Origin of the sequence: Alteribacillus iranensis, assembly GCF_900113025.1 — a bacterium.
Lineage (GTDB): Bacteria > Bacillota > Bacilli > Bacillales > Marinococcaceae > Alteribacillus_A > Alteribacillus_A iranensis.
Map to the genome: position 1 here is coordinate 1 of NZ_FONT01000008.1, position 57,671 is coordinate 57,671.

At 42.2% G+C, this 57,671-nt stretch carries 55 protein-coding genes and 2 pseudogenes (1 of these 57 running past the window's edge); 10 read left to right on the forward strand and 47 right to left on the reverse strand.

All coding sequences use genetic code 11. The features are described 5' to 3' along the window. Window positions 1-102: 102 nt before the first annotated feature. Window positions 103-261 (reverse strand): annotated as a pseudogene (locus tag BM095_RS14375) (iron chaperone); the annotation flags it as partial. Between the two features lie 140 nt (window positions 262-401). Between BM095_RS14375 and BM095_RS14380 the strand changes: the two are divergent. Continuing rightward, window positions 402-782 carry a hypothetical protein gene (locus tag BM095_RS14380; RefSeq protein ID WP_091663376.1) on the forward strand — a complete coding sequence of 127 codons (381 nt, stop codon included), beginning with the start codon at window positions 402-404 and terminating at the stop codon, window positions 780-782. A gap of 35 nt (window positions 783-817) precedes the next feature. Here BM095_RS14380 and BM095_RS14385 read toward each other — a convergent pair whose 3' ends face one another. Further along, the gene (locus BM095_RS14385) at window positions 818-2,209 is read right to left on the reverse strand and encodes a DHA2 family efflux MFS transporter permease subunit (protein ID WP_177194837.1); all 1,392 of its coding nucleotides are present in this window, start codon (window positions 2,207-2,209) and stop codon (window positions 818-820) included. 169 nt (window positions 2,210-2,378) lie between these two features. Beyond that, window positions 2,379-3,134, reverse strand: a complete 756-nt coding sequence (locus BM095_RS14390; RefSeq protein WP_091663383.1) for an alpha/beta hydrolase — start codon at window positions 3,132-3,134, stop codon at window positions 2,379-2,381. Window positions 3,135-3,392: 258 nt separating this feature from the next. Between BM095_RS14390 and BM095_RS14395 the strand changes: the two genes are divergently transcribed. The 3 genes from BM095_RS14395 (at window position 3,393) to BM095_RS14405 (ending at window position 6,157) form a co-directional block, all read left to right on the forward strand. Further along, window positions 3,393-3,614: a heavy-metal-associated domain-containing protein gene (locus BM095_RS14395; protein WP_091663385.1), complete on the forward strand. Its 222-nt coding sequence runs from the start codon at window positions 3,393-3,395 to the stop codon at window positions 3,612-3,614. 57 nt (window positions 3,615-3,671) lie between these two features. Then, window positions 3,672-5,567 (forward strand): heavy metal translocating P-type ATPase, encoded by a 1,896-nt coding sequence (locus BM095_RS14400; RefSeq protein WP_091663388.1) that lies wholly within the window; start codon window positions 3,672-3,674, stop codon window positions 5,565-5,567. A 149-nt stretch (window positions 5,568-5,716) separates the two neighbouring features. Further along, window positions 5,717-6,157 (forward strand): Dps family protein, encoded by a 441-nt coding sequence (locus BM095_RS14405; protein ID WP_091663394.1) that lies wholly within the window; start codon window positions 5,717-5,719, stop codon window positions 6,155-6,157. Between the two features lie 78 nt (window positions 6,158-6,235). Here the strand turns inward: BM095_RS14405 and BM095_RS14410 are convergent, their stop codons facing one another. From BM095_RS14410 to BM095_RS14575, 34 genes are all read right to left on the reverse strand, one after another. Then, the gene (locus BM095_RS14410; protein ID WP_091663397.1) at window positions 6,236-6,436 is read right to left on the reverse strand and encodes a hypothetical protein; all 201 of its coding nucleotides are present in this window, start codon (window positions 6,434-6,436) and stop codon (window positions 6,236-6,238) included. 117 nt (window positions 6,437-6,553) lie between these two features. Beyond that, window positions 6,554-7,684, reverse strand: a complete 1,131-nt coding sequence (locus BM095_RS14415) for an MBL fold metallo-hydrolase (RefSeq protein WP_091663400.1) — start codon at window positions 7,682-7,684, stop codon at window positions 6,554-6,556. Between the two features lie 171 nt (window positions 7,685-7,855). Continuing rightward, window positions 7,856-8,791 (reverse strand): endonuclease I family protein, encoded by a 936-nt coding sequence (locus BM095_RS14420; protein WP_091663403.1) that lies wholly within the window; start codon window positions 8,789-8,791, stop codon window positions 7,856-7,858. Window positions 8,792-9,054: 263 nt separating this feature from the next. Continuing rightward, window positions 9,055-10,278: an NO-inducible flavohemoprotein gene (gene hmpA, locus BM095_RS14425; protein ID WP_091663406.1), complete on the reverse strand. Its 1,224-nt coding sequence runs from the start codon at window positions 10,276-10,278 to the stop codon at window positions 9,055-9,057. Window positions 10,279-10,476: 198 nt separating this feature from the next. Next, window positions 10,477-11,346, reverse strand: a complete 870-nt coding sequence (locus BM095_RS14430; protein ID WP_091663409.1) for a 2-oxoacid:ferredoxin oxidoreductase subunit beta — start codon at window positions 11,344-11,346, stop codon at window positions 10,477-10,479. Continuing rightward, window positions 11,327-13,090, reverse strand: a complete 1,764-nt coding sequence (locus BM095_RS14435; protein ID WP_091663411.1) for a 2-oxoacid:acceptor oxidoreductase subunit alpha — start codon at window positions 13,088-13,090, stop codon at window positions 11,327-11,329. The genes BM095_RS14430 and BM095_RS14435 overlap by 20 nt, the downstream gene beginning before the upstream one ends. A 175-nt stretch (window positions 13,091-13,265) precedes the next feature. Next, window positions 13,266-13,499: an indolepyruvate ferredoxin oxidoreductase subunit alpha gene (locus tag BM095_RS14440; protein WP_091663414.1), complete on the reverse strand. Its 234-nt coding sequence runs from the start codon at window positions 13,497-13,499 to the stop codon at window positions 13,266-13,268. A 366-nt stretch (window positions 13,500-13,865) separates the two neighbouring features. Continuing rightward, window positions 13,866-14,393: a cupin domain-containing protein gene (locus BM095_RS14445; protein ID WP_091663417.1), complete on the reverse strand. Its 528-nt coding sequence runs from the start codon at window positions 14,391-14,393 to the stop codon at window positions 13,866-13,868. A 335-nt stretch (window positions 14,394-14,728) separates the two neighbouring features. Beyond that, window positions 14,729-15,433, reverse strand: coding sequence for an ABC transporter ATP-binding protein (locus BM095_RS14450; RefSeq protein WP_091663419.1), 705 nt, complete (start codon window positions 15,431-15,433; stop codon window positions 14,729-14,731). After that, window positions 15,430-16,185 (reverse strand): ABC transporter ATP-binding protein, encoded by a 756-nt coding sequence (locus tag BM095_RS14455; protein ID WP_091663422.1) that lies wholly within the window; start codon window positions 16,183-16,185, stop codon window positions 15,430-15,432. The genes BM095_RS14450 and BM095_RS14455 overlap by 4 nt, the downstream gene beginning before the upstream one ends. Continuing rightward, a complete protein-coding gene (locus BM095_RS14460) occupies window positions 16,160-17,179 on the reverse strand; it encodes a branched-chain amino acid ABC transporter permease (protein WP_091663425.1) in 1,020 nt (339 codons plus the stop codon). Before BM095_RS14460 ends, BM095_RS14455 begins: the two co-directional genes overlap by 26 nt. Beyond that, window positions 17,176-18,036, reverse strand: coding sequence for a branched-chain amino acid ABC transporter permease (locus BM095_RS14465; protein ID WP_091663427.1), 861 nt, complete (start codon window positions 18,034-18,036; stop codon window positions 17,176-17,178). Before BM095_RS14465 ends, BM095_RS14460 begins: the two co-directional genes overlap by 4 nt. A gap of 97 nt (window positions 18,037-18,133) precedes the next feature. Continuing rightward, window positions 18,134-19,396 carry an ABC transporter substrate-binding protein gene (locus BM095_RS14470; protein WP_177194838.1) on the reverse strand — a complete coding sequence of 421 codons (1,263 nt, stop codon included), beginning with the start codon at window positions 19,394-19,396 and terminating at the stop codon, window positions 18,134-18,136. Next, the gene (locus BM095_RS14475) at window positions 19,386-21,770 is read right to left on the reverse strand and encodes a xanthine dehydrogenase family protein molybdopterin-binding subunit (protein ID WP_177194839.1); all 2,385 of its coding nucleotides are present in this window, start codon (window positions 21,768-21,770) and stop codon (window positions 19,386-19,388) included. The genes BM095_RS14470 and BM095_RS14475 overlap by 11 nt, the downstream gene beginning before the upstream one ends. An 11-nt stretch (window positions 21,771-21,781) precedes the next feature. After that, window positions 21,782-22,312, reverse strand: a complete 531-nt coding sequence (locus BM095_RS14480; protein ID WP_091663440.1) for a (2Fe-2S)-binding protein — start codon at window positions 22,310-22,312, stop codon at window positions 21,782-21,784. Further along, window positions 22,312-23,190 (reverse strand): FAD binding domain-containing protein, encoded by an 879-nt coding sequence (locus BM095_RS14485; RefSeq protein ID WP_091663442.1) that lies wholly within the window; start codon window positions 23,188-23,190, stop codon window positions 22,312-22,314. The genes BM095_RS14480 and BM095_RS14485 overlap by 1 nt, the downstream gene beginning before the upstream one ends. A gap of 28 nt (window positions 23,191-23,218) precedes the next feature. Then, window positions 23,219-23,671 (reverse strand): SRPBCC family protein, encoded by a 453-nt coding sequence (locus BM095_RS14490; protein ID WP_177194840.1) that lies wholly within the window; start codon window positions 23,669-23,671, stop codon window positions 23,219-23,221. Between the two features lie 49 nt (window positions 23,672-23,720). Next, window positions 23,721-24,989, reverse strand: coding sequence for an MFS transporter (locus BM095_RS14495; RefSeq protein ID WP_091663575.1), 1,269 nt, complete (start codon window positions 24,987-24,989; stop codon window positions 23,721-23,723). 63 nt (window positions 24,990-25,052) lie between these two features. Beyond that, window positions 25,053-25,802, reverse strand: coding sequence for an ABC transporter permease (locus tag BM095_RS14500; protein ID WP_091663447.1), 750 nt, complete (start codon window positions 25,800-25,802; stop codon window positions 25,053-25,055). Window positions 25,803-25,815: 13 nt separating this feature from the next. Continuing rightward, on the reverse strand, window positions 25,816-26,583 hold the full coding sequence (locus BM095_RS14505; RefSeq protein WP_091663450.1) for an ABC transporter permease: 768 nt from the start codon (window positions 26,581-26,583) through the stop codon (window positions 25,816-25,818). A gap of 1 nt (window position 26,584) precedes the next feature. Beyond that, window positions 26,585-27,415 (reverse strand): ABC transporter ATP-binding protein, encoded by an 831-nt coding sequence (locus tag BM095_RS14510; protein WP_091663452.1) that lies wholly within the window; start codon window positions 27,413-27,415, stop codon window positions 26,585-26,587. Window positions 27,416-27,500: 85 nt separating this feature from the next. After that, window positions 27,501-28,526, reverse strand: a complete 1,026-nt coding sequence (locus BM095_RS14515) for an ABC transporter substrate-binding protein (protein WP_091663455.1) — start codon at window positions 28,524-28,526, stop codon at window positions 27,501-27,503. A 20-nt stretch (window positions 28,527-28,546) separates the two neighbouring features. Beyond that, window positions 28,547-29,503, reverse strand: a complete 957-nt coding sequence (locus tag BM095_RS14520) for a VOC family protein (protein WP_091663459.1) — start codon at window positions 29,501-29,503, stop codon at window positions 28,547-28,549. Between the two features lie 76 nt (window positions 29,504-29,579). Continuing rightward, window positions 29,580-30,380 carry a 3-(cis-5,6-dihydroxycyclohexa-1,3-dien-1-yl)propanoate dehydrogenase gene (gene hcaB / locus BM095_RS14525; RefSeq protein ID WP_091663462.1) on the reverse strand — a complete coding sequence of 267 codons (801 nt, stop codon included), beginning with the start codon at window positions 30,378-30,380 and terminating at the stop codon, window positions 29,580-29,582. Window positions 30,381-30,396: 16 nt separating this feature from the next. Continuing rightward, entirely contained in the window at window positions 30,397-30,900 is a 504-nt protein-coding gene (locus tag BM095_RS14530; protein ID WP_091663465.1) for an aromatic-ring-hydroxylating dioxygenase subunit beta, read from the reverse strand. A gap of 13 nt (window positions 30,901-30,913) precedes the next feature. Then, a complete protein-coding gene (locus BM095_RS14535; protein ID WP_245757931.1) occupies window positions 30,914-32,233 on the reverse strand; it encodes an aromatic ring-hydroxylating oxygenase subunit alpha in 1,320 nt (439 codons plus the stop codon). Window positions 32,234-32,253: 20 nt separating this feature from the next. After that, a complete protein-coding gene (locus BM095_RS14540) occupies window positions 32,254-33,033 on the reverse strand; it encodes an aspartate dehydrogenase (protein WP_091663471.1) in 780 nt (259 codons plus the stop codon). Window positions 33,034-33,045: 12 nt separating this feature from the next. Continuing rightward, a complete protein-coding gene (locus BM095_RS14545) occupies window positions 33,046-34,503 on the reverse strand; it encodes an aldehyde dehydrogenase family protein (protein WP_091663473.1) in 1,458 nt (485 codons plus the stop codon). Window positions 34,504-34,514: 11 nt separating this feature from the next. Next, a complete protein-coding gene (locus tag BM095_RS14550; protein WP_091663476.1) occupies window positions 34,515-36,209 on the reverse strand; it encodes a thiamine pyrophosphate-binding protein in 1,695 nt (564 codons plus the stop codon). 18 nt (window positions 36,210-36,227) lie between these two features. After that, the gene (locus BM095_RS14555) at window positions 36,228-37,019 is read right to left on the reverse strand and encodes an SDR family oxidoreductase (RefSeq protein ID WP_091663478.1); all 792 of its coding nucleotides are present in this window, start codon (window positions 37,017-37,019) and stop codon (window positions 36,228-36,230) included. Between the two features lie 6 nt (window positions 37,020-37,025). Beyond that, window positions 37,026-37,946, reverse strand: a complete 921-nt coding sequence (locus tag BM095_RS14560) for a VOC family protein (RefSeq protein ID WP_091663481.1) — start codon at window positions 37,944-37,946, stop codon at window positions 37,026-37,028. A 227-nt stretch (window positions 37,947-38,173) separates the two neighbouring features. Continuing rightward, window positions 38,174-38,956, reverse strand: a complete 783-nt coding sequence (locus BM095_RS14565) for an IclR family transcriptional regulator (protein WP_091663483.1) — start codon at window positions 38,954-38,956, stop codon at window positions 38,174-38,176. Between the two features lie 45 nt (window positions 38,957-39,001). Continuing rightward, window positions 39,002-39,790 carry an alpha/beta fold hydrolase gene (locus tag BM095_RS14570; protein WP_091663486.1) on the reverse strand — a complete coding sequence of 263 codons (789 nt, stop codon included), beginning with the start codon at window positions 39,788-39,790 and terminating at the stop codon, window positions 39,002-39,004. 186 nt (window positions 39,791-39,976) lie between these two features. Continuing rightward, window positions 39,977-40,735: an amidohydrolase family protein gene (locus BM095_RS14575; RefSeq protein ID WP_091663488.1), complete on the reverse strand. Its 759-nt coding sequence runs from the start codon at window positions 40,733-40,735 to the stop codon at window positions 39,977-39,979. 273 nt (window positions 40,736-41,008) lie between these two features. Between BM095_RS14575 and BM095_RS14580 the strand changes: the two genes are divergently transcribed. Then, window positions 41,009-42,061, forward strand: a complete 1,053-nt coding sequence (locus BM095_RS14580; RefSeq protein WP_091663491.1) for a C40 family peptidase — start codon at window positions 41,009-41,011, stop codon at window positions 42,059-42,061. Window positions 42,062-42,157: 96 nt separating this feature from the next. Here BM095_RS14580 and ppsA read toward each other — a convergent pair. The 9 genes and pseudogenes from ppsA to BM095_RS14620 all read right to left on the reverse strand — a co-directional run bounded on the left by ppsA (window position 42,158) and on the right by BM095_RS14620 (window position 52,974). Then, window positions 42,158-44,794, reverse strand: a pseudogene (ppsA, locus tag BM095_RS14585) (phosphoenolpyruvate synthase). 116 nt (window positions 44,795-44,910) lie between these two features. Continuing rightward, window positions 44,911-45,585 carry a protein kinase family protein gene (locus BM095_RS14590; RefSeq protein ID WP_091663494.1) on the reverse strand — a complete coding sequence of 225 codons (675 nt, stop codon included), beginning with the start codon at window positions 45,583-45,585 and terminating at the stop codon, window positions 44,911-44,913. A gap of 221 nt (window positions 45,586-45,806) precedes the next feature. After that, a complete protein-coding gene (gene ggt / locus BM095_RS14595) occupies window positions 45,807-47,405 on the reverse strand; it encodes a gamma-glutamyltransferase (RefSeq protein ID WP_091663497.1) in 1,599 nt (532 codons plus the stop codon). A gap of 219 nt (window positions 47,406-47,624) precedes the next feature. Further along, complete coding sequence (locus tag BM095_RS16650) at window positions 47,625-47,768, reverse strand: hypothetical protein (protein ID WP_177194841.1); 144 nt, start codon at window positions 47,766-47,768, stop codon at window positions 47,625-47,627. A 320-nt stretch (window positions 47,769-48,088) separates the two neighbouring features. Next, window positions 48,089-49,285 (reverse strand): MFS transporter, encoded by a 1,197-nt coding sequence (locus BM095_RS14600; protein ID WP_091663498.1) that lies wholly within the window; start codon window positions 49,283-49,285, stop codon window positions 48,089-48,091. A gap of 126 nt (window positions 49,286-49,411) precedes the next feature. Continuing rightward, the gene (pdxR, locus tag BM095_RS14605; RefSeq protein ID WP_091663501.1) at window positions 49,412-50,815 is read right to left on the reverse strand and encodes a MocR-like pyridoxine biosynthesis transcription factor PdxR; all 1,404 of its coding nucleotides are present in this window, start codon (window positions 50,813-50,815) and stop codon (window positions 49,412-49,414) included. Between the two features lie 170 nt (window positions 50,816-50,985). Further along, entirely contained in the window at window positions 50,986-51,840 is an 855-nt protein-coding gene (locus BM095_RS14610) for a VOC family protein (protein WP_091663503.1), read from the reverse strand. Between the two features lie 42 nt (window positions 51,841-51,882). Continuing rightward, on the reverse strand, window positions 51,883-52,542 hold the full coding sequence (gene wrbA / locus BM095_RS14615) for an NAD(P)H:quinone oxidoreductase (protein WP_091663577.1): 660 nt from the start codon (window positions 52,540-52,542) through the stop codon (window positions 51,883-51,885). Window positions 52,543-52,578: 36 nt separating this feature from the next. Continuing rightward, window positions 52,579-52,974: a DoxX family protein gene (locus tag BM095_RS14620; protein WP_091663506.1), complete on the reverse strand. Its 396-nt coding sequence runs from the start codon at window positions 52,972-52,974 to the stop codon at window positions 52,579-52,581. 184 nt (window positions 52,975-53,158) lie between these two features. Here BM095_RS14620 and BM095_RS14625 point away from each other — a divergent pair, with 184 nt between their 5' ends. Then, the gene (locus tag BM095_RS14625) at window positions 53,159-53,488 is read left to right on the forward strand and encodes a winged helix-turn-helix transcriptional regulator (RefSeq protein ID WP_091663508.1); all 330 of its coding nucleotides are present in this window, start codon (window positions 53,159-53,161) and stop codon (window positions 53,486-53,488) included. Between the two features lie 91 nt (window positions 53,489-53,579). On the opposite strand, the gene BM095_RS14630 is transcribed toward BM095_RS14625, so the two are convergent. Next, window positions 53,580-54,317 carry an NADPH-dependent oxidoreductase gene (locus tag BM095_RS14630; protein ID WP_091663511.1) on the reverse strand — a complete coding sequence of 246 codons (738 nt, stop codon included), beginning with the start codon at window positions 54,315-54,317 and terminating at the stop codon, window positions 53,580-53,582. A 505-nt stretch (window positions 54,318-54,822) separates the two neighbouring features. Between BM095_RS14630 and ahpC the strand changes: the two genes are divergently transcribed. From ahpC to BM095_RS14645, 4 genes are all read left to right on the forward strand, one after another. Beyond that, window positions 54,823-55,386, forward strand: coding sequence for an alkyl hydroperoxide reductase subunit C (gene ahpC, locus BM095_RS14635; RefSeq protein WP_091663514.1), 564 nt, complete (start codon window positions 54,823-54,825; stop codon window positions 55,384-55,386). Window positions 55,387-55,401: 15 nt separating this feature from the next. Then, a complete protein-coding gene (ahpF, locus tag BM095_RS14640; RefSeq protein ID WP_091663516.1) occupies window positions 55,402-56,928 on the forward strand; it encodes an alkyl hydroperoxide reductase subunit F in 1,527 nt (508 codons plus the stop codon). A gap of 163 nt (window positions 56,929-57,091) precedes the next feature. Next, window positions 57,092-57,262, forward strand: coding sequence for a hypothetical protein (locus BM095_RS16655; RefSeq protein WP_177194842.1), 171 nt, complete (start codon window positions 57,092-57,094; stop codon window positions 57,260-57,262). A gap of 219 nt (window positions 57,263-57,481) precedes the next feature. Continuing rightward, on the forward strand, window positions 57,482-57,671 hold the 5' portion of the coding sequence (locus BM095_RS14645) for a hypothetical protein (protein ID WP_091663519.1). Its footprint extends 164 nt past the window's final position; only the first 190 of its 354 coding nucleotides appear in the window; its start codon is at window positions 57,482-57,484; the stop codon falls past the right edge of the window.

Here is a 57,671-nt window from a genome sequence, read left to right on the forward strand (position 1 = left end):
AAGAAAGGAAGCTTTCCATGAGGCACAATGGAAAGTGTGCCACTTACAGGCGATTCATCTCCCACTTTACACTTCGTAGGAAGTGGAAGTCTTCTCGCCCAAAACGATAAAGGTATCGTGATCGGTGAACATAGGTTGATTCCACTTTACTACTGGGGTAAGGTTTGGAAAGGTATTCGCGGTCCACTCTAATACCTCCTCCATGCGGTCACGATGTTCGTCTTGATCAATGTTAGCCAAAAAGGATTCAAATTCTTTCATATTCTACCCCTCCCTCGTTCGTCATGTTATCTATCATTCTACCCTCTTCATCCAGGCCCGGCTGCTCAAAAAACGTCTTTCTCTCTATCGACGGTGTGAGAAAACCCTTCTATAATAAAAGGAGAGAAGGGGGTGGAGAAGTGGAGTCTATTTTACAAATCACATTCGCAATCGTCGTATTACTGATTCTTTATAAGTTTAATATTATCAAATTACCTTTACGCCTTTTTTTCCGTCAAACGTACACAGGGAAGAAAATATCCTTGGCCTATCGACTTTTTAACGGAGGGTACCATCATAATTTTGTCGTGAATTCAAATACAGAATATATTGTCCATTTTGACGTAGGCGTGGAACAAGGGACTCTTCTTATTCGAATGAAAGGAATACTTGAGACGACGTTCCACGAAAGTGAAACAGGAACGATTCGAATCACGACGAGAGATCCTTTGCAAAGCATTTATGTGGAGGGACATTCTACAAAAGGAACGTGCCGGGTGGAACTAGAAGAAGCTTCTTAATACATAAAAACGGCATACTGCCTTTTTTCTCTCCCTTAAGGTTCCCTTTTTCTTCTCCCCCATACAAACAAACCAAAGGCAAGGATAGCTAATACACTCATCGCTATAAAAGCTCCGCGTGTTCCTCGTAAAAACGCTTCCTCGTACGGCAAGGCAGTGTCTGTCGTACGTATACTGATCATCGTCGTTAATAAGGTAACTCCAATTCCCATCCCAAATTGGCGCAAAGTTGTCATAATCGATGTTCCGTGGGCAAGCTCTGACCGCGGCAGCCGGTTCATAGCCATGGTCACTTGCGGCATCATCGTCAAACCGATTCCTGCCATGAAAATGCAGAATATAGCACTAACATAGATGGGAGAAGTCTCTTTCTCAAACGAAATAAATAAAAAACACGCAGCCATTAATAGAAGAAAGCCACTGGAAATGACCGTTTTTCCACCGTATTTATCAAACAAATGCCCGCCGAGAAGAGAAGTGATGGATAAGATGACCGTCCCCGGGAATAAGAGAATTCCCGCAACAAATGCGCTGCTTCCTTGGGCGTTTTGAGAAAACAACGGTAAGATCGTCTCTGCCGACAAGAGTAACATGGCAATGATAAACACCGAGCCGGTCATCCATGCGAACGCCTTATTTTTCATGATGGTGACATTTAAGGTCGGCAACTTCAGCATATTTTGTCTTTTGATGAAGAGGCCTAAACAAAGGATGCCGATCAAGAGTGGAAGCCCGACCAACCAGTGAACGAAACCAACGACACTTATCATGCTTGTTCCATATAAAATGCCCGTCAAACTAATGCTTGATAACACCAGCGATGGGATGTCCAATTGAGTCGGCCTTCGCTCTGTGACATTTACCATATACAAGCTGGCGAGAATAAGAAACAAAAATGCAGGCGGTAATATGATTAGAAATAAATAAGGCCAGGAATAAAAATCGACGATTAAGCCTGCAATCGACGGTCCAATGGCCGGTGCTACGTTCATGACGAAACCAAGTAACCCCATGGCACGGCCTCTTTGATTCTCGGGATACACCATCAATAATATCGTTTGCACCAGTGGCAGCATAATCCCGGCTCCGATAGCTTGAATAATGCGAGCGACTACAAGAATGACAAAGGAAGATGCCAGCCATCCGACCAGCGTCCCAATTACAAGCATTACGAGTGAGCTGATGACGAGATGCCTTGTCGTGAAGCGGTCAATTAAATAGCCGGTCATCAGAATAAAAATAGACGTTACTAGCAAAAAGGAAGTGGTCAACCACTGGACTTGAGTTGCATTGATGCTGAAATCTCTCATAATCACCGGGTACGCCGTGATGAGGAGAAATTGATTTAACAGAAACAGAAAATTTGCGCCAATGACAATGAAAATAATACCTCGTTTCTGTTTCTTAGGTAATGTGGAAACTTCCAATGAATCCCCTCCCCTCATATACGTGCATGTATGAATGCCAAAAAATACAAGCCGCCTACCGAGCTCGACAAGCACTGGAAAAGGAAGTTCGACTAAAGAAAAAGGAACTTCTACTAAAACCGCCCACGTCGTGTGGGCCTCCAGAGCGGCTGGGCGCTGAAGCTAGACATCACTCCATGAATGCTTTCTTATCTTTTATTAAAAAGGTGTAAATATCTTCGTTTACTTGTCTGCTTTCCTCTCCCGTTGTGATCCGGTGCCCTGATTTCTCATACCATTTCAGCGATTTATCTTTCGCTCCTACCTCATGATAGATAAGAGGAGCACTTTTTCTATAGACAGCATCATCTAATGTACCTTGCAATATGTAGGTTGGTGCTTGTATTCGCGGTAACCCTTCACGTGCTTCTTGAATCATTTCTTGTATTTCTTCCAAGTGTGGTGCTTCCTGTTCTTGAAAGCACGGCATTTCTTCCTCTATTTCCAGCTTCTTTTTCCCTTGCAGCTTCTTATATTCTATGAAATAGTCCAACACACGTTGATAAAATTCACTTGTGTTTTTTCCTTGAATCGGCGTACTCATGGTAACTAGTCCTGTCACCGGTAATTCGGATGCCACTTTTAAGGCAAACACCCCTCCCAATGACACTCCTGCTACGACAATATCGGTATACCCCTTTTCTCGTAACTCCCAGTAACCGGCTACCGCGTCTTCCCACCACGTTCTCGGATGTACTTGCAGGAGTCGTTCCGGTTGCTCCCCGTGGCCCGTATATAACGGAGCATGAGACGTCCATCCCCGTTCCTTTACGTACAAGCCTAGCTTTTTCACATCCCGGGTGCTTCCTGTAAAACCATGCAGGAGCAGAATTGCTTGATCTCCCGCCTCATATGTAAAAGATTTCGGTGGTACAATCCTCATCATAACGTCCACCCCCTTTCTTTTCTATCTTAAGTTGGGTCTTTACTTCCTTTATTTTAGCATACTCCTCACTAGCGGCTAGATATCTGATAATGGACTACGAAACATTGGATGCAGCCCCTCTCTTCGCTCCATATGCCGTGTTCTGCCTTTTTGACTCGTTTCACATCACTTCTTCGCAAATTTTGACATGCATCAAAGAAACCCCCCCCTACCTTCGCTTACACTATATATAGAACAAAACAAAGGAGAGAATTACTGATGAAAACAGCAAAATTTCAACTAGAAACACTAACCTGTCCCTCTTGCATAAAAAAAATTGAAGGTACGCTTAGTAAAATGGACGGAGTGGAGAATGTAAAAGTCTTGTTTCATGCAAGCAAAGTTAAAACGCAATTTGATGAATCAACAGTTCAAGCAGAAGAGTTAAAAGAAACAATTCGTAAGTTAGGCTACCCTGTGTTATCCACGAAAGTTTCATAGATATGAAGTAATGCTGCCGTAGAGCAGCAGCTTCCCGAATGAAAGGATAGGATAAATATGTTTCAATGGGTTCATCAACAAACCAATCGGTTGACACTCTTTTCCGGAATTTTATTAGCCATTGCCTTTGTTTCATACTTTCTTCACTATCATGCGTTACAGCAAAGTGCCTTAATAACCGCAACTATCATTGCTGGTGTGCCTATTGCCTTGAAAGCATACCAGTCGCTCTGTATGAAAGCATTCAGCATTGACTTACTCGTTACCATTGCCGTGATAGCGGCTCTCTTCATTGGAGAATATGTAGAATCCGCTGTCGTTACCTTTTTATTTTTGTTCGGAGCCTATTTGGAAGCACGGACGTTGAAAAAAACCCGTTCTTCGATTCGGGAATTGACTGAGATGGCTCCTCAAGAAGCGATAGTGAAACGAAACGGCAAGGAACTTACCGTTTCTGTGGAAGAGGTAGAAGAAGGCGACAGGGTCATTATTCGTTCCGGCAGTAAAATTCCTGTCGATGGTAGTATCCTTACAGGAGCAGCGACTTTAAATGAAGCAGCTGTGACCGGAGAATCAGTCCCAGTTAAAAAGAAACAGAATGATAACGTCTTTAGCGGCACGATGGTTGATAATGGGTATATTGAAATGACCGCGGAAAAAGTTGGAGAAGACACGACGTTTGCGAAAATCATCGAACTCGTCGAGGAAGCGCAGGAATCCAAATCGAAAACACAACAATTTTTGGACAAGTTTGCTAATGTTTATACTCCTGCCGTCGTTGTAATCTCCGCGCTCGTATTCTTGATTACCCGGGACTTGCATCTAGCTATTATCTTTCTCGTTGTCGCTTGTCCGGGCGCTCTTGTGATCGGAGCACCTGTCTCGAATGTTGCAGGTATCGGAAACGGTGCAAAAAAAGGCGTGCTCGTAAAAGGCGGCGACGTGATGGATCGTTTCTCAAAAGTTGATACTCTTGTCTTTGATAAAACTGGTACCTTAACAAAAGGAAAACCAGAAGTGACAGATATCAAAACGTTCCAAGGATACGGAGTAAATGATGTGTTGCGTTTGGTTGCGATAGGAGAAACTCTTTCCGAACACCATCTCGGTCAAACCATCGTGACAGAAGCAAAAAAACGAGAATTACCTATGGATAGTTCCCCTGAAGACGGGGAAGTCATAAAAGGAAACGGTATTCGGGCGATCGTGGAAGGTACCCCTCTGCTCGTCGGAAACAAGGCACTCATGAAAGCGGAACATCTTAACATCCCGAACAATGTTCTTGAGTATGCCATCATGCAGGAGAAGAAAGGGAATACGGCCATTTATGCCGCCATTCATGGAGAAGTGGTGGCCGTGATTTCAATCGCGGATCAAATTCGCGAGGATGCCATCCCTGCTCTCCATGAATTACGTCAACATGGTATTCAAAAAATTGTTATGTTGACCGGAGACAACCGTCATACGGCCGAATTAGTTGCCACAACCCTGGGACTTGATGAATTCCATGCCGAACAATTGCCAGCAGACAAAGTCGCTTTTATTAACAAGCTACAAAAAGACGGTCATATCGTTGCAATGGCTGGGGATGGGATCAATGATGCACCGGCTATTGCGACTGCTGATATTGGAGTAGCTATGGGAGAAGGCGGTACCGATGTTTCAATGGAAACAGCTGATCTCGTACTGATGGCGGACAAGCTGATGCAATTCTCTCACGCCTACTCGTTATCGAAAGCCACCATGCGCAACATGAAACAGAATATGTATTTTGCGGTCGGGATAGTATTTGTTCTGTTACTTGGCGTTCTGATGGGCGGCATCCACTTGGCATCCGGCATGCTTATCCACGAAGCGAGCGTACTATTAGTTATCTTAAACGCCATGCGATTAACTCGGTACCACAGACAACCGAAGACCCAAGAGCCTCCTGCCGTCCTGCAACCAGCTTAAAGAGAAACACAGAGAGAGCGTCGCGCACTCCTTCTTTGTTTTCTCTACCATCCAAGTGGTATGTAATAAAGCAAAAGGTTAGGAAAAATAGTAAAATTCCCCTTAAAGTGATATATTAAACAAAGAACCAAAATAAAGGAGGTTATGATATGGAGCTACATGAAATACTTAACAAACAAATCGCTAACTGGAATGTCCTTTACGTCAAACTCCACAATTACCATTGGTATGTGAAAGGGGATCAATTTTTCACGCTTCACGCCAAATTTGAGGAGTTTTACAACGAAGCGGCTGTTCACATTGACGAGCTGGCGGAAAGATTGTTAACTATTGGCGGAAAACCGGTCGCTACGTTAAGAGAATTTCTCGAACTTTCTACCGTGCAGGATGCGACAGGACAAGAAAATGCAGACCAAATGGTAGAAACACTAGCGAATGACTTCACCAAAGTGATCGAAGAATTGAGAGAAGGCATGGACGCCGCAGAGAAAGCAAATGATGAGACGACAAGCGATATGCTGCTTGCGATCCATACCAGCCTAGAAAAACACGTGTGGATGTTACGCGCTTACTTAGGAAAGTCCATGTAATGTGATAGGCATGTCTGCAGCGCCAGGGCAAGGGAGAAGATCTCTCTTGCCTTAGACATTTTTTCCTTTCATCCCGCGTTATTCCTCGTTTGTTTCTTTGTCGCGATAATAGGCAGCCCGCACATCCATCACACTTAAAATGTACTCACACTCTTCGATTTCAAACGTATTCCTTGCTCGTTGAAAGTAATCCAGGCAATATAGCACGTGCTTTCGCCACTCTTTCAGTTCACGTTCCGTACATTGAAACACCCGTTTCCTGACTTCCTCTCTATGCATGGCACCCGTCCTCCTCTCTTTTCTTCAGCCTACCATTTCCTTCTTGAAGCGTCGATTCCCTTTCCCATATAAAACCATATCCCCCCCTGTGTAATACAGGAAGGGATATGGAGAGTTTTAGTCTGTATGATGAACAGCGCAGCGGTTAGGCCCTATTTCCAACTCTTGCATTCTTTCTGTATCGGCTGTACGTTCGCCGCGATTTAGGGCGACAATATCCTCAAAGTTCGGAGGCTTCACAGAGCTCGCTGATTGTTCTACATGATGAAGGAATTCTTCTTTCGTCGTCTGAAACATATTTTCATTACGTTTACGAATGTCTCCTAATGTACTTCCCACATAACCTTGCTTATTTAGTTCTTCATCTAAATCAGCGTAGTGACCGGGAAGGACGATGACATCGTCAGCAATTTGAGACACTTTGGAAGATACTGTTTCATACAAATCGTTTGCCCATTCTCTCACTTTGTTTCCTAAGTCTGGCCGTCCTAGACCGCTCACAAAAATGGTATCTCCGGAAAACAAGAGTGTGTCATTGACGAAGAAAGAGACACTCCCCGGGGTATGACCGGGTGTTTTTACCGCTAATACTTCTAATTTCACTTGATTGAACTCGATTGTTTCATAGTTTTCTAACGGGTTGAAGTCAAAGACAGCTCCTTCACTCTTCATCAAATAGTAAGCGGCTCCTGTTTTTTCAGAAAGTAATATACCGCCAGAAATATGATCGGCATGGAGGTGAGAATCAACAACATGTGTAATGACCGCACCTGCCTCTTTTGCAACCTCAACATATTGATCTACGAAACGAGAAGGGTCAACAACAAGGGCTTCGCCGTCCGAGATGACCATATAAGAGAGACAACCTTTCCCAATTCGAACAAATTGATACACTGTCATGTTACTGTCTTCATATACTTTGGTTTGTCGCAAGTATTCACTCCACGACTTCATCCCACCTTTTAAATAAGAAGCTTGTACCCCTGCTTCTTCAAGCATGTCGGCTACCATTTTTGAAGAGCCTTCTTTGGCACATACTACGAAGATATCTTGATTTTTTGGGAGCTTGTCCAAAATAGGCTCTATCCCATCAATTAACTCAAAGTAAGGAACATTCAGATATTCCAGGTTTTCTCCTTCTATTTTCCAATCTGCAAAATCACTTTCATTCCTTACGTCCAAAATAAACGCACTTTCTTTGTTCCATACTTTTTCCGCTATTTGTTGAGCAGTTACTTCGTTTGCCATTTCTTTCCCTCCATTTACCCCTATGGGTATAATTTTTGTTAAAAAAATTTCTTTGCTGCTTTTGTATTGGTTTGTACCTACACTATATACCCATACCGGTATATAGTCAACCCCCTCTGATCGATTGAATGGTAGTTCCTAGTATTCGGAGCTGCCAAAAGAGCCTGAGGTTCACCGTGCGGACAAGCGATATAAGTCATTAATCAAGGGAGTTAAAATGTTCGGATGATCAATAAAAGGATTGCGGTTTCCTTGGATTTCAAAAATAGCTTGATTCCGATGCTTCTCATGTCTTGTGACAGGCGAGTTTTCATGCCACTTCACAAGCGTCTGTATGTTCAGTTTTTGGCGGGCGTTTTTATTCAATTCCCTCGGATAACGCAATAAAAAATAAAGCGTTGCTCGAGCGGCCTCCCCTTTTCCGTACCGCGGTTCAAACCGTTCTCCATCATACGAACCACAACGGTTAGAAACGGTTCTTGTTTCTGTTTGCGAAAAGTCGTCATAAGGATAATTGCTGCGAATTTTGTTACATTCCGGCTCGCAAGCAAACAAATGATGCAAATCCCCCTTCATCGGTTCTTTCGCTCGAAACCACGACTGAGGGACGACGTGTTCTGTATTTAGTCGATACTTTCTCGCTAAATGGATCATTTTCTTTTTACGCGCAGGAGAAGAGTGATCGCCGAAGAGATAGGATTGATAATGTGCATACCGTTTTTCAATCATTTCCTTATCCTCGACCATGACTTGCGAAGGATTCTTTTCTACCCCTGAATACAGCCCTTTTAATTTTCCATTGGGCTGAAGGTCCACCCACGTATAAAGAAACTGCCCTTTCGTGATGTGATACGGGTAGGTGTATTCGTGAGTGACTGTGAGAAGGTGATGTAAGTCCATCAGCAATGAAACAGAGGAAGACTGGTTCATACCCACTCCACGATAGTAACGCTCCATCCATTTGTGATCTTGTTTTTCGTCATAATACAACGTTTCATGGAGAGGCAGCGGATCCACGTTAGCAGAAAGAGCCTTTTGATCACTTTCCCTCAGATGATGTAATTCTTCTATGATGTCATCGAAAAATAGTTCTCCCCCATATTCCATCCTGTCTCTCCCCCCTCATTCTATATATGTATTCTCTGATGGAATTACATGTTCAATTTTCCATTTTTTCTTCTTCTTTAATTTTATCATGAATTCACTGTTATTCCGTGAAACGACTCCTAACTATATGTTAGAGGAAAATAACAAAACTATTAAAAAACGAAAGGGTGGTGTCTCGCTAGCTGCTTTTTCCTGAACGAGAAAAAGCACAACTCTCGATCGAAGAGTTGTGCCTGATCTATTTCCTCCCGTCCTGCCGATGTTTATTGATCGGGGGCTTCTTCTAGAACACTGACCGGATTAAACACCTCGTAATGGCTTCGTTCTTTTGGGACCCCTGCCTTTTTTAAATGTTCATTGATGGCTTTCATGAATGGTACAGGGCCGCAAAAATAATAATGAGCGTTCTCCTCTGGTAAGATGGATGTTAACCACTCATAGTCGATATATCCTTCTTTATCAAAGCGTTTCTCTCTCCGATCTTCTTCTATCGGTTGGTTATAACAGACATAGCTCGTAATATGGTCGTTCTTGGCTGCTAACTGTTCGACATGCTCTCTCATGACATGAGTGGTGCTGTTTTCTGTCGCATGAATAAATAGGACAGGCCGCGTCGTATCGGTGGCTGCCATCGTATTCAGCATACTCAGGAGAGGAGTAATCCCAATACCGCCGCTGATGAGGACGATCGGAGCATTCCCTGTATCAAGTGTGAAATCTCCCGCCGGTGCAGCAAAAGCGAGCGTGTCCCCTTTCTTCACATTTCGATGTAGATGATTGGAAACAATACCATCCGGCGTACTTCCTTCGCCCTCTTCTCGTTTTACGCTGATTCGGTAATAGTCCTGGCCGGGAGCATCCGACAAACTGTAATGCCTCATATGTGTATATGTTTCTCCTTCGATATCTGCTTTTAAGGTCAAATACTGACCAGGTTCATACGAAGCGATAGACTTTCCATCAGCAGGCTTTAAATAAAAAGATGTAACTTCATTGGATTCTGTCACTTTCTCATCGACCCGGAAATCACGAAAACCAAGCCAGCTTTCTTCTTCTCTGTCATCATACAGTTCTTGTTCTTTCGTAATAAATATATCGGCAATGTAGTCATAGGCCTCTTTCCATGCTCCAATTATTTCGTCCGTCGCTGCGTCTCCCAGAACGTCCTGCACCGCTTCTAGGAGAGTCTCTCCTACAACGGGGTACTGCTCGGCCTTCACTCCTAACGCTACATGTTTTTCCGTAATCCGTTCCACCAGAGGTTCAATTTCTTCTAAGCGATCAATGTGTTGACCTGCGGCATAGACGGAATAGGCTAACGCTTCTTGCTGAATGCCTCGCTGCTGATTGGTTTGATTGAAAATGTTGTATAATTCAGGTGCTTTCGTGAACAGTTTCTTGTAAAAAGTCGTTCCGATTTCTCGGCTATGTTCTTTTAGAACGGGGGCGGTTTCCTTTACAATTTGGAGAGTATTGGAATCAAGCATGCGGTCAATGTCCTCCTTCTGAGAAAATCATTCTTTAGTATCTATCCACCTCTAGACATTTATACAGCATGACTATACCCCGCACGTTCTCCTCTCACAAGATAACTATTATATGTTTTTACGGTAAAAAAGCGTTCCGCAGTTAATTGCGGAACGCTTCGTTTTCTGATCGATAGGTACGTATAGAGATGACAACCGTTACATGAATTCACCGACAAGGCTTTCAAAGTAGTCCGGATCAAGGGCTAGGTCTTGATGAGCCAGTGGCTTCTCGTCATACCCTTTCACCATATCTTCGTATGCCGGGCGGTCTTCTTGATAAATAATACCGGTGACGAGACTGTTGTGCTCCATGAGAGTCGTCATCGCCTGAGTGCGGTTCGTGTTGTCGTACCCTTCGATGTCGCTCAGCTTCGTCAAGTTTTCTTTAAACCAGTCATACGTGTTTACTTTGTTGTAGGTGACACAAGGACTGAACACATTAATGATCGAGAACCCTTTGTGCTGGATTCCTGCTTCGATGGTAGCGGTCAGTTCTTTAATCTCCGTGGAAAAGCTTTGGGCCACGAACGTCGCGCCGCTCATGAGCGCGGTTTCCATCGGCGGCAAGGCTTGTTCGATCGATCCATCCGGCGTCGATGATGTGACAAACCCGTCATCCGAACGCGGCGACGTCTGCCCTTTCGTCAGTCCGTACACTTGGTTATCCATGACAATATACGTGATGTCCATATTCCGGCGCATCGCATGGATCGTGTGGCCAATCCCAATCGCAAATCCGTCTCCATCCCCGCCGGCAGCTACTACCGTGAGATCCCGGTTCGCCATTTTTACTCCTTGCGCAATCGGCAGGGCACGACCGTGCGTCCCGTGAAACCCGTAGGAATTAATATAACCGGAAATTCGCCCGGAACATCCAATCCCGGAAACGAGCGCAAGGTCCTCGGGAGTGAGTCCGACGTTGGCAGCGGCACGCTGGATCGCGGATTGGACGGAAAAGTCCCCGCAGCCCGGACACCAATTCGGTTTGACGTTATTTCTGAAATCTTTAAATGTGGATGGACTCATGTTCTAACAACTCCTTGCTTCCTTGATAAATCTCTTCCGGGTAAAAAGGATCCCCGTCGAATTTCAAGTGACTGTGTATTTTATCGATTTGTCCGACGTTCATTTTGATGATATTAGCGAGCTGACCCGTTGCATTGTTTTCCACCACCAAAACTTGTTTGGCGGCGTCGACATACGGCTTCAGCTGTTCGGTTGGGAACGGATGAATCAACCGAATGTGTGCATGATTCGCTTTGATGCCTTCTTTCTCGAGCTCGGCCATCGCTTCTTCGATCGCCCCTCGTGTCGCATTAAAACCGACAAGAAGGAGATCCGATTCCTCGTGCGGCGCGTTCACCGCTACTGGGTTTGGAAAGCGTTCGACTAAACGGTCGAGCTTGCGCATCCGTTTTTCCATCTGGTCTTTCCGATTTTGCGTCGCTTCTGTCGGCCGTCCCTCTTCGTTATGTTCAAGCCCGGTCACATGATGAATTCCGTTTTTCGTACCCGGCAAGACGCGAGGGGAAATACCATCTTCCGTGACTTGATAGCGTTTGAAGTAAGCGTTTTTGTCTTCTCGCTCTTTCACTTCATCAAGGACCTTTCCTCTCCGGATGTCTACTTGAGTCAGATCAAACGGCTCCACCGTTTGTTTTGACAACGAAAGCTGGAGATCAGACAACAGAATCACCGGACACTGGTACTCGTCCGCAATATTAAACGATTCTGCCGCATCGTAAAACGCTTCATCCGCGGTACTCGGGGCCATGACCACTTTTGGGATGTCCCCATGTGTACCGTAAATCATCTGCATGAGGTCGGACTGTTCTTGTTTTGTCGGAAGTCCCGTTGACGGGCCGCCGCGCTGGGTATCTACCACAACGAGCGGCGTTTCTGTCATTCCGGCTAACCCAATGGCTTCCATCATCAAAGACAGTCCTGGTCCTGCGGACGCGGTAAGAGAACGAACTCCTGCATAATTGGACCCGATCGCCATCGAACAAGCGGCGATTTCGTCTTCCGTCTGGATCACAGTCCCGCCGACGTCCGGTAATTTTTTAATTAAGTATTCCATAATATCGGAGGCCGGTGTGATGGGATACGCCGGCATCATCCGTACGCCTGCCGCAAGGGCTCCCAACGCAATGGCATCGTTTCCAATCATGTACATGCGCTTTTCCCCATCCGCGGCAGCGAGGGATAGAGACTCCTCCTCGTTTCCGAGACTGTCTTTCATATAATGAAAGCCCGCTTGCATCGCCTGCATATTCTTCTCCACCATATCTTCGCCTTTCCGGCCAAAGATCTCTTGGATGATGCTGGTGAACACTTCCACTTCCATACGCAGAACCGCACAAGTCGCCCCAATCGCAACCATATTCTTCATTAATGCCGTTCCGTGTTCCTTGGCAATCTCGGTAAACGGAACAGCATGGAGGTCTGCTTTCGAATCCGCGGGGTTTTCCGGCTTGAACTTAGCGTCCGCAATGATAACCCCGCCTTCACTCAATTCATGATAATTCACATCAATCGATTCTTGGTCGAACGCCACCAGAATGTCCAACTCTTCCGATACGGCATTCACTTTTTCCGTGCTGACGCGAACTTTGTTGTTGGTGTGGCCGCCTTTGATGCGAGAAGAAAAATGACGATAACCATACAAGTGATAACCCAAACGGTTCATCCCAACCGAGAAGATTTCCCCTGTACTCTCAATGCCTTCCCCTTGTTGGCCGCCAACTTTCCATATGATTTCCTCTCTCATTCATTCCACTCCTATTTTTGAGTTTCATTGATTATACAACAATTTGCAGAATAAATAAACTAGTTAAACACTTTTTGGTATACAAAATTTTGTATTCGAAAATAAATGAAGGAAGTTTCTTTACTGTTTTAGTTAAATATAATAAGAAAAGAAGCCCACGTCAGACGAGACTTCTTCAATTAAAAAATGACTGGTTTATTTCGATATATTTTTTTTCGGATTCAGGTATTTCATCCTCTTCATAAATAGCTTCTACGGGGCAAACTTCCATACATGCTCCACACCCGATACAACTGTCCGGGTCAATGTAATACATGTTTTCTCCCTCTTCAATACAGTCAACCGGGCAGACCGACACACAATCTGCAGACTTTTCATTCTGACATGCTGAAGTAATTACAAATGCCAATTTTATTCCTCCTCATGTGATTTAATTAATAGAGCTGTCTGTCTTCTGGAATAAAAAGGAGATCCTATACTCATTTATAATCAAAAGGTTTGGTTATCCTCATCCCTGCCAAAGATGCACGTATTTATGCTTTTCTCTTCCTATGTATCATTTCCTCATGCCACTTCTCAGAGGCTTTTTACAATAAACGATAATATCTTAGAAGATTTGTTTCTTAAATGACACGTGCTTCTACCGGTTTACTGCATCCTTCTTTCGCTTCTATGAGACTAAGTTTCCGACTTCTGACAAACCGGTTATAGGACCATTACATATATCGGGCTATCTCTATTTAGTAGACAACCCGATATACAAAACCACAAACAATTACTTGTCTGCCTGACTTATTATTGCTTCGCGTTCTTTTTTACGCTCTAATCTAACTTTTTCCAGTTCACTTCCCTCAGGGTACGTTGGTAATTGTGGTTTCGGTGCCCCTAGCATAACTAGCATTAACGCATCCTCTTGGCCGTCGTTACGAATGCCTCGGTAATACCCCGGAGGAACACTAATGCAATCTCTCTCATTTAATTCAATTTCATAATCCTCTCCGTCCACCTGAAGAAGTACTGTCATTTCACCTTTAAGGATAAAGAAAACCTCTTCTACGTCTGAATGTAAATGAAGCGGGCCGATAGATCCTGACGGTAACACCATGGTGCTTAGAGTGAAATTATTCGCCTCAATGACACTAGCATCGGCATTAGCTGTTGCTCCTCGACCAATATATCGCATCTGAGCACGGCGATAACGCGGGTCTACATCTTCTTGAAAAGCCAACACATCCCAATCCATCTTTTTATCCGAAAGTCTACCTACATATTTTTTCTCAAATTCCTCTACAGAAAAACTCATTTTATTTCCTCCCCTTCATAATGGTATTCACGAAATTCTATGGAGGGCCCGACCCATAATGTTTCGCGAAGACGTTTTGTTTTATATATAAAACTATGTTTTAACTACACTTATATTTTATAATTTAATTTGTTTTCTGTCAATTTATATCCCGTAAAATTTCGAATGAAATGTAAGTTTTTTATATGGAAGCGTACTTGTTTCACAAAAAACTAAATAAAAAAAGTCACTTGCTAACACGTTACTATCCTACTCGAAATGAAACATAGAATAGAAGACTTTGTTAGAAGTGACCATTTTGATAAATATTTAATTATCCTATCTGTTTAATTTATTTATACCCCTAAGTGAGTATGTAACACTTCTTCTTCTGAAAGTAATTGATCAGGTGTGCCTTCCCATACCACTACACCCTTATTCATGACAGCTACGTGATCAGCGATAGCACAGGCTAATTCTAAGTTTTGTTCTACGACCAACATGGACAGCCCTTTGCTCTTCAATTCTAATATTATGTTCTTAATTTGCTCAATAATGACTGGTGCTAATCCCTCAGATGGTTCGTCCATTAGTAAAAAAGATGGGTTGGTTAACAATGCCCGCCCTATGGCCAGCATTTGTTGTTGTCCTCCAGACAGTTGATTCCCCATGTTATTTGCTCGTTCGCGCAGTATCGGAAACATACTGTAAATTTCCTCTTTGGTCCATCGTTTTCCCTCTTTATTTGCTTGATCTCTTTCTGCAATTAACAAATTTTCTTCTACCGATAAGGAAGAGAATATCCTTCTTCCTTGAGGTACTAATCCAATTCCTGATTGAGAAATAGAATGAGGAGGCCGGCCATTTAAACTTTGTCCGTCAAAATGAATACTGCCTTTTTCCGGTTGAACCAAACCAGAAATAGAATGAATGGTCGTTGTTTTTCCAGCGCCGTTTCTCCCGATTAGAGCCATGCACTGTCCTCGGTCAACAGCAAGGGACACGCCGTGTAAAATATGACTGTTTCCATAATACGTGTGTACTTCCTCAAGCTCTATCATTTGGACAAGGCACCCCCTCCAAAATAGATTTCTTGAATCATTTGTTCACCGCGAACGCTCTCTGGATCACCTGATAATAAGGCTTCTCCGTGATGGAGAACAGTGATTTTATCTGCAATTGAAAAAACGACTTCCATGTCGTGTTCAATGATGAGTAAAGTAATATCTCTAGGTATTTTCTTAATAAAGTTTGTGAATTGACTCGTTTCAGAAGGTGACATACCTGATGTCGGCTCGTCCAGTAAAACAAGAGTAGGATTTGAACTTAAAGCGAGAATAATTTCTAAGAGACGTTGCTCTCCATAGGATAATTGGTTAACAAGCCACTTTCTTCTCGCATACATGCCCCACTCCTCTAGAACTTCCACTTTTTTCTCATTAACATCTTTGTATTGTAACAATGGTTTCAACGGATTGAACTTATAATCTTTATTCCCTAAGATGGCTAAATGAACATTTTCTTCTACTGTTAAATCTTCAAATAAATTATTTTTCTGAAAAGTTCTTGACATCCCTTTCTTTACTCTTTTGTATGACTCTTCATCGTGAATCGGTTTATCCTTAAAATAAACCATTCCAGAAGTAGGAGTGAGGGTTCCATAGATACAATTAAATAATGTTGTTTTTCCCGCCCCGTTCGGACCTATAATTACATGTCTCTCTCCATTTTCCACTTCCATATTTACATTTTTCAGGACATGCAATGCTTTAAACGATTTATTTAAATCACTGACTTTTAGTAATGCGTTCATTCACCATCTCCTCCTCTTCTTTCACTTCCACTACATTTCTTTTTCTCTCACTAAACATCTTCTTTCTCATACGGACAATACTGTTCCAAGCGAGAGATAGTAAATGAATGATGCCTCCACGTTTCAACATAACAATAGCTATAAAAATAAGCCCTAAAATAAGACTCCAACGATCAGTAAATGAGCTTACATAATTTTCAATAAAAACAAAGGCTCCTGCTCCTAATGCGGGCCCGAATATCGTACCATAGCCACCAATAAAAACCATGATCATAGCTTCCGCAGCTGTATGGACAGAAAACAACTCTGGACTAACAAATTGGTTTTTATAAATATATAGGGCCCCAGCTATTCCTGCCATTCCACCTGCCAGGGTATAAGCTGCTGTTTTAAATATTTTTGGGTTAAATCCAAGCGCGGTCATCCTGCTCTCATTTTCCATAACACCTTTTAAAATTTTCCCCATAGGTGAAGAAGTATAGACTTTTAGCAAGAAGTAAGAGAGGACAAAAAATACACCGATCATATAAAAAAGTCCTGTACTTGAAGCAATATTACCAAAACCAAAGTTTGCACGAACCATCGTGCTCATTCCATCTGCACCGCCCCATAAATTCATACCAGAAGATATCAAGTATAGGACTTGTGTAAACGCTAACGTGACCATGAGGAAAAAAATCCCTGTGTTACGCATCGCTATAAAACCTGTTATCAAAGAAAAAATTAATGTAAGAATCAAGGCAGCCCCTAACAGAACATATACGTTGCTCACATACTGACTTAATGCTACAACGGTATAGGCACCTAGCCCAAACAAAGCACTATGTCCCAGTGACGGCATTCCCCCAAATCCCATAATCAGCCCTAAGCTCATTGCAAATATGGCCATGATTAATACTTCTGTAGATAAATAGATAACATACGGCGACGCCACAACAGGTATGAATAGCACGGCTGCCATTAATCCGATCGTAGACAAAATAATACGTTTCATGTTTCAACCCTCCCAAATAAGCCAGTTGGTTTGAACATTAATATAACTACCATTAATACGAAAATTAAGGCCATTGAAAAAGTTGGAACATATAATTTTCCGAACACATCCACCAATCCAACTAATATTGCTCCAATAAAAGCACCCTTCCAACTACCTAACCCACCGATGATTACTACAATTAACGAATTTACGAGGATCTCGTACTCCATTGTTGGATACATTCCTAAAATAGGGCCGCCTAATACACCACCGATTGCTGCTAAGCCAGCTCCAAACAAAAAAACGCCGGTAAACATTAATTTAATATTGAAACCAAGAGCGGACACCATTTTCATATCATCTACGCCAGCTCTGACCACCATTCCTATTTTTGTCTTATTTTCAAAGTACCATAGCAACACAGCGAAGAGTATTCCTACAAATAACACAAACAAACGATAGGCTGGAAAATAAATCTCTCCTACCTCTATGGAGAAATTCAAGATCCCTGGAACTGGAACGGATAGAAAATCTCCTCCCCAAATCCATAGTGATAAATCGCCGAGAACGAATATTAACCCTAACGTTAACAATACTTGGTCTGTCTCACTGCTTTGTACTTTTGATATTAAAAACTTTTCTATAACGAAAGCCAGCAAGACAATTACAATTACTGCTAAAACTAATCCAATCCAAAAATTCATTCCACTTCTTATGAAGGTATAAGCGACATAAGAAGCTAAAATAAAGAAAGAACCGTGGGCTAAATTAATGATCCTCATTAAACCATAGATAATGGATAACCCGGCTGCCATTAAAAATAAGAGCATTCCATAAGTTAATCCAGATAACAAGTTAGTCAGCACAAAACTCATAACCGTACTCCCTTCATTAAACTAAGCATGCAGGGGTTGTCTCCTTCTTGTCTTGAGATCTTCAAGAGCATTTATAGGTTGAGACAACCCCCTTTTCTTATTTTTGCGGTGTATATCCCGGATTCTCAGTTGGCATAGCAACCTCTTCGTAGGTACGTAATAATTCAAAACTTACTTCGCCATTTTCTTCAATACCCTCTAATATATAAAGATTTTGCGTAGGATGATTTGTATCTGGATCCAATGTAATTGGTCCCCTCGGGCTATCAAATGAAATACCATCGTTCAAAGCAGCCACTAAATCATCTGAATTCGTACTTCCTGCTTGTTCAATCGTTTCTGCTATCAGTTTTCCTGTATCATATCCATTAACAACATAAGCATCTGGGGTCTTGGAGTATTTTTCCTCATAACTTTTAACAAACTGTTTATTTAAATCGTTCTCTAAACCAGGGTAATAGTGAGCAATCGTTTGTCCACCCACCACGTCTTCCCCGACAGATTCAATAGTAGATGGTGCGTTCAGGACGGATGACCCGTCGATTAATCCATATTTTTCACCTAGGCCAAAATCTTTAAATTGTTGAATAAAGCGTGGTCCATCTGCGCCAGGGAAAAAGAAGAAGACAGCTTCAGGGTCCGTTTGCTTTATCTGTGATAAATAAGAAGAAAAGTCACTCGTTCCAGAAGCAGGCCACATGACATCTAATACCTCGCCACCATTCTCTTCATAGTTGGCAACGAAATCTGTTGCGATCTCATGTCCAGCTACGTAGTCAGAGGCAACTACTACTGCCGTTTCTCCTATATTTTCTGCAACATCCTCACCTTGCGTACCAGCATATTGTATGGAAGAAAATCCAATTCTCCATGAATAGTCACTCTGATCTTCCCAAGATAAGCTGTTTCCAGAACCTACTACATTGATCATAGGGACTTGTTTATCTTGCTCCACAGCTTCTGTAAGCGCATATGCTATACTTCCAATGACTCCGCCACCAAAGAAATCAACCTGATGGTTCATCGTTAGTTGTTGGTAATTTTGAAGTGCTTTTTGTGGATCTCCCCCATCATCTTCAATAAGCAATTCAACATCGCGAGAGCCAATCTTGTAGTCATTTTCTTCAAAATAAAGCTCGATGCCTTCCTTCACTCCTTCACCCATGAAAGCGTAGTTGCCTGTCAAAGATAATGTAAATCCTAACTTCACTGGGTCTTGACCAGAAGCTTCCGTTTCTGAACCGGTTTCCGCATTTTCATTTCCGCCACAGGCGGTAAGTACCAACACAAGTCCGAGAAACAATACACTTAATTTAGTGAGCATTGTTTTTTTTATATTTATTATAGTTTTATCCTTCATGAACAGCTCCCTCTCTTTTTGCTTTTTCATTTTTTTCAGCCTTCAAAATCAAGGAACGTAAATTACTCGGTGAAATAGGAAGCTGATTTAAGTTGATAGTAAGCGGAGATAGTGCATCAGAAACGGCATTCGCTAATGCAGCAGGAGGTGATATGGCTCCTCCTTCACCGACTCCTTTAATCCCTAAAGGATTACGAGTTGATAAATACTCTTGATGGTCCATTCTCACTTTTGGAATTTCCATAGACGTTGGCAACAAATAATCCATGTAAGTTCCTGAAATTAATTGACCATTCTCATCATAAACCAACTCTTCATATACCGATTGTCCTATTCCTTGAGCAATCCCACCTTGAATCTGCCCCTCGACTATTTTTGGATTGATAATCTTACCGCTATCATGGACGATAGAATAGTCGATGATATCAAACTTGCCAGTTTTCTTATCGACTTCTACCACTGCCACATGGAAGCTTGATGAATAAGTGACCGTTGGCGGGAAAAAATAATACGTCCCTTCAAGGTCCGGTTCTACATTTCTTTTCGCTTTAAACAAGGGGATTGGTTTCGCTAGTTGTGCAAGCTTACGAAAAGAAATAGACTTTCCATTTTTACTTTTAACTTCCCCATCTTTTAACGTTACATTGTCGATGGTGTCACTGAGTTCATCCGCAGCCAATCGAAGCAGCTTTTCTTTCATGATTTGAGAAGCTTCGTACAATGCGCTCCCAGCATTTACCGCACTTCGACTAGCAAACGTTCCTGCTCCATGTGGGAGAGCGCCTGTATCTCCGACGCGAATCAACACATCCGTAGGATCCACATTGAACTGATCAGCAACAATTTGAGCTAAAGTGGTTTCATGGCTTTGTCCTTGTGGACTCGCCCCCGCACTGGCAATAATTTTCCCGGAACCATCCAGTTTGACAACCGCCCCTTCAAACGGCCCGGTACCTGTCCCTTCCACATATGAGGAAATGCCGATCCCGATCGACTTCGTATCATCTTTTTTCTCTTCCTTTACTTTTTTATATTTTTCATATTCGGAAATTTCTAGTACTTTTTCTAACGCTTCCGGATAGTTACCGCTATCATAGACAACCTTTCCACCATCTTTATAATAAAATCCTTGATCATAAGGCATTTCTTCTGCCCGGATCAGATTCTTTTTTATGACATCTACCATGTCCATTCCTAACTTTTCTGCTACTAAATAAAGGACACGGTCCATCGTAAATACTGCTTCAGGTCTCCCTGCTCCTCGATACGGTACGTTTGGTGTTTTGTTTGTTAAGACGATTCTAGCATTCGCTTCATAATGAGGAATTTTAAATAGTCCTCTCATATGGGCGGCAGTATTATACGCGCAAGTTAAGTTAAAATAGTTCATACAACCCGAGTCTAAAATATAGTTATCTTTTAAACCTAGGATATCTCCATTGTCATTGAAAGCAACTTCCACTTTATGCAATTGATCTCTCGAGTGACGTGTTGCTTGTAGGTGTTCTACCCGATCTTCAACCCAACGCACGGGCTTATTCAGTTGTATGGATAGATAGGATACTAAGATTTCTTCAGGGTAGACGCCCCCTTTTGGGCCAAAGCCCCCTCCTACGTCAGGTGCTATCACTCTTACATTCTCTTCTATTAGACCTAACATGGATACTAAATAATTTTTAACTACAAAAGGGATTTGGGTTGATGTATAAACCGTTAGTTCATCTCTTCGACGATTATAATTAGAAAGAATCCCTCTTGTTTCTAACGGGTTACAATGAATTCTAGGAAATTTGATTTCTGTTTGAAGTACCTGATCTGCCTCTGAGGCTGCCTTTTGAAAGTCACCTACAACGACTTCAAAAGAAGTGTGAACATTGTTTTTAATATTCTCGTGAACTAGCGGTGAATCATTCTCGACCGCTTTTTCTGGATTTACTACAGCGGGCAATGGTTCATAATCAACTTCAATGAGTTCAAGGGCATCCTCCGCAACGTAACGATTTTCTGCTACAACTACCGCAATAGGATGTCCGACATACAGAACTTTTTCGCTGGCTAATAATTCTTTTGATGCCACCTGGGTCATGAGATTAATCTCTTCGGCATTTGGCGGGGTTTCCCCAAACTCTTTAAAAAATTTAAATGGTTCAATGAGGCCCTTTATATCATTTCCTGTTAAAACAGCTGCAACTCCTTCTAGTTCTTTAGCTTGTGTCGTGTCTATTTTTTTTATTTTTGCGTGTGCATGAGTGCTTCTTAAGAAAGCTGCTTCATGGGAGTCGGCCATTTTAATATCAGCTACAAATTCTCCATTACCTGACAGTAAGCGATGATCTTCTTTTCTTCGTACGTTTTTCCCTATAAAGTTACTCACTCTCTCACCTCTTACATTGATCGATTTTTCGTGTAATCCATCACCGCATCTACAATATTGGAATAGCCTGTACAACGACATAAATTCCCTGAAATCACTTCTCTGACTTCTTCTCTTGTGGGAGACGGGTTCTTATCTAAATAATCAGTCAGTGTCATTAAGAATCCAGGTGTGCAAAAGCCGCATTGAAGAGCATGATGTGTAGAAAATGCTTCTTGAAGTCCGTTCAGTGTACCTTCATTGGTTGCGAGGGATTCAACCGTCTTGATATCATAACCATCGGCTTGTACTGCAAACATAAGACAGGATCGTATCGATTCATTGTTCATAATAATCGTACAGGCTCCACAGACCCCATGTTCACATCCTAAGTGTGTTCCCGTTAAATCTAGTTCCTCACGCAAAAAGTCAGATAACAACATTCTTGGCTCTACTGCTTTGTTTACGACTTTTCCATTGACTGTCAATGTGATAGAAACACGATTAGACTGTACTTTGTGATCGTTCGCATCTACTTGGGGTTGTTCGACACTGTTCTCCATTATTGTAACGCTCCTTCCACATTTCCAGCAGCTTGGCGTAGTGCACGCTTCGTTAACTCAACTGCTAGGTCCATTCTGTACTCAGCCGTTCCGTGAAGATCTGTCTCTGGCTCCAGAGAATCTTTTATCTCTTCGCTGGCCTTCTCAAAAGTACTGTCTGTTGGCTCTTTTCCTATCAAATACTCCTCTAGTTCTTCTGCCACGTAAGGGACTTCATGCGCACCTCCGATCCCTACGTTTGCTTTCGTAATCAAGTTCTGGCTATCAATTTCTAAAACAGCAGCCACAGACACTAATGCAAAATCTCCCTGGCGCCTTGTTTCTTCAATAAATGCATATCCGGCTTGAGGAGAAAGAACAGGTAAGACAATTTCTGAAACCATTTGTTGTGGCTCAAGGGCAGTTAATAAGGTTGTTAAATAAAATTCATCTGCCGTATAGTTTGCTGTCTCTTCTTCGTCCACGACTACAATTTCCCCACGTAATGCCGCAAGAATAAGAGGTAGTTCTGCTGAAGGGTCTCCATGTGAGATACTACCCCCAACCGTACCTCTCGTCCTTATTTGGGAATGCCCAATGTGTCTGATGGCGTCACGAAGCAATGGATTATATGTTTTCACAAGAGAAGATGTTTCTACATCTATCTGTCTTGTCCCACCTCCAATATGAAGAAAGTCACCTTCATGACGGATATAATTTAATTCTTCCAGTCTGCTAATATCAATCAAATACTCCGGTGTGGAAAGTCTCATATTCATTACAGGAATTAGACTTTGGCCGCCAGCTATGATTTTGGCCTCATCTCCATACATACTTAAATACTCTAAACATTCCCTTACACTTTCAGGCCTTACATACTGAAACGTTGCGGGTTTCATTCAATCCCTCCTGACTTCACTTCTTTTATTAATTCGTGTATGCACCTTTCTTCAATTGTTTCTTAATATCGTCGAAGAATTTTTTAGCCATGAATTTTGCAATACCTCCCAAGGCTCTACTTCCTACACCAGCTATTTTTCCGCCGATTTCTGCATCACAGTCCCATTTTAAGAGGCAGCCTTCCTCCGTTTCTTCGAGATTACAATCCATTTTCATACTCACATGACCTGGTGAGCCACTTCCTTCCGCTTCCAAAAGGTACTTGTTTGGTTTCTCTATGTCTGTCATGTATACTTTTCCGTTGTATTTTCCTTTTACTGCTGCTACTCCTAAGCTCATTGAAACATCGTAACTTCCGTCCTCCTGGAGCGTTAATCCTTCACAACCAGGAATAGCATGTTTTAATATTTCTGGATCATGAAGCGCTTTCCAAATATCTTCTCTCGGATAATTAAATTTCACTTCATTTGATAACTTCATGGTATCTTCCTCCTTTAATATAGTTAAATCATGAATAGAGACATAGAGATTAAGCAACATGCGATTCTTTCTTTAATTGCCGAACTTGGTTTGCTTCTGTCTTAAGAGTAAAGAGGTAGGCGATAAACCCAAGGGATGCAAATACGATTAATAACACGATAGAAGATGTAAAGCTGCCACCACTTATATCGCGCATCCAGCCCATGACATAAGTGGCAAACCCGCCAAAAATGTTCGTGAATCCCATCAGGCCGGCTGCTCGTCCTGCTGTTTCTTTTGTGGAGTACTTCACGATAAACAAATTGCTCAGATGAAAAACTCCCCCCATCGTTCCCATGGCAATCCCTAACGCGAGACCTGAAACAATAGCAACCCCAGAAGTGGTGGCAATAGACAACATTACCGCACAAGAAATAAACAAAATGGTTGCAATAAGACTCGGCCGCTTCGTTTTGTCAGCTAAATAACCACATCCGAGAACAAAGGCTAGGGCAAACAGCCACGACAAGGATGTAATCGCTGTCATCATTTCTACATTAAAGCTCTTCGCTTGGCTTAAATAAGTAGGTAACCAAATGCTGATTCCGAAGAATAAGAAAGAAGCCATAACCATACCGAACCAAACGATCCAATAACGAAAATCTTGTGTGAAATTCTTCTGTTCTTTATCCTCAGAGATATCCGTAGTTTTTATATAATCTACTTCTTCTTTACTCATCCCTGGATGTTCTTCCGGGTTATTCCGCATCAAAAAGATGATCATTGGAATAATAATCAGCAAATTCGCAGCTGCGAGCAGGAAGAACGTGGCGTGCCATGTGAAGCTAGCAATAATCGCAGAAATAAAGATAGCCCCAAGAGCGGGTCCTGCATAGTTTCCAGAAACCCAGGAAGATTGAGCCCGTCCAATTTCGTTTTTGTGGAACCAATTGGCGATGAATTTGCCACATACAGGAATCATCATTCCTTCCCCAATACCTAATACGATCCTAGTAAGCATAAACATACCGTATGTAGTAGAAAGTCCGCCCATTATCATGGTTACGGACCATATCAGCACTCCTATGATCGCAGTTAAACGGGCGCCATATTTGTCTATAAAAAATCCCCAAAAAAAGTTTGACAGAGCGTAGGCTACGAAGAAGATAAACGTGAGAAATCCGATCTTTCCGTTTGCATTTTCTCCCGTTAATCCTAAATCACTTAAAAATTGAGGATTCGTTTGTATAACGGAAATGCCCAATTTGTCAATTTGTCCAAAGAACCATAAAAAGAAAACTGGCATTGCAATATAAAACCAACGCTTGTTGTTTTTCATATCCATGTTGTCACCTCAAATACACCGAAGTTGTTCTTCAGTTGATAATATTCAACTAAAATATTAAGACCAATAGACAAAACGATTTCTCACATAGAGAAGCAACCGATCAAGAGCATAGCCAATGAGTGAAATATAAACCACAACAGCTAACACCTGGCTTTGCGATAGAGATGCAGATAAATAGGTGAGAAGATACCCAATTCCATTGCTGGAGCTGATCATTTCAGTTAAGACTGCGATGACTACTCCGATTGGCAGGGCGATCCGAAATCCTGTGAAAATGGATGGCATCGCACCAGGCAGGAATACTCTCCAAAACAATTTGCGTTTATCCGCTCCCATGTTCTGTCCGGACCAAATATAAAGTATGTTTACTCTTTTTGCGCCATAATACGTATTTACGACAATTGGAAATATACACTCCAGGAATATTGTGAATATTTTAGACCCTGATCCTATTCCAAAAATTAAAACGAATATTGGATAAAGCGCTACTCTCGGGACGGGATATCCAAAGGTAAAAATGGGTTGCATGATATTATCAAACGTCCGCGAGCGGCTCATAGCAATTCCTAACGGCACGCCAACGATAGCCGCGAGGGCAAATCCTGCAAGGATTCTGTATAACGTAATTCCAATATTTGACCACAAATCAGAAGTTGGGAGTAATTCCAAAAAAACTATTGCTATCTTTTCAATCCCTGGAAAGAGCTGTTCAGAAAAAAGTCCTGATAATGCCATCAGTTGCCAGACTACAACGACAAGAATGAGAGATTGATATTTTTTGATCAGCTGCCATATGGAACTCATGTATTCCCCCCCTTTATCGTTCGCTCCACCATAACACTCGATTTCTTAATAAAATTAATAACCTGTCAAAAATAAAACCAAGCAGCGCAATTATGAAAACACCAGCTAGTACAATATCTACACGTCCATATGAGTCCGCGTTCAGAATCATAAATCCAAGACCATGACCAGTTGATGTACCAATCATTTCTGAAGAAAACATCATCACAAAGGTGAGAGCTAATGCGACACGCCAACCATCAAAGATCTTTGGCAAAGCTGCAGGTAATATAATCCTCCAAAGCATCTTAAATTTTGAAGCACCCATATTTTCTGCAGACCATAAGTAGAGTTTGTTTATATTACGAACCCCATCTAATGTGGCGATAAAGCATGGAAAGAAAGCACTTGTAAAAATGATTAAAATTCTCGTGACATCGGTCACACCAAACCAAACGAGAAATACTGGTAATAGCGCGATTTTAGGTATTGGATTAAAGAAAGAAATGAGTGGGTCAAAAAAGTTACCAATTGGCTTAAAAAACCCTGCAAGCATCCCTAATACCGTTCCAATTAACACGACTAAGAGAAATCCTAAAATGGTTCGGTAAAGGCTGATACCAACGTGAGGGTAGATGCTACCGTCTGCAAACATCTCGCCTATCCGACTGAAAATTTCTACAGGACTTGATACGTAGGTTGGAAACCACGATGTGATGGAAAGCACTTGCCAAAGCAATAGAAAAAAAAGTATTTCTCCAATGGATGTAAGAACGAACCACTTTTTTGAGTTGTTTTGCATGTTAAACGCCCCTTAGTTGTTTAACGTTTTGTTCTTCGTGCAAGAGATCCCAGATTTTATTACGGTAATCAACAAAGTCATAGGACTTACGAATCGAAATCTCCCGCGGACGAGGTAGATCAATTTTAATAACCTCTTTCACAGTGGAAGGACGTTTAGAAAGAACGACGACGTAATCACTCAAAAATACTGCTTCCTCAATATCATGGGTCACAAATAAAACGCTTTTTCTTGATTCTGACCAAATACGCTGTAGTTCAGCTTGCATCATTTCCCGTGTCTGGGAATCCAGAGCACCAAATGGTTCGTCCATTAACAATACTTCCGGATTAAACGCAAGCACTTTCGCAAGGGATACACGTTGTTTCATTCCGCCAGATAACTCGGAAGGCAAGTTATTTTTAAATTCCCAGAGACCTACTAGTTTCAGAAAATATTCGACACGCTCTTTTATTTCTTTTTTTGGAAGCTTTTGTACTTCTAATCCCCAAGCCACATTTCGGTCTACCTTCAACCACGGATACAAAGTTGATTCCTGAAACATCATCCCGCGATCAGGACCAGGCTTGTTTACTTCCTTTCCATTAACGATGACTTCTCCTGATGTTTTATCAATAAAGCCGCCAACAATATGAAGGAATGTACTTTTACCACACCCACTCGGCCCAACGACACTAACAAATTCTCCTTCTTTAATGTCTAGGTTAACTTCTTTAATCGCCTCGATTTCTTCGTCGTTACGCGTAAATACTTTTCTCACTTTATTTATCTTTATAGCGCTTTTTTCTTTGCCAAGAGGGGACCCTCCTGCAGCGATCTCATTCTCTGTCATGTAACTTCACCTCCGAAAATGTGAAGGGGCATCCGGCTTATGCCCCTCCATGAATTTCAGGTACTAGCTAAATTCTCTATCTTCTTTATTCATCTCCAGATATAAAGGACTCGTCTATTAACGTGTCGAGATCCACTTCTTCTTCAATCCATTCTTCCTTTAACAGAATGTCTTGTACAACATCCCATCCTTCTCGATTAAACGATCCATCTATCGCACGCGCGTAATCTTCCATTTGGAGATAAACTTCAGGGTCTGCTAAGACGAATTCAGCATCCAAGAGCTTTTGGCGAGCTTCTTCCGGATTATTAACATAATATTCTGTCATTGTTTGTAAATCACTAACCAATGCTTGCACAGCTTCTTCATTTTCCTCCACAAACTTCGGTTCCATGAATAGATTTAAGAAATCTTCTTCGATAGGTACGCCATCCTTCGACGTAAATATGGTCTTTAATTCACCTGAATTCTCAGCCATATCATAAAAAGGCTGCGGAAACATGCCGACATCTATTTTTCCACTTTCAATAGCCTCTTGCATTGCCGGGATTGGCAATACAGCGTACTCCACGTCTTTATCTGGATCAAGGCCTGCTTCTCTAATGGCTGATCGTGCCCACATGTCCGTCGGCGATTTAAAATCTACTACCCCGACTGTTTTCCCTTTTAAATCTTTTGCAGATTCAATGTCTGAATCAGCAGATGCTAAAAAAGCGGAGTTAAATCCATCATCTGGGCTTTCTTTTGCTATATTTGCAATCACTTTCATATCAACGCCTTGGGCCTTGGACATAATAGATGCCCCTTGTCCCAATGTCCCTCCATGGATCTGGCCTGCTCGATAGGCATTAAGTCTATCAGCATTAGCTCGGAATTGTTGCAGTTCGAGGGTGTATTTTTCACCGTAATTTGGTGCTAAATCCGAAGCAACCTTCATAAGCCATAAATTTTCTTCCGTGGCATACCCGACACCTAGTTTTATCTCAACTGGTCCATCACTCTCACTGGCTTCTGTACTAGACGAAGTGTTTGTTTCATCTTCAGAGGAGCCACAAGCGGAAAGAATCAACCCTATAATTAATATCGTGAGGATGCTTAACAGTTTTTTCATAGTCACCCTTCTTTCAATTTTTAATGATTGGTATAACGCTCAAGCAGCTCAATCATCACCTTAAAATCTTCTTTTGTATCCAAATAAGCGTAACGGCCATTTCCGTTCCAGAAATTTCCTTCTTGTACTGTGTTGTAGCCTTTCGCATTCAGTTCTACTAATTTACTTTCAAGGTCGTCCACTTCAAAAGAAATATGATGAACTCCCTCTCCATATTTTGTTAAGTGCTCTTTCCAAGTACTTGGTTCGTCGCCTGGCTGAATTAACTCTATTTCAATGGTCGGTGTCTGAAAAAACATAAAGGTAGCATCTGCTCTAGTGTCTTCTCCGTTATAGACAACCCGTGTAATTTCCTTAGGTCCCTCTTTTATTTTTGGCGGGAGGTCTACGTCTAATATTCTGCTGTAGTGTCCAGCCACACTGTCTATGTTTTCAACCACAAGGGCGATTTGTGTTATCGTTCTAGATCCAAAAAGGGGTTCGGCAATTAAATCTTTTACGTTCTTTGGTTGAGGCGTCTCTCTTTCTAGCAATTCGATAACAGTCTTACATGCATTTTCTGTATCTAAATAAGCATACCGACCTTTATTATCAGAAGTGAATTCGCCGCTCTGCAACAGTTTGTAATTATTTTCTTCTAAATATTTCATTCGGTTCGAAATCGTATCTGTAACAAATGCGATATGGTGAATCCCTTCCCCACGCTCTTCTAGATAATCTTTCATCGTACTCGGCTCCTCATTGATTTCCATCAGTTCTATTTGAACCGACGGTGTGTCAATAAACACGAGCTTACTTTGCGTGTTGGAAGGCTCCCCTCTATAATAAACGTTCGACCTCTCATGAGACCCTGTTAAAAACCATTCCGGCTTCGGTATCCCTAGTAACACAGCAAAATTCTCACATGCTTCCTCGATATCCCGAACAACAAAAGCAATTTGATCGACCGTTTTCGTTCCTAATAAAGTGGTACTCATCCTGCACCCTCCAACGTTCATTTGGCATAAGTGCACTAAATCAACAGACATTTCATTAGTGCACCTACTTACTTATTTATTTCACTTCACCCGGCATGCCTCTTACACCGAGTCCGCCGTCGCTTTCTATGACAGCACCTGTAATCGCTCTAGAATTATCAGAAGCTAATAATACATACGCACCGTTGTGATCATCCGCTTCCTGGGCAATTTGCAATGGGTTTCTACTTGCAATGAATTTTTTTCTCGTTTCTGGATCAATCTTTTTGACACTCTCTTGTAATGGCGGGATGGCTGTTATATTCGTAACTGTACCACCAGGTGAGACTCCATTCACTCGAATATCCGGAGCTAACTCGAACGCCAATTCACGAATGAGTCCAACAATAGCATGTTTACTTGCTGTATATATCGGTCCTCCTCCGTTTGGGTAAAAACCAGCATTGGACGTGGTGAAAATTATATTTCCCTTGGTTTTCTGTAATTCTTTGTAAGCTGCTTTGACTCCCATTAATCCACCTTTTACATTTATATCAAAAATCATGGAGAACGCCTCATCTAATCGATCTTCTGGAAGTTGTTCTAGAGAAACAAATCCATCGAACACCCCAGCATTCGAGACGAAGATATTCAGTTTTCCAAATGTGTCAACGGTTTTTCTTACCGCTTCCACATGAGTGTCATATTTAGACACATCTCCTTCTAAAGCAAGTAAATTGTCCCCCAACTCCTTTTGTAAACTCTCCAGTTTGGATGGCGACCTTCCGATAATACAAACTTTTGCTCCTTCTGATAGGAACCGTCTTGTAACCGCTTCTCCGATTCCGTTCGTGCCACCCGTGACTATTGCTACTTTATTTTCTAATTCACCTGCCATAAAGACCACCTATCCTCTAAACGAAAATTGCTAAATTTCTGGTACCTAACGTCGTTTGATCTGCAATGAATGTACGTTCTTGAAGTCTCCACTTCCCACTTCTTTTGACCAGCCTATCGGTCCGTTCCCCAGATACTAATTCTGCACCAATTTCTGTACTTCTGCTTCGATATAAAAGTAAATTGCTTTTCACTGTCACTTGGTTTTCATTGTATTCTTGAATTCTTACGTTCCCGACATTTCTTCTTGTACGAGAGGGTGGTGTTTCCGCCCAAGCTAAATCAGTTTTCAGACGATCAACACGAAGCGTAAGTGTTTCCATATCATCATCGAATAAGAGCGTATCATCCGTAAAATCAGGTACGTCTTTTTCTTGCAAATTCACCCGCAACGGCATTCGATAACGACAGTCCTCATCAAATAATTCCAGCCAATCATCAAATAGTAAATTATCAAGTAGATGTGCCTCATGATACAACCATTGTTCTATCTCATATTGGAGTTCTATAACTTCTTTCATCAACTTCCCCTCCCTACTCTGCAGTTACCTGGTCGAGCCAGTTGCGGAAAAACGCTCTGGCATTTGCTTCGTTGAATTTATTTTCGTATGCGATTCCCGGACCTACAAAATCATCTACGGGTTTTTTATGCATTCCCTGCGTGTAATTAAAGAACGTATTTTCCTGTAAATGATAAGCTCCTTTGCTGTTTTGAGTAATATCTGTCCAATTCTCAGAGTCGTCTTGTTCGAAGATACCGGACGCTCCAAATGTTAATGAATTCGTTTGGTTTGATAACTCTTTCCATTCTTTGGTTGCATTTTTTTCGACAATTTGCCATTGGGTGATTTCAATTTTGTCAGGACCTTTCGGCTGCCATAATCGGAATGAAGTATTTGAAACTTGTTTTCCTTTAAAATCCATCGAGGAAATTAATATCATCATGTGCGGAGACACACAGACAATCATATTTTTTAATTTTTCTAACACACCCCATTGTTCTGGGGAGAGACGTTCTTTATATTCTTCTGTTAATTCCTCTGGAAACGCAAAATGCGGATTAGGCATACCTAAATTTAATCCATGCCCATTTCCTGTATAAATTTGATACCCGTATTTTGAGTAATCTCCTGAAGGTACGAGCCCTAACTTAGCAATGGAACCATGAGAAACTAATGTATGGTAAGAATCTGAAATCGTGTTGTCCGAGCCTAGTTTCCAAGAAGCATTGACGACCCATTTCATCGGCGGTCCTTGTACTTCCATTTCTGCACGGTTAAAGGCTAGGTCTAAATACCACTTAATGTCTCCTAAATACTCATCTAGCGGTACAGCCTCTTCATTAAACGTTGCAAAAATCAAGCCTGCGTACTCATCATGACGGATTTCTTTTAGCCCCATTTTGCTTTTATCTAACGTGTCACCGTACACTTCTTTCTGGAAAGGAACTCCTGCAAGGTCACCTGTATTTTTAAAATTAAAACCGTGATAAGGACAGACAAAACTTTTTTCATTCCCATGGTCCATGCGGCATAACTTCATTCCCCTATGTGTACAAACATTTAATAAAACGTGGATGTCACCGTCACTTCCATGGGTCACAATGACACTATGCTCTCCCATTTGTCTCGTAACGAAATCACCTTTATTTGGTATTTCTGATTTATGAGCAAGGAAAAGCCATGACTTCAAAAATATTTTTTCCATTTCCAACTCATACACCTTTGGATGAGAAAAGATATACGCTGGGATAATCCCTTCTTCTGGTTTCACCGTCTCCTTTAAATGTTGAATAAGTTCGCTCTTCGTCATGTCTTCTAAACGAGGGAATTTTCCCGTATCGATGATTGACAATGTCATCCAACCTCCTATTTTTATGTTCCAATTCTTAAAGGTGATTTCACCTTTTTCAGTGTTCCTAAAATGCTTAAGGCTGCGAGGTAGCTAGTTTTAGGGTTACTTGGCAATGGATTGTTTTCTATCGTCGCCGTGAATGTTCCAAAATCTCCAATCGCTTTAATCGCATGTTCGTTTTTATCAGCGTTCGGATCAGCAATGATCGTGACTTCTGTCTCACGAATCCCTTTCCCAGCGAGAGATAATATAATAGAGACGTTGATGTTTTTAGGAAACTTCTCAATAGCGTCAGAAGCAGGTCCGTGAAAAATAACTTTCTCTTCTGTGATACCTGGTTCACCTAGAGAATGGGCTGGTTTTCGAGTGGTTAAAGATACTTTTTCTACTTCACCTAGCGAACTTGCGTTTTGAATGAGATCAATTCCTCCGATTGCACCAGAAGGTAAGTAAACGGAGCGATGAAATGTTTCAGCTGTAGAATAAACGGTCTCTGAAAACGTTTTATCTGCCAGTGCTCCAATACTGATCACTACCACGTCTTTTTTCTCTAGAGTATGAGGAACCAGTGACTTTACCGCCTCAATATTAGCCGCTTCGACAACTATATCTATATCCGAATCCAGGAATGCATCTACCTCGTCAAAGAGATCTATACCGAACGTCTCACGCAACGTGGCATATTTGTTCGTATCACGCACTAGTAGACTTTGAACGGATAGGTCCGTCTCTGTGTCCTTTTGTATTTCTTCCATTAAAAATTGTGCTATTGCTCCTGCTCCGATAATACCTATATTCATCTTTGCAACTCCTTAATTGGCAAAACCATATGAATCTGTGAAATGTTCAAATCCACCGTACCTCGTGACACCGCCTAACCCGCTTTCTTTAATTCCAGGGAAATCTAGGTTTAAATCAATAAAGATCGTATGATTGTTGTGAAACACTGCTCCTGCTTCTATGCGATCCGAGAGTTTTCTGGCTTCTTCTGAATCTTGTGTCCATACAGAAGCTCTTAATCCAAATTCCGTGTCATTCGCATATTTCACCGCTTGGTCAAGATCTGTAAATGGGATGATTGGAATAACAGGACCAAACTGTTCAGCGTGGACGATTTCATCTTGTTGCTTTACATTCGTTACAATAGCCGGGAGCATAAAGTAACCTTTGTCCCACTTCTCTTCATTTAACTTTCGGCCATAATGTTCAACGGTCGCTCCGTTTTTCTCTGCATTCTTTAGTAGATTTGTAACAAACTCATACTGGCCTTTGTTATTCAATGGTCCCATCGTCGAATCCGGATGAATCCCTTCTCCTACTGTTACTTTATTAAACTCACGTTTTAATTTATCTAAGAGTTCCTCGTAGCGTGATTCGTGTACGTAAATCCGTTTGATAGCGGAACATACTTGACCGGCTCCTCGTAAGATACCGTTTTTTATTTTCGTTATTTCTTCCTTATCTAACCGTGCATCTTCCAAAACAATCGCCGGATCATTTCCTCCAAGCTCTAAGTGTAACTTTTTTAACGTAGAAGCCGATTTTTCCATTAATTCTTTTCCGGTATCCGTGCCACCCACAAACGATATCATCCTGATTCTGCTGTCTTTTGCTAAGTAATCTCCAATAAACTGACCGGATCCTGTGATGATATTCAATACGCCCGGCGGCAAGCAATCCGCTATTTCTCTCATGACTGTTATAATTGTTAGCGGACAGTTCGTCGCTGGCTTCAATATGACTGTATTCCCTGTCAGTATCGCCGGGATCACTCGCTTGAACGTTAAAATCATAGGAGAGTTCCAAGGAGTAATAACGGCTGTGACACCACGAGGTCTGCGACGGATCTCCACTTGCTGAATGTCATTTGACAAATCCGTTGGGTTATACCAATCCTTAATAGTTGTAGGAAGGGTTTCTAGAATTTCCACGCATCTCTTAATATCTTTTTTGGCTTCCACTAATGTCTTGCCATTCTCTCTTACGAATAGCGAGGTATATTCATCGACTTTATCTTTCAGTCGCTCCCAGGCTCGTGTCATACTTTCTATCCGTTCCTCCAATGGAGAATGAGACCAGTACTCGAAAGCATCTTGTGCTGTCATTATAGCTTCATTTATATGACTCTCTTCCGCCATCCCCACATGGCCGACAACATCGTTTGTGAAAGCCGGGTTAATGACCTCTCTTGTCGTTGTTGTTTTTGTCCAACTCCCATTAATCAATATCTTTCCATCCACCGTTTGGTTGTCTTCCGTTTTAGAGACCATGTATTTTCCTCCTAATTCGTTATTTTTTTCGGTTCAAATGATGAGGCGACGCCCGGCGGTCCGCCAAACGGTTTGGCCATTGGTCCCACTTCTTTCATATCTACGACAATTAAGCTCAATTCATCTGAGGTTGATGCACGGTTCAAGGCTTGATTAAATTCTTTGGTAGAGTGGACAGATGTTGATTCTACTCCCATCGCCCTGCCAAGTTGAACAAAATCTGGACTATTTAAATCCACCCCTACTTGGCGTCCATAAGCAGCATCCTGGATATTTCTAATTACTCCATAACCGGAATCATCAAATAGAAGAATGATCATTGGCAATTTTTCTTGAGCTGCTGTGGAAAGCTCACCAAGGTTCACCATGAAACCTCCATCGCCTGCTACCAACACTACTCTCTTATCTCGATTCGCTATTTGAGCTCCGATGGCTGTGGGAAGACCTTGGCCAATTCCTCCTCCTGAAGCATGGATCGAATGGCGAGGTTGATATGTTTCAAACAATCGACTTCCCCAAACATTCGCAGGCACTGTTACATCGCGAACGAAAATGGTGTCGTCTTCAAGGTTTGCCCGCATACTGTCCAGTATCTCTTCGTAAGGTCCTAATGTTGAACGAAGATTCTCTCTAAGTGTATTGCGTAAATCTTTCACTTCTTCTAAGTACTCTTTTGAAGCTCCTCTTACAGGATTTTCTGTAAGTTCTTTCAACAATTCTCCAACTACTATTTTTGTGTCACCGACTAGAGCATACGTTGTCTCATAGTTTCGATTGGCTGCTAGGTAGTCCACATCAATGGATATATGATGATTAGGAATTTTAACAGTCCAACCAGATGTTTCGTTGCTTCTGAATCGTACACCTACGCTAATCAACAAGTCTGCTTCTTCTAAAAATTCCTTGGTTTCTTTGTAAGACGCAAAGTGTCCAATGCTTTGCTCATGATCTTCCGGAATAATACCTTTTGCAGACTGGCTAGTGATAACCGGAGTTCTCAGCCACTCAGCTAACTGAATGATTTCTTCAGATGCGCCGGACAGCAAAGCTCCATTTCCCACCCACAACACGGGACGTTTTGCATCTCTAACCATGTCTGTCACTGATTTTGGAATGACAAAAGAGTCTTTCTTTGCCTTCGTGAAATCATTGCTGTCGACTATTTGTGTGTCCTCGATGATTGCGGATTGATAATCAATAGGAATTTCTACACTGATCGGTCCTGTTGGATATTGAAACGCTTCCGTAATTGCTTTTCGAATGAAACCTGCCGCTTGTCCAGGTACTTTTAATTGATATGCTTCTTTACAGGTACCGCTCAGCATCTGTAGTTGATCTTTACATTCATGAATGTATCCTTTGCCTGTCCCTAAGTATGGGGAGGCTACCTCACCTGTTATATGTAAAAGCGGAACCCCTGCACTCCACGCTTCAATTAATGATCCCGCAGCATTTCCTGCCCCCGTACCGGTACTTGTAATGACTACCCCTAATTCCCCCGTAGAGCGGGCATGCCCGTCTGCCATATTTACTGCACCACTTTCACCTCGGGCACATACCAAATGAATACTTCCTTCTCTTTGAATCGCGTCATAGATTGGCATGTTATGGATGCTGACCACTCCATAGGCAGTGGTAACGCCCGCACGGACAAGCTCTTTCACAATAGCATCTGCTGTTGTAAATACCTCTTTATTTTGAACCATCGTCTTTTCCCTCAATTCTTATAAAACTTTACTCAAACCACCAGATACTTCAATATTAGCTCCCGTTATATAGCTCGCTCGTTGGGAGGATAAAAATAATATGGTATCCGCTACTTCCTCTGGAAGACCTACTCTTCCTAAAGGTACTTTGCGTTTCTCTGCTAAGTTTTGATAAAAGACTTCCGGATCTTCTTCGGGATTTTGCGTTATTCGTCGTCTCTCCCATTGGTCCGTCTTAATAATTCCTAAACTGATAGAGTTTACTAAAATATTATCTGCTGCAAATTCTCGAGAAAGGCCTTTTGTTAGATTTAACAGCCCAGCTCTTGTGGAAGCCGTGGCAATCATATGGGGTTCGGGTTCTTTAGAAAGCGTAGCGTTTATATTGATAATACGCCCTTCTCCCCTATTTTTCATAAACGGATATACCGCTTGCACCGCGTGAATAATGGCATAAAATTTTAAATTAATTTGTTCTTGCCACTGCTCGTCTGTTATGTCGAAAAAATGCGACATTAGGCTTTTTCCCGCGTTATTGACAAGGACATCGATCCTTGAGAAATATTCTCCAGTAGCATTTATGAAAGCTTCTATATCAGATTTCTTAGATACATCACATGCTTTTCCAAATACACGATCTTCACCAGCGCTTTGTTGTAACTCTTCTATTGCGTTGTCTAACCGCTGTTGATTTCTTCCGCATATGGCGACTTTCGCACCTTCTGCTAAAAATAGTTCAGCAGCTTTAAAACCGATCCCTGAAGATCCTCCCATAATGACAATTACTTTATCTTCAATTTGTAAATCCAATTCTACTCATCCTTTAATTGTATTGTTTTCCACCCAACCTGGATCAGGCTCTCCGGCCATCGCGGCTCTCGTCTCAGGTTTTGGAGGTCCTGCGGTTCCCCACTGATCCATTAAGTGAGGGACTCTTTTCCACACTTGCGCCTGCCATGTTTTTTCATCTTCTATCGTAGTAAGGTAACAAGTGTACTCCATAACAAATCCGCCTGGATCTTGGAAATAACAGAAGATATTGTTTCCCGGGCCATGTCTTCCCGGCCCCCAAATCTCTTCGTACCCTTTCTTTCTTACGTTGCTTATTCCTCGCATCACTTCGTCGACGCCATCTACTTCATAAGCGATGTGGTTGACGGAAGCATGATCCCCTTGATTGAAAGCAATGGAGTGATGATTTTTGTTACAGCGCAAGAACACCATTTGATGCTCACTCCAATCTGTAACCCTAAATCCAAGTACTTCTGTAAAGAACTCCATCGCATGATCGATGTCAGTCGTATTCAGTACGACATGGTTTAAAAATAATGGATTGGCTTCTTGCTTTTTATTCCAAAATGTCGTGTGAATGTCGACCCAAGCCGAAAGTTCAATGCAGCGATTCTCAAAATCTACGAAACGAAATCCGTACCCGCCACCTTCTTCTTCTAAATAATCGGGAGACTCTACGATGTGAAAACCTTTGTCTCTTATATATTCAGCCGCTTGATCCACTGCTTGTTTATCTTGCAACCCAAATGCAATATGATGTAATCCTCTCTTTTCTCCTCTTTTCAAGTGTAGAATATGGTGCTCTGGACCGGCTCCGCGCAAATAAGCATTATTGTTATCTTCAGCTACGATGTCTAAGCCCCAAATATCACTATAGAATTTTATTTGCTCTTCAAGATGAGGAGTGATCAAACTTATATGACGCAGATGTGTAATATTCAGCAAAATAACACCCTCCACTTCGTTTTGTATAAAAAACATTGTTTCACTTATTTAAATAAATAGTAATTTATTCTGCTCTATTTGTCAATAAATTTCGTTAACTTAAAGAATTAAAAATTCTCATTAGCCATATAGATTGCATCTCATTTTTTAAATTGTCTTTTACAATAAAAACCCCCACCTTTTAAATAAGAGGGGGATGATAAATTTATCATTTCAACTGTGCCTATTTAATCAGAGAACTTAAATAAAGCGGAAATTTCTTTCGCTGTATCACAGACAGCAGGAATGATTTCTTCATTGAACGTTGCTTCTTTGATAGTATGTTGCGGTGCGGCGATATTTATTGCAGCGATCACCTTATTATCCTTTCCGAGGATAGGGCATGCGACAGACCATATTCCTTCTTCAAATTCACCTTTACTAATGGCATAACCTTTCCCTTGAATATCGTCTAAATCCGCTTTTAATTCATCTCTCCCTGTTTTCGTGGAGGACGTGAGTGGTTCGAGGAGAGAACTTGTTAAAAATTCTTCTCTTTCTTCATTTGTAAGATGGGCAAGCAAACATTTCCCCATCGACGTTGCATAAATCGGGAGACGGGTCCCTACATTAATGGTTACATTGGACACTCTATTTGATGGTGCCCTTACTATATAAACAATCTCATTATCTTGGAGTACGCCCATGTGAGAAGAGGCGCCTGTGAAGTCACGTAGCTTTTCTAAATAAGGCCGCGCTAATTCAGGTAATTGTAGACTTTTTAAATAAGAAAATCCTAGCTCCAATACCTTTGGAGTCAGCGCATACCTTTTAGACTCGGGATCTTGTGACACATATCCAAGTTCTTCTAATGTATATAAAATCCGATAAGGCGTAGTTCGGCTCACGCCTAAATGACTGGCTATTTCGGCTAGTGATAGAGTGGGTCTTTCTGCATTGAATAATTTTAATACTTCCAGTCCTCGAACTAAGGAATTAGAGGTATATTTTTTCTTTTCCGCTGTTGTCAACCATTATTCCTCCTAACAATGAATAAAGTAGTTGGTACGTAATTATCACTCATTCAAAAATTGTTTCACCAACTCGTTAAATATAGTCGGTTGTTCTAAGTAACACAAATGTCCAGCGTCATTCAATAATTGGAGTCGAGAATTTTTTATTAATTGATGAATGATCTCTGATTCACTTACAGGTGTTACTCGATCATCTTTTCCGCAAATAATCAGAGTAGGCATCGATATCTCGGGATACGCATCCATTTGATTAAGGTTATACAGCCCATGCGACACTGACTTGTACCCCATCGGTCTGATTTCAGCCATGATGTCTTCGGCATACTTTCGCACACTTTCTGATGCGTGAGGGGATAATAATGCAGGAACTCGTGTACGAGCGATTTCCTCCGGCGAGGTGGTGTCGACTAATTCGCATCTACCTTGATGTTTTTTTAGATTATCATCGGGAGTTAAAGCTGCTGCACCTCGCGTAGTAGCTGCAAGAATCAACCGTTCCACTTTTTCTGGGTACCGAGTAGCAAAATCAACTGCTATCGCCGCCCCCATAGAATGGCCGAGTAAATATATATTATTCAACTGAAGCTTTTCCACCATTCCATTCAGGTAAGCAGAAAAGTCCGAAAAATCTTTTAGGAGATAATCAGGATCACTGCTATTTCCATACCCTGGCGCATCCCAAGCAATTACTGTATAATGTTTCTTTAATTCCTCGAACTGATGAACCCATGATCGAGCGTTGTTCCCCATCCCGTGGAGTAGTATAAGAGGTGGGCCCTCCCCTTCCATTACATAATGAATATCTACATCTTTTACACGAACCTTTGCCACTAACGTCTCCTCCTTATTATACTATTTACGTTTCAATTGTAAAACATTGTTTATATATTTCAAGTACTTTTTAACATATTGACTGATTTTTTTTAATATAAATTTTTTTAAAAATAAACATTCTATCAGTTTGGCTATTATTGATATATAGCTCTGATCCATCTCAAACAAAGGAAATTTCTTACCTTATCTCGTTTCAAGAAAACCATACCACCTTAAAGCATTTTTATATAACACATCTTCCGCTTGAGCTTCGGAGAAAGTCCGAGAAACGATGTCTATATCTTGGTGGTGATAAGGTCTATTAGCTCGAGTGGATGGTAAGTCGGTTCCAAACATCAAGGCTTGTGGATTGATGGAATAAATGGCTTTCAGGGTTCTTTCTACATTCATATCCACTCTTCCAAAACCTGTCGCTTTGACTCTTACACCTTTCTCCACTAACGATAACAAGTGATGAAATCCTTCATTTTTTAAACCTAAGTGATCAATAGATACTGCTGGAAGTTTCTCAATTATCGGGGCTAGTTGCGGCAGCTGGGTAGACTCCATATAAAGTTCTATATGCCATCCCGCTACCTCATAGACTTTCTTAGCTAAGGAGTCGAGTTTAGAAATATCCTCCGAACCTCCTCGTTTCACGTTAAAACGAACACCCCTCACTCCATGGTGATAGAGTTCTCTGATTCTCTCATCTGGTGTGTCATACGGAAGTTGGGTGACGCCGACAAAATTCTTTCCTAATTGATGCAGGGCGTCGATCAAGTACGATTGGTCAACTCCTTGAAACGATCCCGACACGACTGTCCCACCGATTACTTCAATGTCTCTCACTCTCTCGAAGTATTGTTTACAAGTGAATGGTTCAGGGGTAAACCCTTGGTTTTCAATCAAAGGAAAACGCGGGTCGATAATATGAAGATGAGCATCAAAAATGGTACGCATTTTCATCTACTCCTTTCACACGGAGTGTGCAGCCCTCTAAATCGTAATTCTTGCCACTGTCACTCAACACTATATCAACTAAAATTAAATTGGTAAATAAATACTTTTTTTACAAAAATATGTAACATAACTGTAACATTTTTTTACTAATTTCCATGCTAAACTACGTATGCAATATTAAATCAGTTCTTTTATCATCCGTCTATCAACCTATCGTTGTGTCTCCTTTGACCCCTAAGATCAGTCATCAAGAATTGTAGAGGAGTGGACATCTTGTTCAAAAAACTTGTTGTTTCGATGGTGAGTGTGGTTGTTTTGTTGTCCGTTATTTCTATTCAGCCGGTAGCTGCGTTGTCGAAGTCCGAACAGATTGTCAGGGAAGCCACCACACACATAGGGACTCCTTACCAATGGGGCGGCACAACACCAGATGGGTTTGATTGTTCTGGATTTATACACTATGTATATAATAAAGCCGGTTTATCGCTTCCTCGTACAGCAGCTGAGCAATTTACGGCTGGTATTCCTGTGGACAAGCAAGCGTTACAGACAGGAGATCTCGTATTTTTTGAGACTTATAAACCAGGACCTTCTCATTCTGGCATTTATGTTGGTAATGGCCAGTTTATTCACGCCTCTTCTTCTGCAGGGATTACTATTTCATCGCTTTCTTCTAGCTACTGGGAACCCAAGTGGTTAGGCGCTACAAGAATAATAGATGATGAGGATTCTCTTCAACAAGTAGATCGAATAACAAATGGAGAAAAGGTAAAGGCGGAAGTATCATCCCCTGTCGCTCCTCTGTTATTCTCAGACATAAATGAGTCCTATTGGGCTTACAGCAGCATTCGTCAACTTGCCGATAAAGGGATTGTAACTGGATATGAAGACGGTACTTTCCTTCCGAATCAACCTATCACTAGAGCAGAAACTGCAGCTTTTTTAGTGAACGCTTTAGGTTTACAGCTGAACGGTCAAGATGCTGTATTTACAGATGTCAGCTCGACACACGAACATGCGGATGCTATTGCAGCAGTGAACGAAGCTCGGTTAATCACTGGGAACAGCAAGAAAGAATTCATGCCGGACGAGCCCCTATCCCGTCAGCACATGGCTGTTATCTTTGATCGTGCATTTGAACTTATTCCTATTGGAAAGAGAAAAGAATTTCAAGACGTACCAACACACCATATGTATTATGACCAAATTCAAAAGCTTGCTGTTAGCGGCATTACAACCGGGAACAAACATGGTGATTTCGAACCTCAACGGGAAACTACAAGAGCTCATTTCTCTGTCTTTCTTGAAAGAGCACTTGATTTGTAGAAAAGTGTAAAACGTCGATGATCATTTAAGAAAGTACGACAAAAAACCCGTCATGATTGGCGGGTTTTCCTCGTTCCTTACAATCCATGGCGTGGGTTATTCCTCCAACAACTCGACGTATCCGTCCGTTCCATGGACTCGTATTTTTTGGCCGTCCCGAATTTGTTTCGTCGCCTGTTCTACTCCTACTACGGCTGGCAGTCCGTATTCACGGGCAATGACAGCACCGTGGGTCATGAGCCCGCCCACTTCTGTTACTAACCCTTTGACAGAAAGGAATAGCGGGGTCCAGCTTGGATCGGTTGAATTCGTAACCAATATATCTCCTTGTTTTATTTCCGCATCTCCTATCGTATGAACGACCCGGGCACGTCCTTCGACCACACCGGACGACACCGGATTTCCAGGCAATGCCCCTTCTGGCAGGTCATCGTTTTGATACTGGCCAAAAAGGAGTTCTCCTTCTGATGTGATCAGCCTTGGGGGCGTCAATGTTTCGTAGAAAGCGTTTTTCTTTTTTCGTTCGGCAATTATTCGGTCATCCAGATCCTGAGATTGCACGACTGTTTCCAGCTCCTGAAACGTGAGATAGTATATGTCATGCTTCTCCTGAATGATTCCTTGTTTGACAAGTTTGTCTGCTTCTCTCAGTAACGCTTGCTTATAAATAAAATAACGCGACACCCAGAAGTATTTTGGGTATTCCCGATAACCGATGAAATGACGTAAGCGACGGGTCATGTTTGAGAATTTTTTCGCTTTCCGTGCTCCTCCCGGTAACTTTTTTAAGCGATGGATCAGTTCTTCTTCTTTCTGCATAGCATTCCGGACGCCATTTTCCCATTGAAGGCCGCTTGCCCCATGCTCAAATCTATCAATATTACTCAGTATGATGGGCAGGAGAGCCGTCGGCTGTTCGTGCCACCGTGTTCTCGTCAGATCGATTTCACCGGGACAGCGCATGCCATACTTGTCAAGGAATGAATGAAAGACTTTACTTACGATCTCCCCACCTTCCCGTAAGACAAGTCCTTCGAAGAATGTTTCATCGCTCGCGTGCCGTTCCAGGTATTCCCTTACGTCAGGATAGGGACGAACAGAGTCGGCGACATCGAGCAATGCCAGCCCCATCTCAGACGTCACATTGAATGGAACAGATTGGGAAAGGATATCTGCCACATTCTTCTCCCCCAGCCACTTCTTTATCTTGCGGTTGATCCAGCCCGCCGCGTACAAGCCGACCATAATCATTCCCATTCCCCGCGGGTCGTACAACCTTCTCTTGAAAGGTTCATGGTCCGCTTTGATTTCCGCGAAAACGTCACTCCCGTCCAACTTTTCAAATTGATCGGCAACCATGCAATTCGCTGCTTCGTTTTCTGTAATCAATCGTTCGACTATCTCAGGACTGTTCGCTCGGTATATCTTGAAAGTGTGGTAGAGAAGAGCCCAAGAAGACAACCCATCTTGACTAAATGTGAAAGCTCGTTTCCCTTTTGGCAGAGAGCGAATAAATTTTTTCCGCTTCATCAGGCGACGCAGGGCATCCGTCATGAGCGGATCGTTTTTGCCCATCATGGAAAGCGCCATCTTCCGGCCAAGAGGAGATGCTAAATCATGACTGATATCTAAATACAATCTTCCCCCCGCTTCTCGTATCGGAAAATTTCCCTAAATCATGCGAAGCAATGACATGCCGAGCGGCCGGATCACATCGGTCATCATCTGCTGATGGCCAAAAGAGAAATAGACTCTATTTTCATCATCCTTTGCATCAGGAATGGGATATAGCGTCGTAATAGGGCGGCTTTGGACCATGAAGAACGTATCGTCCACAAGACACCATTCGATATCCTGCGGGGAGCCGAAGGAAGCTTCTATTTTACGGCCCAACGATGCTAACTGTAATATTTGTCTGTCCGTCAATGTTTGCTTTTGCTGGAGGTGAGAGGCGATGGCTCGTTTCGCCGTACCACCTGTGTGGAGAGGATCTACTGACCATTCTTTCGAAGCTATCTTCTTTTCTGTTATTCTACCTTCTCGTACTTTGTAATTATCTGCGGAGACAAGGCCGGAAACAAGCGCTTCCCCCAGACCAAAGCTTGCATCTATAGATACTACTTTCCGGTTGGATGAGACGGGATCAGCGGTAAACATGATACCGGAGACCTGCGGAAACACCATGCGCTGAACAATGACAGAAAGTTCAACCTTTCGGTGGTCAAAGCCATGTTTTATCCGGTACATGACCGCCCGCTCGGTAAAAAGGGAAGCCCAGCATTTGCTAACGTGGCACAGGATGTTTTCATTCCCGGTGATGTTTAGAAAGCTGTCCTGCTGTCCGGCAAATGAAGCATGAGGAAGATCTTCGGCGGTTGCACTGGATCGAACGGCATAATATTGTTCTATGCCCAGGTTGCATATCACGTCCATGAGCTCTTTTTCTATGTCAGCGGGGATTTCTATGTTTTCAATAAAGTTTCGGATTTTTTCGGTGAGTTCCTTAATAGTTTCGTGGTCCTCGATGTCTAATTGTGAGAGTTGATCCAAGTAAGAACGAAATGCAGGACGATTCATCACCGTTCGCTCATAGGCTTCTGTTGTGACACAACATCCATCCGGCACGTGAACCTCTTCGATTTGGGAGAGTTTTCCCAAATTCAATCCTTTCCCTCCTACTTCCTGCAGATTCGATTGATCTATTTCCTGAAATGACAGGACATAAGCAGTCATTCCATTCCTCCTCCCTTGTCTCTTGTCACCGCTATAACAGCCGAGTCTCGTATTATTCTTATGAGAAGAGTATGTGATTTTTTCTCGAGAGGGCTGCTTCCACCGTTTCCAAGCACCTATGATTTGTGGAAATAAGATATCACCGTTTTTATAAAGTCTTCTTGAGGATACCTACGGGCGCTTTTCTGGTTATACCACCTCTGTATTGTTCTTACTAACCAAAATGGCACCGGTTTTCCATCAATGACATGATAGCATTGGTCGTAGCCTTGTTTTAAATGCTCCCAGCGAAAATCATTACACGGCCGGATGTATGCTGAGACATCTAATAATTTGGCTCTTCCTTTTTGAAGGATAATATTTTTCAGGTGAATATCACGTGGGTGCAGCCCTTTCGTATGAATAAATTCTCTAGCGTCTTCCACGTCTTTTATCACTTGTTTTGGTATGTGAATCCCTTGCAACACGCAGTCTAAGAGAGTCTTCCCTTCCTCAAAGCTTAATACAAGTGTATCTTCGTAAGCGGCAAAGCAGGTGGAAAAATAAAAGGATTGTCCTAATGTCTGATAGACGCTCGCTTCTACATCTACTTTCGCTATGTTTTCTTTCGCATATTTCTTAAACGCAAACGAAGGGGCAAGCGCCGACTGAAATACAGCTGCATCTGTCCCTATCCCAATACACGTTACTTGAGGCGCACTGCCATGGATGGATACAGGATCATTATTCGGATGTGATGTTACGGTGATGGTGGACAGTGAATCTATTACTTTGTCCCAGTCTGATGTCATATGATGTCTCCCTTGACTCTCGTATTCTCCCATGATGTTTGCGGATTCTATCCTTTTTAATGTAACATATCTATTTAACTATTTAACAAATGCATACTTTTCCAACCTGTTCTTTTTATGAAAAATGCTCCCCCATCTTGAGGGAGGAGCAGTGCTAGGTATATATCTATCATTATAATCCCCACAGACTTCCTTTCATAGATGACGCTGCAAAAATTCTGTTAATACCCAATCGCGCAGCCGTCTTTTCGTGGGTCAGATCCTCCTTGCAGCATCCCGGTAGAAGGGTTGAGAAGAATGCCTTGGAAGCCGCCGAACACATCGCGATCGACAAAGAGTGTATGGCCTTTGTCAAGCAGTCCCATATAAGCGGCGCTTGAAATCCCGGACTCTACCGCTAATCCACTCTCGAAATGGCGAAACCGAGGAGCTTCTCCGGCTTCTTGGATATTCATGCCATACTCGATATGATTCAAGAGCACTTGGACTTGTCCTTGTGGCTGCATGTCTCCTCCCATGACGCCGTACGACATATACGGTTTGTCATCCTTTAAGACAAGTGCCGGGATGATCGTATGAAGCGTTCGTTTTCCTGGTTCTAATGTATTTAAATGACCTTTTTCAAGTGAAAAGCCTTTGCCCCGATTCTGAAGAAGAACCCCCGTGTCTCCTGCGGCAATACCTGAACCGAATGGCGTGAATAAGCTATTAATGAACGAAATGACATTTCGGTCCTTATCTGCCACGGTAAGGTACACCGTATCGCTGACAAGCTCCAGGCCAGGTCCGACATTCTCCCTTGCCGTCGTCCCGTCGATTTCCTGACTCCGTTCATACGCATACTCTTTGGAGAGAAGCTGTTCGACAGGGGCGGAACTAAAATGCGGATCAGATATAAAGTGATCTTTGTCGGCATAAGCTAGCTTTTTCGCTTCCGTGATTAAGTGAATATAATCAGCCGAGTTATGGTCCATGTTACTAAAATTAAAGTTTTCTAGAATATTAAGCAGTTCTAGCGTCGTGAGTCCTTGCCCGTTCGGAGGAATTTGATACATCTCATACCCTTTATAGGTCGTAGAAATGGGATATACCCATGTGGACGTATGATGAAAAAAGTCTTCTTCCCGCAGAAGACCGCCTTCTTTTTCTACATAAGCCGCAATCTCTTTGGCAATATCCCCTTTATAGAAAGCGTCTCTTCCCCCAGCGGCAATTTTTTGTAAGGTGCGTGCCAGCTTCGGGTTTTTAAATATTTCTCCTTCTCTCGGAGCTTTTCCTTCTATTAAATAGGTGTCCCTTGCTTCTTTTGTTTCTTGAAGCAAAGATGTTCCCCGGTTCCATTGGGAAGCAATAATTTCAGAGACGGGAAAGCCACGTTCCGCATAGTCAATTGCGGGCTGCAGCACTTCTTCGAAACTCATCGTGCCATGCTTTTCTAACACTTCCGCCCAACCGTCCACTGCTCCTGGCGTTGTAAGCGATAAGATTCCGGTTTCCGGCACATGAGAATAGCCGCGGGAAACATATTCTTCCCGCGTAGCTTTCCGTGGTGAACGGCCGCTTCCATTTAAAGCTTCCACTTTTTTATTTTTTTGGTTATAAATAAGAGCAAACATGTCGCCACCTATCCCTGTTTGCATTGGTTCTACGACTGCCAAGACAGCCGCGGTGGCAACAGCGGCATCAAATGCATTGCCTCCTTGTCGTAACATCTGAAGTCCTGCGGCAGAAGCAAGCGGCTGACTGCTTGCCACCATGCCATTCGGCGCATGAACAACAGAACGTGTAGATGATGGATTTCCTGCTGGACGATCTGCCATAACGTTTACCTGCCTTTCTCTTTTTGCAAAAAATAGGAATATTATTATGTATTTATTACTTCTACTCTATCGTGTTCGGCCATTCACCGCACCTGACGTATGAAAGAGAAATCATAGAAAGGAATGCGTCTTCTTTATCATTTTTCAGTAGCCTCCGAGTCTTTGACATAAAAAGCCTCATTCTCCTTATCCTTGATGAGAAATGAGGCGGTTGTTCGTTTAGGTGTGTTCAACTGATTCTGATTCTATCTCCAACGCGGGATTATCTTCTGGATACGTTTCCTTCTCCCCTTCACTGCAGGCAGCTAAAAGAATAATAGAAAAAAGGAGAAGAATCCCGGTGCGATTATATGTAGTTATCATGTTCCCCTCCTATTCATTTCATTATAATCAATGAAATACAGACAGAGGTATTATACACATGTTTCTTTTTAGTTTTATAGAGCCTGCTGTAATGGGAGGGAAGTACGCGTGACAAAAAAACTCCTACTTTTTTCCGATGAGAAAAGCGCAAGGCGCTTGCTTATCGGCGACTAGCGCTGGAAACACGTCCGAGGCGGTCTTTCCGCCGAAGGGCGGGTTGAAGCGATCTCGAGCCGATAGCGCCTGAAGCTAGACAATAGAAAAGCGCTAGGCTCCCGTCTTACCTAAATTACTTTTATATGGAGGCGGCGAACCCTTGCTTATTCATTCACAATAGCTTTGTTTTCCACCTTTTTCTCGGACGACAGAGTAAAGGCTAAATAAAAACCAAGCGCCATACTTATAGTTAAGGAAAGGAATGCGCTTTTAAATCCGCTAAAGTCTATCATGAAGCCTGACAGCATCGGTCCTATCAACTGGCCAGTCGCATAATAGAACGTAACGTAACTAAATGCGATGGGTGTATCTTGAGAGGGGACTTGTTCCGTACTTAACGCTTGGATGAGCGTCAATATTCCTACTGCCACTGCTCCTTGAATGACCAAACTGATGGCAAATCCAAGTGTATTGGAAAACATCACGGGAATAACGAGAGAAACGGCATTGAGTCCCATCGAGTAAATTAACGCGTTTTTTCTCCCTACCCGATCAGAAATCGCACCCCAGATAGGGGAGCTAAAAATATATAAAATCCCGCTTATCGAAATCAACTGACCTGCAAGCTGTTCATTCAGCCCCGAATCCAACATAAAACTATTGATAAACGTAGAATGTACGATCATTGTCAATCCACTAATTCCATAGATAATCCCTACGATGATCACGTTTCGATTTTTATATATGGTCATCGGAGGCGAAGAAGGTGGTTGCATTTCCTTCTTTTTTGCAGGGGGATTTTTTATGTAGAACACAGTTAACACCGTAACAAGGGCACTCATGAGACAAAAGATAAGCCAAGTCAACCGCCATGCGGTTTCTGGGTACATCTCTGCAAGAAAGGGTACGAGCATACCGACAAATAGCAGTCCAATTCCACCGCTGCTATTAACACACCCAATAACAAACCCCCTCTTATCGGGAAACCATTCAATCATGAGGGAAATCAATGGAGTGAATACAAACGCCGTCCCCACTCCTAACAAGAACATGAAAACAGCACTGTACCAAAACGTTCCTGCGAAAGACAAGTTTAAGAATCCGATACTTATGAGCAACATGCCGAAGAGGATTGTTTTTTTGAAGCCCCATTTTGTGGACAAATATCCTGCCATCATAATTGTAACTAAATAGCCGAGAGAAGTGATCGTACCAAGAGCTCCTGCTGATTGGTAAGAAATAGACAATCCTTCTTTCATAAACGGAAGAATCATCCCATACGACAGTCTTGCAAATGCAATTGCTATGAGGACGATGAGGATACCCATGATGATATAGATGTTTTTTCCTTTTTCTTGCACGTCTTCACTCTCCTCTAGATCACCGAAAAATGACAAATGTATGAAAGCTTCTATTATTATTAAATCATATACTGGTATAAACGAAAGACTCAGTTTTTTATATGTAATGGGGACCAGAAGAAAGAGTTATCGTAGCCATGCTTTCTTTAAGGTCAAAATGCCTTTCTCTATCTCTTCTTCGGATAAGCTTCCGAAACCTAACAGCACTTTTGATTCGTGCTGGCCGATATCATCATCATAATGAACGGACAGCGGATAGACTTTGATGCCCTGCTCTCTTGCTCTGTCCACTAATTCTTTTTCACTCCACGTAAGATGGACGTCTAAAACGATATGAAGCCCTGCTTTTTCACCGACCACGGTGACATGATCTCCTAAATATTGTTTTATCGCTTGAATCAGTGTACGGTGCTTTTTACGGTAGAGCGTTCTCATTTTGTTCACATGTCGCTGCCAGTGCCCCTCCCGCATGAACTGAAAAAGGGTATCCTGATGCAGGCGAGATACTGTTTGTTGATAGATGGTGAAATGGTCTACATATTTTTGTAATAACTGTGGGGGCAACACCATATAACTGATTCGGATCGAAGGAATTAATGCTTTCGAAAAGGTACCCAAATAAATAACTCTTCCGTGATCATCTAATCCTTGTAAAGACGGAATGGGTTTCCCTTGGTATCGATATTCACTATCGTAGTCATCTTCAATAATATATCCTTCTTCTTCTTGCGCCCACTTTAATAGTTCCATTCTGCGATTGATAGGCATGACCATACCTAATGGGAATTGGTGCGAAGGAGTGACATACACAACACTCGCCTGACTAGCTTGTAATTGCATGACATCGATTCCCTCTTTATCTAAACGGATGGGCCTCGTTTTAACACCTTGGTCTCGAAACACGGCTTTTGTCCGTAAGAAACCGGGATTCTCGAAAGCATATGTTTTGTCTTTTCCGATAAGCATGCACAGTAGCGAGATGATATATTGTGTTCCAGCTCCAATGATGACTTGGTCCGCTTTGCATTTCACACCTCTTGATTCAAAAAGATAATGAACGATAGCTTCTCGTAATGAACGTTCTCCTTGAGGATCCCCGTAATAAAACAATGCTGCTTCGCTCTCCTGGAGCGATTGAACCGATAACTTTTTCCATGTGGAATAAGGGAAATGGGCAAGATCCACATGCCCGGAATAAAAATCGATCTCAGCCTCTGTTTCTTTTTCCTTCACAGGCACTGTGATTGGCAGGTCACGTATGGGATGGGACAACAGTTCATCTTTAAAAGAAGTAACGAACAGACCGCTGCGTGGCTTACTTTCAACATAGCCTTCTGCTTTTAACTGATCATAAGCCGCTTGAACGGTATTGATACTTAATGAAAGATGCGACGACAGCTTTCGTTTTGATGGTAATTTCTCATATGGCTTAATGTTTCCAGATAAAATCTCTTGTTTCATATAGTTTGTTAATTGCATATATAACGGTTCGTGGCTGTCGTTGTCTAAAATGGGTGTGATTTCAATCAATACTAAAATTCCTCCCTTACAAACTGGTTCTTTGAAATTAAGTAAATCTGACTCTTTTAATTATACCAGTTTTGATGAAATGATGGATAAAGGAAGAGACGTTGACATGTCTAAGGACATACAAAAGAGCGTCTTATTAGATAAGTACGCCCTTTTGTGTAGGTATATATTTATTTATATTCTAGCTGGATACGGTTTCCTGATGGATCCGTTGTAACTACTTTTTCGTTTTCTTCTGTGACCCTTGCCCCGATCTTTTCTAAACGGGAAACAACTTGGTCTTTCACGGTTTCGTCCGGTAAATCGATCGTAAATGAATCCAACCCTGCGCTATTCTTTGGCGGAGAAGGAACCCCGACACCCGCCCATGTATTTAAAGCGATATGGTGATGGTATTTACCAGAAGAAATAAACAGAGCCTGATCACCAAACCGGTTAACGATGTCATAGCCTAGTCCTTTAACATAAAATTCCTCTGCTTCGTCTAAACGAGAAACATGTAAATGAATATGTCCCATCAAAGTCCCGTCAGGCAAGCCATTCCACGTTTCTTCTGGATTCCCGGCTTGAAGCAAGTCCTTAAAATCTAGCGGATCCACAGTCATCATCACTTCTTCGTTTTTCCAACTCCATGTCTTCGGATCCCGATCCACATAAATTTCAATTCCATTTCCGTCCGGATCATTTAAATATAGCGCTTCGCTAACTAAATGATCGGATGATCCTATGCGAATCCCTTTGTCAATAAGGTGAAAGACGATATTTGCTAAGTCAGAACGCCGCGGAACAAGAATGGCAAAGTGATATAATCCAGTTGCCCGTCTTTCTTTTGGTAATGGGTTTTCCGGCTGTACAAGCGTTAAAATGTTGTTCTCTCCGTCTGTCGTTAATTTCGCTGTGGTTGTCGTTTCTTCTAACACTTGAAAGCCAATGACTTCCCGGTAATAACGAAGCGAGCGTTCTAAATGTTGAACTTTAATCGTTACGTTCTTCACGTACTTATTCGGTTTATGATGAAAGGACATTACACACTCCTCCTGTGCTGCCGGTCTTCTCTTAACAATGTATTATTCTTGCCCTTTCTTTACCATAGAAGCAATATCGACCGTACGTTTTGCTTGGTGTTTCACTGCGTCTTGTACATCTTCTTGCATGTTGCCTTCTTGGTCTACTGTTACACTGACACCGTATGGGTTCCCACCAGAGGTAAATTGAACAGCATCCGTATAACCTGGAGGGACAATGATTGCACCCCAGTGCATCATGCTTGTATACAAGACTTGGACCGTTGCTTCGTGCCCGCCATGTGGATTACTTGCCGAAGACATGCCACTCACAACTTTGTTAATGAGTTTTCCTCCCGCCCAGAGGCCGCCGGTTGTATCAAGAAATTGCTTCATTTGAGCGGGCAAGTTACCAAAACGTGTTGGTGCACTAAAGATAATAGCATCCGCCCATTCCAGATCATCATTCGTTGCAACCGGGACATCTTTTGTCGCTTTGATATGCTCTTTCCACGCTGGGTTAGATGCAATCGCTGCTTCTGGTGCGAGTTCTTCTACTCGCAGCACTTTCACATCCGCACCAGCGGCCTCTGCTCCTTCTTTTGCCCATTGCGCCATTTTGTAATTGGTTCCTGTAGAACTGTAGTAAATAACCGCTAATTTTACATTTTCCATATTATTCGACTCCTTTTTTTGACCAAATAATTTATCAAAAATACCCACTGTCATCCTCACCTTCTAACATGTTGTCTGATGTCTTTATGCTGCCCTGTTCATTGAATCGCTATTTGTCTTTCCGAGCGAGAGTGCTGTGTTATTCGAAAGCACTACATAAAGTGACATCGCAAGTAACGCAAGATCTAATTCATAACCACCTAAGAACCCGGCTGATAATTTCGCTGTAAATATAGCTCCAACCATGATGATGGCGAATAGCGAACCAACAATCTTCGTACCAATCCCCAAAATCATGGCGAGTCCTCCTACTAATTCAATAACAGCTACGATATAAGCTAAAAATCCAGGAATCCCAATACTGTCGAAAAAGCCGACAGTATTTCCAATCCCTGCCTGGAATTTATCCAAGCCATGAATAAAGAAAATAATTCCTAATACGACTCGCAGGATGAAAGTGCCTGTGTCTTGTTTACTCACCCTGTATCACTCCTTTTCCTATTTTTTGTAAATCAAAGCATGTATATGAACTTCGCTTTAATTACTTTTCGTAAGTAAGTATAATTAAATAATTAAATGATGTCAATGAATAAAGTTACAAAAAGTAAGTTTGTTATTATTTATATCTATTTGTGGTAAAATAATGGCAGAGGAGTGATAAAGTATGAATACATCTCAACTTTGTCCTAAGTTTGAAAAAGCGATGAGTTTGTTAAGTAAACGCTGGACCGGTTTGGTCATATATCAGCTGCTTTCCGGTCCTCAGCGCTTTTGCACCATTGAATCATCGATTGGTATTAGTGGAAGACTCTTATCGGATAGACTCAAGCATTTAGAGAGTGAAGGGATTGTCAAACGAGAGGTGTTCCCAGAAACGCCGATTCGGATTGAATATTCATTGACTGAAAAGGGACAGGAATTACAACCTTTTATGAAAGAATTAGAGAAATGGTCGCAAAAGTGGATAGATACCGAGGAAACCGTGTCAAAATGAAGATGTCGTGATTGCATGCGAAAAGGGCGGCTTACAAGCAGCACGCCCTTTCCTTTTTAAATCACTTTTGTATTAATTTCATCGCTTTTAGTTAATTCCCAGGAAATTTCTGTTTCCTCAACACTTCTTCAATCCCCTGATAGTAACGTCTGCTGAAAAAGGCAGCTACAAATTGGGTCCACGTTCCGAACCGGTTATTTTTCGTTCGTCCTTCCAAGTAACGTGAATAGATATCATTATAATCTTCCAACAGTGGTTGAAGCTCACGGTTGTAACGTTCTTCGTGATACACCGCTTCTTTCGGAAGGCGTGGTTTTTGGCCGTCATCTTCCCCGGGATGACCAATACAAAGGCCGGATATAGGAATTACGTATTCGGGAAGATTCAGCATGTCGATCACTTCTAATGCTTTTCTGCGAATGCCCCCAATCGCAACTGTACCGAGTCCAAGTGATTCAGCTGCCGCCACTGCTGTCCCAAGGGAAATGCCGACATCCGTCGTTCCTACGATGAGTGAATCGATATCATTCGTTACGTTTAAAGAGGTTCCTTCCATTTCACTCGCAAGATATGTACGATAAAAGTCTGCGCAAAAAATCAAAAATACAGGGGCTTCTTCTATGTGCTTCTGATTTCCGCACAGTTCAGCAAGCTTCTTTTTACGTTCTTCATTCTTTACCGCAATAATGGAATACTGTTGTCCATTAATCCAGTTCGGTGCAGCCTGAACGGATTGGATAATTTGATGAAGCTGTTCCTCTTCTACCGGTTTGTCTTGATAAGAACGAAACGAACGATGGGCTTGCAATGATGCAATTACTTCATTCATGGATGACTACCTCCAGTGTAGTAATACAAGATCTCCATTAAATTGTACCAAGAGCCCGGATGAAAAGGAAAAAGTTTGCCCAGCATAGGCTGTGTACAGAATTTATTTCTTGTAAACTCCCTGCGTGTGGCCATCAAGGGAACGAAGCATAATGTGACGATGATATATTTGAAGCTGGTTATTTATTACCAGCTTTTTTTCATTGACAACTGCTTTTACCTCTCAAACTACTACCTCTTTATCTCACTGTCCTTACATTAAGGCGTTATGTTGGTTGTCCCACTTTGTCATCATTATCAATTATTATCTTAAATTCTCAATTTTCACTTCAAATCAAAACATTATGAACTATAGAACTTCGGTTTTTAGCTCATAAACAGAAGTTTCTTTCTTGACAATAGAATACTTACTGTATGATAATGATTATGTAATTAGAATAATTATTGTTTGTGAATCGTTTTCACTTACAATAATAAACAACATATCTTTTAGGAGGAATCGAATCATGTCAGTTATCGGAACAACAGTAAAACCTTTTACAGCACAAGCATATAAAAATGGAGAATTTGTAGAAGTTACAGAAGAAAACTTTAAAGGTCAATGGACAATCCTTTGCTTCTACCCAGCTGACTTCACTTTCGTTTGCCCAACAGAACTTGAAGATCTACAAGAGGAATATGACACATTGAAAGAAATGGGTGCTGAAGTATACTCTGCTTCCACAGACACTCACTTTACACATAAAGCATGGCATGAAACTTCAGATGCTATCGGAAAAGTAACGTATACAATGATTGGTGATCCATCCCTTACACTCCCTGCTAACTTTGAAGTTCTTCGTGAAGGTCAAGGACTTGCAGACCGTGGAACATTCATCATCGACCCAGATGGTGTCATCCAAGTAGCAGATATCCATGCAGAAGGTATCGGCCGTGACGCAAGTGTGATCGTTGAAAAGCTTAAAGCTGCTCAATATGTACACAACAATCCTGGCGAAGTATGCCCGGCAAAATGGAAAGAAGGAAGCGAAACCCTTAAGCCTAGCATCGACCTTGTAGGTAAAATCTAAGGAGTGGAACCAAGAATGCTTGATAAAGATATAAAAGCACAATTAAGTCAATATCTTGAGCTTCTCGAAAACGATATTGTTCTTAAAGTGAGTGCGGGGTCGGACGAGGTATCAAAAGATATCTCCGACCTCGTTCATGAAATTGCTTCCATGTCGGAAAAGATTTCAGTAGAGGAAACGGAGCTAGAACGTACTCCTAGTTTCAGTGTGAACCGCGTGGGAGAAGATACAGGGGTCGTTTTTGCGGGTATTCCGTTAGGCCATGAATTTACGTCCCTTGTATTAGCTCTCTTACAAGTGAGCGGCAGACCTCCAAAAGTAGATCAAAGTATTATTGATCAAATCAAGAACATTAGCGGGGAATATCATTTTGAAACGTTTGTCAGCTTAAGCTGTCATAACTGTCCGGATGTCGTACAAGCGCTAAACATCATGAGTGTGTTGAACCCGAATATTACTCATACGATGATTGACGGAGCCTCCAACAAGGAAGAAGCAGAACGCAGAAACGTACGAGCGGTACCTGCTGTTTTCTTAGATGGGGAGTTCTGGAATGGTGGACGTATCACGATTCAGGAAATTCTCGCGAAATTGGGTGAAGGTCCAAGCGCAGAAGATTTTGCCGACAAAGACCCGTATGACGTTCTTGTCGTCGGTGGCGGACCTGCAGGTGCAAGTGCCGCGATTTATGCAGCACGAAAAGGTATCCGTACAGGCATTGTAGCCGAGCGCTTTGGCGGTCAAGTTCTCGACACTCTAAGCATCGAAAACTTCATCAGTGTTAAAGCGACAGAAGGACCGAAGCTCGCCCAGGCTCTTGAAGAACACGTCAAAGATTATGATATCGACATCATGGATCTACAGCGTGCCAAGCGTTTAGAAAAGAAAGACCTATTTGAGATTGAACTGGAGAACGGCGCGGTCCTCCAGAGTAAATCTGTCATCATTTCGACAGGTGCTCGCTGGCGGAATATTAACGTCCCTGGAGAACAAGAATTGAAAAACAAAGGGGTCGCTTATTGTCCTCACTGTGACGGGCCTCTTTATGAAGGAAAAGACGTTTCCGTGATTGGTGGCGGAAACTCTGGTGTCGAAGCTGCGATTGACTTAGCGGGTATCGCAAAACACGTCACCCTTCTCGAGTTTTCAGCTGAGCTAAAAGCGGACCAAGTCCTTCAAGACCGTCTTCACAGCTTACCCAACGTTACGGTCCTTACCAATGCTGCAACGAAAGAAATCACAGGTACGGATAACGTGAACGGTCTGACGTATACAGACCGGGAGTCCGGCGAAGAACATCATGTGGAATTAGATGGCGTCTTCGTTCAAATCGGCCTCGTTCCAAATACGGAGTGGCTCGAAGGAACGCTTGAACGTGATCAAGTCGGTAACATTGTGGTAGATAAGCGTGGAACGACTTCTATTCCAGGTGTCTTTGCTGCTGGGGACTGTACCGATAGTGCGTATAACCAAATCATTATTTCGATGGGATCTGGCGCTACTGCTGGTCTCGGTGCGTTTGATCACCTCATCCGCAACTAACATGATATCTGCAAAAAAATCGCTGCCTTAGTGTGGCGATTTTTTGTTTTGTAACTTGCCTCCCTTTCCGGAGGATGTCGCCATCCGTACCGCGAGCCGGAATACCTGATATTTTAACCGAAACTTGTTAGAATAGAGGTAACAAGGAGAGGAGGAGTTTGAGATGGCTAAACCTCGAAGAGCAATTGTCAAAAAGAAAGAAATGCGGACAAAAGAAATTTCAACAATGATTGCCGAAGGCGGGTTAGGTGCAGAAAGGTATTATGATATAAAAAAGAGAACTTCTTCTTCAAAGAATAGGAAATTATCCAAAAATAACAAAAAGAATGGATAACTCATCGGCAGCAAAGAAAAATACTCGCTTGGACGAACGCCCGAGCCTCCTCACGACCGTGGTGAGGTCTCGGTCGCCCATTTTACCGCTTACCTCGAATTTTTCCCTCCCTCCAACATTTTCTCCCTCTTCTCCCGTACTGGCCCTGCTCACAACCTTCCCCCATCATGTTTCATTTAAATATGAACGGGCTACATGAAAAGAAAAGGAGGTTTTCACATGGGAACAGTAACGGCAACCGGTGCCATATTATTTTTAACTGGTTGGTTTGCCCTCGTTGAATTCGATAGTTTTCCTGAGTCGGAACGCAAACAAATATTACAAAAAATAAAAAGCAGTCCTGCCTACATTCTTCTCATTGCTTTCATGCCCATTGGTGTTTTGCTGAATGTGTTAGGAGCCATGGTGG

Excerpts from the sequence above, each read along its gene's own strand:
- BM095_RS14390 (WP_091663383.1), bottom strand. The coding sequence starts at position 3,134 with ATGATGAGGATTGTACCACCGAAATCTTTTACATATGAGGCGGGAGAT.
- BM095_RS14395 (WP_091663385.1), top strand. The coding sequence starts at position 3,393 with ATGAAAACAGCAAAATTTCAACTAGAAACACTAACCTGTCCCTCTTGC.
- BM095_RS14400 (WP_091663388.1), top strand. The coding sequence starts at position 3,672 with ATGTTTCAATGGGTTCATCAACAAACCAATCGGTTGACACTCTTTTCC.
- BM095_RS14405 (WP_091663394.1), top strand. The coding sequence starts at position 5,717 with ATGGAGCTACATGAAATACTTAACAAACAAATCGCTAACTGGAATGTC.
- BM095_RS14410 (WP_091663397.1), bottom strand. The coding sequence starts at position 6,436 with ATGCATAGAGAGGAAGTCAGGAAACGGGTGTTTCAATGTACGGAACGT.
- BM095_RS14415 (WP_091663400.1), bottom strand. The coding sequence starts at position 7,684 with ATGGCAAACGAAGTAACTGCTCAACAAATAGCGGAAAAAGTATGGAAC.
- BM095_RS14420 (WP_091663403.1), bottom strand. The coding sequence starts at position 8,791 with ATGGAATATGGGGGAGAACTATTTTTCGATGACATCATAGAAGAATTA.
- hmpA (WP_091663406.1), bottom strand. The coding sequence starts at position 10,278 with ATGCTTGATTCCAATACTCTCCAAATTGTAAAGGAAACCGCCCCCGTT.
- BM095_RS14430 (WP_091663409.1), bottom strand. The coding sequence starts at position 11,346 with ATGAGTCCATCCACATTTAAAGATTTCAGAAATAACGTCAAACCGAAT.
- BM095_RS14435 (WP_091663411.1), bottom strand. The coding sequence starts at position 13,090 with ATGAGAGAGGAAATCATATGGAAAGTTGGCGGCCAACAAGGGGAAGGC.
- BM095_RS14445 (WP_091663417.1), bottom strand. The coding sequence starts at position 14,393 with ATGAGTTTTTCTGTAGAGGAATTTGAGAAAAAATATGTAGGTAGACTT.
- BM095_RS14450 (WP_091663419.1), bottom strand. The coding sequence starts at position 15,433 with ATGATAGAGCTTGAGGAAGTACACACGTATTATGGAAACAGTCATATT.
- BM095_RS14455 (WP_091663422.1), bottom strand. The coding sequence starts at position 16,185 with ATGAACGCATTACTAAAAGTCAGTGATTTAAATAAATCGTTTAAAGCA.
- BM095_RS14460 (WP_091663425.1), bottom strand. The coding sequence starts at position 17,179 with ATGAAACGTATTATTTTGTCTACGATCGGATTAATGGCAGCCGTGCTA.
- BM095_RS14465 (WP_091663427.1), bottom strand. The coding sequence starts at position 18,036 with ATGAGTTTTGTGCTGACTAACTTGTTATCTGGATTAACTTATGGAATG.
- BM095_RS14470 (WP_177194838.1), bottom strand. The coding sequence starts at position 19,396 with ATGAAGGATAAAACTATAATAAATATAAAAAAAACAATGCTCACTAAA.
- BM095_RS14480 (WP_091663440.1), bottom strand. The coding sequence starts at position 22,312 with ATGGAGAACAGTGTCGAACAACCCCAAGTAGATGCGAACGATCACAAA.
- BM095_RS14485 (WP_091663442.1), bottom strand. The coding sequence starts at position 23,190 with ATGAAACCCGCAACGTTTCAGTATGTAAGGCCTGAAAGTGTAAGGGAA.
- BM095_RS14490 (WP_177194840.1), bottom strand. The coding sequence starts at position 23,671 with ATGAAGTTATCAAATGAAGTGAAATTTAATTATCCGAGAGAAGATATT.
- BM095_RS14495 (WP_091663575.1), bottom strand. The coding sequence starts at position 24,989 with ATGAAAAACAACAAGCGTTGGTTTTATATTGCAATGCCAGTTTTCTTT.
- BM095_RS14500 (WP_091663447.1), bottom strand. The coding sequence starts at position 25,802 with ATGAGTTCCATATGGCAGCTGATCAAAAAATATCAATCTCTCATTCTT.
- BM095_RS14505 (WP_091663450.1), bottom strand. The coding sequence starts at position 26,583 with ATGCAAAACAACTCAAAAAAGTGGTTCGTTCTTACATCCATTGGAGAA.
- BM095_RS14510 (WP_091663452.1), bottom strand. The coding sequence starts at position 27,415 with ATGACAGAGAATGAGATCGCTGCAGGAGGGTCCCCTCTTGGCAAAGAA.
- BM095_RS14515 (WP_091663455.1), bottom strand. The coding sequence starts at position 28,526 with ATGAAAAAACTGTTAAGCATCCTCACGATATTAATTATAGGGTTGATT.
- BM095_RS14520 (WP_091663459.1), bottom strand. The coding sequence starts at position 29,503 with ATGAGTACCACTTTATTAGGAACGAAAACGGTCGATCAAATTGCTTTT.
- hcaB (WP_091663462.1), bottom strand. The coding sequence starts at position 30,380 with ATGGCAGGTGAATTAGAAAATAAAGTAGCAATAGTCACGGGTGGCACG.
- BM095_RS14530 (WP_091663465.1), bottom strand. The coding sequence starts at position 30,900 with ATGAAAGAAGTTATAGAACTCCAATATGAGATAGAACAATGGTTGTAT.
- BM095_RS14540 (WP_091663471.1), bottom strand. The coding sequence starts at position 33,033 with ATGAATATAGGTATTATCGGAGCAGGAGCAATAGCACAATTTTTAATG.
- BM095_RS14545 (WP_091663473.1), bottom strand. The coding sequence starts at position 34,503 with ATGGTCTCTAAAACGGAAGACAACCAAACGGTGGATGGAAAGATATTG.
- BM095_RS14550 (WP_091663476.1), bottom strand. The coding sequence starts at position 36,209 with ATGGTTCAAAATAAAGAGGTATTTACAACAGCAGATGCTATTGTGAAA.
- BM095_RS14575 (WP_091663488.1), bottom strand. The coding sequence starts at position 40,735 with ATGCGTACCATTTTTGATGCTCATCTTCATATTATCGACCCGCGTTTT.
- BM095_RS14590 (WP_091663494.1), bottom strand. The coding sequence starts at position 45,585 with ATGACATCAGACTGGGACAAAGTAATAGATTCACTGTCCACCATCACC.
- ggt (WP_091663497.1), bottom strand. The coding sequence starts at position 47,405 with ATGGCAGATCGTCCAGCAGGAAATCCATCATCTACACGTTCTGTTGTT.
- BM095_RS16650 (WP_177194841.1), bottom strand. The coding sequence starts at position 47,768 with ATGATAACTACATATAATCGCACCGGGATTCTTCTCCTTTTTTCTATT.
- BM095_RS14610 (WP_091663503.1), bottom strand. The coding sequence starts at position 51,840 with ATGTCCTTTCATCATAAACCGAATAAGTACGTGAAGAACGTAACGATT.
- BM095_RS14625 (WP_091663508.1), top strand. The coding sequence starts at position 53,159 with ATGAATACATCTCAACTTTGTCCTAAGTTTGAAAAAGCGATGAGTTTG.
- BM095_RS14630 (WP_091663511.1), bottom strand. The coding sequence starts at position 54,317 with ATGAATGAAGTAATTGCATCATTGCAAGCCCATCGTTCGTTTCGTTCT.
- ahpC (WP_091663514.1), top strand. The coding sequence starts at position 54,823 with ATGTCAGTTATCGGAACAACAGTAAAACCTTTTACAGCACAAGCATAT.
- ahpF (WP_091663516.1), top strand. The coding sequence starts at position 55,402 with ATGCTTGATAAAGATATAAAAGCACAATTAAGTCAATATCTTGAGCTT.
- BM095_RS16655 (WP_177194842.1), top strand. The coding sequence starts at position 57,092 with ATGGCTAAACCTCGAAGAGCAATTGTCAAAAAGAAAGAAATGCGGACA.